This is a genomic window from Shinella sp. JR1-6 (assembly GCF_004284735.1).
Taxonomy (GTDB): Bacteria; Pseudomonadota; Alphaproteobacteria; order Rhizobiales; family Rhizobiaceae; genus Shinella.
This window is the reverse complement of sequence record NZ_SHMI01000027.1, coordinates 1-56020: the sequence shown is the minus strand read 5'-3', so window position 1 is coordinate 56020 and position 56020 is coordinate 1. Positions and strand designations below refer to the sequence as shown.

Annotated in this window: 51 protein-coding genes (1 of these 51 cut by a window edge); 22 read left to right on the top strand and 29 right to left on the bottom strand. The window is 64.8% G+C overall.

Translation table 11 applies throughout. The features are described from left to right. Together efp and EXZ48_RS28685 are read left to right on the top strand one after the other, a co-directional pair. Positions 1–494, top strand: the 3' portion of a protein-coding gene (efp, locus tag EXZ48_RS28690; RefSeq protein ID WP_024270973.1) for an elongation factor P. 76 nt of this gene lie to the left of the window's left edge; 494 of the gene's 570 nt are visible here — the last part of the coding sequence; the start codon falls outside the window, past its left edge; it ends in the stop codon at positions 492–494. Positions 495–727: 233 nt separating this feature from the next. Then, complete coding sequence (locus EXZ48_RS28685) at positions 728–1720, top strand: adenosine kinase (protein ID WP_023514640.1); 993 nt, start codon at positions 728–730, stop codon at positions 1718–1720. On the opposite strand, the gene EXZ48_RS28680 is transcribed toward EXZ48_RS28685, so the two are convergent. Beyond that, on the bottom strand, positions 1713–2252 hold the full coding sequence (locus EXZ48_RS28680) for an SH3 domain-containing protein (RefSeq protein ID WP_023514639.1): 540 nt from the start codon (positions 2250–2252) through the stop codon (positions 1713–1715). The genes EXZ48_RS28685 and EXZ48_RS28680 overlap by 8 nt on opposite strands. Before the next feature lie 180 nt (positions 2253–2432). Between EXZ48_RS28680 and EXZ48_RS28675 the strand changes: the two genes are divergently transcribed. Next, positions 2433–3437, top strand: a complete 1005-nt coding sequence (locus EXZ48_RS28675; protein ID WP_023514638.1) for a D-glycerate dehydrogenase — start codon at positions 2433–2435, stop codon at positions 3435–3437. On the opposite strand, the gene EXZ48_RS28670 is transcribed toward EXZ48_RS28675, so the two are convergent. The 3 genes from EXZ48_RS28670 to recF are packed head-to-tail and all read right to left on the bottom strand — an operon-like array spanning position 3438 to position 5793. Further along, positions 3438–3911: a GNAT family N-acetyltransferase gene (locus tag EXZ48_RS28670; protein WP_130520226.1), complete on the bottom strand. Its 474-nt coding sequence runs from the start codon at positions 3909–3911 to the stop codon at positions 3438–3440. After that, positions 3908–4672, bottom strand: a complete 765-nt coding sequence (locus tag EXZ48_RS28665; RefSeq protein WP_130520224.1) for a molybdopterin-synthase adenylyltransferase MoeB — start codon at positions 4670–4672, stop codon at positions 3908–3910. The genes EXZ48_RS28670 and EXZ48_RS28665 overlap by 4 nt, the downstream gene beginning before the upstream one ends. Next, on the bottom strand, positions 4669–5793 hold the full coding sequence (gene recF / locus EXZ48_RS28660; RefSeq protein ID WP_023514635.1) for a DNA replication/repair protein RecF: 1125 nt from the start codon (positions 5791–5793) through the stop codon (positions 4669–4671). Before recF ends, EXZ48_RS28665 begins: the two co-directional genes overlap by 4 nt. Positions 5794–6065: 272 nt before the next feature. On the opposite strand from recF, the gene EXZ48_RS28655 reads away from it, so the two are divergent. Beyond that, positions 6066–6740, top strand: coding sequence for an HAD-IA family hydrolase (locus tag EXZ48_RS28655; protein ID WP_245462383.1), 675 nt, complete (start codon positions 6066–6068; stop codon positions 6738–6740). 4 nt (positions 6741–6744) lie between these two features. On the opposite strand, the gene EXZ48_RS28650 is transcribed toward EXZ48_RS28655, so the two are convergent. After that, the gene (locus EXZ48_RS28650; RefSeq protein WP_130520221.1) at positions 6745–7356 is read right to left on the bottom strand and encodes a TetR/AcrR family transcriptional regulator; all 612 of its coding nucleotides are present in this window, start codon (positions 7354–7356) and stop codon (positions 6745–6747) included. 99 nt (positions 7357–7455) lie between these two features. Here EXZ48_RS28650 and EXZ48_RS28645 point away from each other — a divergent pair, with 99 nt between their 5' ends. Beyond that, positions 7456–7692, top strand: coding sequence for a hypothetical protein (locus EXZ48_RS28645; RefSeq protein WP_130520219.1), 237 nt, complete (start codon positions 7456–7458; stop codon positions 7690–7692). Positions 7693–7769: 77 nt separating this feature from the next. On the opposite strand, the gene dnaJ is transcribed toward EXZ48_RS28645, so the two are convergent. Both dnaJ and dnaK read right to left on the bottom strand, forming a co-directional pair. Further along, complete coding sequence (gene dnaJ / locus EXZ48_RS28640) at positions 7770–8891, bottom strand: molecular chaperone DnaJ (RefSeq protein ID WP_023514631.1); 1122 nt, start codon at positions 8889–8891, stop codon at positions 7770–7772. Positions 8892–9128: 237 nt separating this feature from the next. Then, complete coding sequence (gene dnaK, locus EXZ48_RS28635) at positions 9129–11039, bottom strand: molecular chaperone DnaK (protein WP_024270972.1); 1911 nt, start codon at positions 11037–11039, stop codon at positions 9129–9131. 1004 nt (positions 11040–12043) lie between these two features. Here dnaK and EXZ48_RS28625 point away from each other — a divergent pair. Continuing rightward, positions 12044–12601, top strand: a complete 558-nt coding sequence (locus tag EXZ48_RS28625; RefSeq protein WP_165909452.1) for a hypothetical protein — start codon at positions 12044–12046, stop codon at positions 12599–12601. Positions 12602–12612: 11 nt separating this feature from the next. On the opposite strand, the gene EXZ48_RS28620 is transcribed toward EXZ48_RS28625, so the two are convergent. The 5 genes from EXZ48_RS28620 to EXZ48_RS28600 all read right to left on the bottom strand — a co-directional run bounded on the left by EXZ48_RS28620 (position 12613) and on the right by EXZ48_RS28600 (position 18669). Further along, positions 12613–14826, bottom strand: a complete 2214-nt coding sequence (locus EXZ48_RS28620; RefSeq protein WP_130520213.1) for a transglycosylase domain-containing protein — start codon at positions 14824–14826, stop codon at positions 12613–12615. A 208-nt stretch (positions 14827–15034) separates the two neighbouring features. Beyond that, complete coding sequence (locus EXZ48_RS28615) at positions 15035–15475, bottom strand: BA14K family protein (protein WP_023517190.1); 441 nt, start codon at positions 15473–15475, stop codon at positions 15035–15037. A 101-nt stretch (positions 15476–15576) separates the two neighbouring features. Then, on the bottom strand, positions 15577–16524 hold the full coding sequence (locus EXZ48_RS28610) for a lysylphosphatidylglycerol synthase domain-containing protein (protein WP_050742793.1): 948 nt from the start codon (positions 16522–16524) through the stop codon (positions 15577–15579). A gap of 195 nt (positions 16525–16719) precedes the next feature. Continuing rightward, a complete protein-coding gene (locus EXZ48_RS28605) occupies positions 16720–18111 on the bottom strand; it encodes a M20/M25/M40 family metallo-hydrolase (RefSeq protein ID WP_130520210.1) in 1392 nt (463 codons plus the stop codon). Positions 18112–18228: 117 nt separating this feature from the next. Next, a complete protein-coding gene (locus EXZ48_RS28600; protein ID WP_130520208.1) occupies positions 18229–18669 on the bottom strand; it encodes a MarR family winged helix-turn-helix transcriptional regulator in 441 nt (146 codons plus the stop codon). Positions 18670–19049: 380 nt separating this feature from the next. Here EXZ48_RS28600 and polA point away from each other — a divergent pair, with 380 nt between their 5' ends. Further along, complete coding sequence (gene polA, locus EXZ48_RS28595; protein WP_130520206.1) at positions 19050–22019, top strand: DNA polymerase I; 2970 nt, start codon at positions 19050–19052, stop codon at positions 22017–22019. A gap of 85 nt (positions 22020–22104) precedes the next feature. On the opposite strand, the gene EXZ48_RS28590 is transcribed toward polA, so the two are convergent. After that, the gene (locus EXZ48_RS28590; protein WP_130520204.1) at positions 22105–23913 is read right to left on the bottom strand and encodes an ABC transporter ATP-binding protein; all 1809 of its coding nucleotides are present in this window, start codon (positions 23911–23913) and stop codon (positions 22105–22107) included. Between the two features lie 306 nt (positions 23914–24219). On the opposite strand from EXZ48_RS28590, the gene EXZ48_RS28585 reads away from it, so the two are divergent. Further along, positions 24220–25218, top strand: a complete 999-nt coding sequence (locus tag EXZ48_RS28585; RefSeq protein WP_130520232.1) for a glycoside hydrolase family 5 protein — start codon at positions 24220–24222, stop codon at positions 25216–25218. Between the two features lie 96 nt (positions 25219–25314). On the opposite strand, the gene EXZ48_RS28580 is transcribed toward EXZ48_RS28585, so the two are convergent. Further along, on the bottom strand, positions 25315–25503 hold the full coding sequence (locus EXZ48_RS28580) for a hypothetical protein (protein WP_023514543.1): 189 nt from the start codon (positions 25501–25503) through the stop codon (positions 25315–25317). A 153-nt stretch (positions 25504–25656) separates the two neighbouring features. On the opposite strand from EXZ48_RS28580, the gene EXZ48_RS28575 reads away from it, so the two are divergent. After that, positions 25657–26238: a YigZ family protein gene (locus EXZ48_RS28575; protein WP_050742797.1), complete on the top strand. Its 582-nt coding sequence runs from the start codon at positions 25657–25659 to the stop codon at positions 26236–26238. Positions 26239–26547: 309 nt separating this feature from the next. Beyond that, complete coding sequence (locus EXZ48_RS28570) at positions 26548–27207, top strand: peroxiredoxin (protein WP_023514541.1); 660 nt, start codon at positions 26548–26550, stop codon at positions 27205–27207. A gap of 66 nt (positions 27208–27273) precedes the next feature. Here the strand turns inward: EXZ48_RS28570 and EXZ48_RS28565 are convergent, their stop codons facing one another. Then, entirely contained in the window at positions 27274–28260 is a 987-nt protein-coding gene (locus tag EXZ48_RS28565; RefSeq protein WP_130520202.1) for a Gfo/Idh/MocA family protein, read from the bottom strand. Between the two features lie 159 nt (positions 28261–28419). On the opposite strand from EXZ48_RS28565, the gene EXZ48_RS28560 reads away from it, so the two are divergent. Further along, positions 28420–29370 (top strand): aldo/keto reductase, encoded by a 951-nt coding sequence (locus EXZ48_RS28560; RefSeq protein ID WP_130520199.1) that lies wholly within the window; start codon positions 28420–28422, stop codon positions 29368–29370. A 3-nt stretch (positions 29371–29373) separates the two neighbouring features. After that, complete coding sequence (locus EXZ48_RS28555) at positions 29374–29817, top strand: GNAT family N-acetyltransferase (protein WP_024270464.1); 444 nt, start codon at positions 29374–29376, stop codon at positions 29815–29817. Between the two features lie 77 nt (positions 29818–29894). Here the strand turns inward: EXZ48_RS28555 and EXZ48_RS28550 are convergent, their stop codons facing one another. Then, a complete protein-coding gene (locus EXZ48_RS28550; RefSeq protein WP_130520197.1) occupies positions 29895–30785 on the bottom strand; it encodes a LysR family transcriptional regulator in 891 nt (296 codons plus the stop codon). Between the two features lie 151 nt (positions 30786–30936). On the opposite strand from EXZ48_RS28550, the gene EXZ48_RS28545 reads away from it, so the two are divergent. Next, positions 30937–31935, top strand: a complete 999-nt coding sequence (locus tag EXZ48_RS28545; RefSeq protein WP_130520195.1) for an aldo/keto reductase — start codon at positions 30937–30939, stop codon at positions 31933–31935. 90 nt (positions 31936–32025) lie between these two features. Here EXZ48_RS28545 and EXZ48_RS28540 read toward each other — a convergent pair whose 3' ends face one another. The 4 genes from EXZ48_RS28540 to gcl all read right to left on the bottom strand — a co-directional run bounded on the left by EXZ48_RS28540 (position 32026) and on the right by gcl (position 37051). After that, on the bottom strand, positions 32026–33294 hold the full coding sequence (locus EXZ48_RS28540; RefSeq protein ID WP_130520193.1) for a glycerate kinase: 1269 nt from the start codon (positions 33292–33294) through the stop codon (positions 32026–32028). A 251-nt stretch (positions 33295–33545) separates the two neighbouring features. After that, positions 33546–34430: a 2-hydroxy-3-oxopropionate reductase gene (locus EXZ48_RS28535; RefSeq protein WP_023516801.1), complete on the bottom strand. Its 885-nt coding sequence runs from the start codon at positions 34428–34430 to the stop codon at positions 33546–33548. Between the two features lie 35 nt (positions 34431–34465). After that, positions 34466–35245 (bottom strand): hydroxypyruvate isomerase, encoded by a 780-nt coding sequence (hyi, locus tag EXZ48_RS28530; protein WP_130520190.1) that lies wholly within the window; start codon positions 35243–35245, stop codon positions 34466–34468. A gap of 21 nt (positions 35246–35266) precedes the next feature. After that, positions 35267–37051 (bottom strand): glyoxylate carboligase, encoded by a 1785-nt coding sequence (gcl, locus tag EXZ48_RS28525; RefSeq protein WP_130520188.1) that lies wholly within the window; start codon positions 37049–37051, stop codon positions 35267–35269. 167 nt (positions 37052–37218) lie between these two features. On the opposite strand from gcl, the gene bhcR reads away from it, so the two are divergent. Together bhcR and EXZ48_RS28515 are read left to right on the top strand one after the other, a co-directional pair. Continuing rightward, positions 37219–38046: an HTH-type transcriptional regulator BhcR gene (bhcR, locus tag EXZ48_RS28520; RefSeq protein WP_130520186.1), complete on the top strand. Its 828-nt coding sequence runs from the start codon at positions 37219–37221 to the stop codon at positions 38044–38046. A 146-nt stretch (positions 38047–38192) separates the two neighbouring features. Then, positions 38193–38489: a hypothetical protein gene (locus tag EXZ48_RS28515; protein ID WP_023515601.1), complete on the top strand. Its 297-nt coding sequence runs from the start codon at positions 38193–38195 to the stop codon at positions 38487–38489. On the opposite strand, the gene guaD is transcribed toward EXZ48_RS28515, so the two are convergent. Both guaD and EXZ48_RS28505 read right to left on the bottom strand, forming a co-directional pair. Further along, positions 38490–39830 (bottom strand): guanine deaminase, encoded by a 1341-nt coding sequence (gene guaD, locus EXZ48_RS28510; RefSeq protein ID WP_130520184.1) that lies wholly within the window; start codon positions 39828–39830, stop codon positions 38490–38492. Further along, on the bottom strand, positions 39827–41068 hold the full coding sequence (locus tag EXZ48_RS28505; RefSeq protein WP_050742801.1) for a urate hydroxylase PuuD: 1242 nt from the start codon (positions 41066–41068) through the stop codon (positions 39827–39829). Before EXZ48_RS28505 ends, guaD begins: the two co-directional genes overlap by 4 nt. 140 nt (positions 41069–41208) lie before the next feature. On the opposite strand from EXZ48_RS28505, the gene EXZ48_RS28500 reads away from it, so the two are divergent. Both EXZ48_RS28500 and EXZ48_RS28495 read left to right on the top strand, forming a co-directional pair. Beyond that, a complete protein-coding gene (locus EXZ48_RS28500; RefSeq protein ID WP_130520182.1) occupies positions 41209–42177 on the top strand; it encodes a LysR family transcriptional regulator in 969 nt (322 codons plus the stop codon). Positions 42178–42214: 37 nt separating this feature from the next. Beyond that, entirely contained in the window at positions 42215–42469 is a 255-nt protein-coding gene (locus EXZ48_RS28495) for a type II toxin-antitoxin system Phd/YefM family antitoxin (RefSeq protein WP_130520179.1), read from the top strand. A gap of 434 nt (positions 42470–42903) precedes the next feature. Here the strand turns inward: EXZ48_RS28495 and xdhC are convergent, their stop codons facing one another. Genes xdhC through uraH form a run of 4 tightly spaced genes read right to left on the bottom strand, consistent with a single transcriptional unit; the run spans position 42904 to position 48021 of the window. Next, a complete protein-coding gene (xdhC, locus tag EXZ48_RS28485; RefSeq protein WP_130520177.1) occupies positions 42904–43749 on the bottom strand; it encodes a xanthine dehydrogenase accessory protein XdhC in 846 nt (281 codons plus the stop codon). 48 nt (positions 43750–43797) lie between these two features. After that, on the bottom strand, positions 43798–46164 hold the full coding sequence (xdhB, locus tag EXZ48_RS28480; protein ID WP_023515076.1) for a xanthine dehydrogenase molybdopterin binding subunit: 2367 nt from the start codon (positions 46162–46164) through the stop codon (positions 43798–43800). Positions 46165–46167: 3 nt separating this feature from the next. Continuing rightward, complete coding sequence (gene xdhA, locus EXZ48_RS28475) at positions 46168–47652, bottom strand: xanthine dehydrogenase small subunit (protein ID WP_023515077.1); 1485 nt, start codon at positions 47650–47652, stop codon at positions 46168–46170. Between the two features lie 3 nt (positions 47653–47655). Continuing rightward, positions 47656–48021, bottom strand: coding sequence for a hydroxyisourate hydrolase (gene uraH, locus EXZ48_RS28470; protein WP_130520175.1), 366 nt, complete (start codon positions 48019–48021; stop codon positions 47656–47658). A gap of 162 nt (positions 48022–48183) precedes the next feature. Between uraH and puuE the strand changes: the two genes are divergently transcribed. From puuE to EXZ48_RS28445, 5 genes are all read left to right on the top strand, one after another. Continuing rightward, entirely contained in the window at positions 48184–49602 is a 1419-nt protein-coding gene (gene puuE / locus EXZ48_RS28465; protein WP_130520173.1) for an allantoinase PuuE, read from the top strand. 11 nt (positions 49603–49613) lie between these two features. Further along, positions 49614–50630 (top strand): allantoicase, encoded by a 1017-nt coding sequence (gene alc, locus EXZ48_RS28460; RefSeq protein WP_130520171.1) that lies wholly within the window; start codon positions 49614–49616, stop codon positions 50628–50630. Beyond that, on the top strand, positions 50627–51112 hold the full coding sequence (locus EXZ48_RS28455; RefSeq protein ID WP_130520169.1) for an ureidoglycolate lyase: 486 nt from the start codon (positions 50627–50629) through the stop codon (positions 51110–51112). The genes alc and EXZ48_RS28455 overlap by 4 nt, the downstream gene beginning before the upstream one ends. 98 nt (positions 51113–51210) lie before the next feature. Continuing rightward, positions 51211–51822 (top strand): winged helix-turn-helix domain-containing protein, encoded by a 612-nt coding sequence (locus tag EXZ48_RS28450; protein ID WP_130520167.1) that lies wholly within the window; start codon positions 51211–51213, stop codon positions 51820–51822. Beyond that, positions 51806–52603, top strand: coding sequence for an SRPBCC domain-containing protein (locus tag EXZ48_RS28445; RefSeq protein WP_130520165.1), 798 nt, complete (start codon positions 51806–51808; stop codon positions 52601–52603). The genes EXZ48_RS28450 and EXZ48_RS28445 overlap by 17 nt, the downstream gene beginning before the upstream one ends. A 178-nt stretch (positions 52604–52781) precedes the next feature. On the opposite strand, the gene EXZ48_RS28440 is transcribed toward EXZ48_RS28445, so the two are convergent. From EXZ48_RS28440 to EXZ48_RS35300, 3 genes are all read right to left on the bottom strand, one after another. Further along, the gene (locus EXZ48_RS28440) at positions 52782–54074 is read right to left on the bottom strand and encodes an NCS2 family permease (RefSeq protein ID WP_023516878.1); all 1293 of its coding nucleotides are present in this window, start codon (positions 54072–54074) and stop codon (positions 52782–52784) included. Positions 54075–54404: 330 nt separating this feature from the next. Continuing rightward, complete coding sequence (locus EXZ48_RS28435) at positions 54405–54863, bottom strand: YbaK/EbsC family protein (protein WP_023514690.1); 459 nt, start codon at positions 54861–54863, stop codon at positions 54405–54407. A 71-nt stretch (positions 54864–54934) separates the two neighbouring features. Further along, a complete protein-coding gene (locus tag EXZ48_RS35300; RefSeq protein WP_207900527.1) occupies positions 54935–55960 on the bottom strand; it encodes a hypothetical protein in 1026 nt (341 codons plus the stop codon). Positions 55961–56020 lie beyond the last annotated feature (60 nt).

Sequence of the window (56020 nt, the reverse complement as noted above, 5' to 3'; positions counted from 1 at the left end):
CGGCGCAGAACTTCCACCCGGGCAAGGGCACGCCGGTCACCCAGGTCGACATGCGCCGCATCTCCGACGGCGTGAAGGTTTCCGAACGCTACCGCACGACCGAACAGGTCGAGCGTGCCTTCGTGGAAGACCGCGAGCACAACTTCCTCTATGAGGATGGCGACGGCTACCATTTCATGAATCCGGAAAGCTACGACCAGCTGACCATGTCCCACGAGGACATCGGCGACCTCAAGGCCTATCTCCAGGAAGGCATGACGGTCATCCTGTCGGTACATGAAGGCGTTGCCATCGCCATCGACCTGCCGCGCCACGTCACGCTCGAGATCACCGAGACGGAACCGGTCGTAAAGGGCCAGACGGCCTCGTCGTCCTACAAGCCGGCGATCCTGTCGAACGGCATTCGCACGCTGGTGCCGCCGCACATCACCGCCGGCACGCGCGTCGTCATCGCGACGGAAGACGGTTCCTACGTGGAACGCGCCAAGGACTGATCCTTTTTAAGGGCGCACAGTGCCTTTCCTTCGATCCACACCGATCGAAAGGCTTATGCGCCGCACCATAAGAAGCTGCCCGCCGGAGACGGCGCGGCGGCTTTTTTTCTTCCAACTTGCGGAAAATCCGTTAAGACCAACCCCCGGCTCTTACCACTTGTTTTGGCGCATGCCGTCGTCGCAAAACCGCTGAGCACTTTTGCGCGGCATGCTTAGGGAGACGGGAACCCCGCATGACCAAATTCGACGTGCTGACGGTCGGCAATGCCATCGTCGACATCATCGCGCGCTGCGATGAGAACTTCATCACGGACAACGGCATCATCAAGGGCGCGATGAACCTCATCGACGCCGAACGGGCGGAACTGCTCTATTCCCGCATGGGTCCCGCACTCGAAGCCTCCGGCGGCAGCGCCGGCAACACCGCCTCTGGCGTTGCCAGCTTCGGTGGCAGGGCCGCCTATTTCGGCAAGGTGGCGAACGACCAGCTCGGCGAGATCTTCATCCACGATATCCGCGCCCAGGGCGTGCATTTCGAGACGAAGCCGCTGGCCGGCCCGCCGCCGACCGCCCGCTCGATGATCTTCGTCACGCCCGACGGCGAGCGCTCGATGAACACCTATCTCGGCGCCTGCGTGGAGCTCGGCCCCGAGGATGTGGAGGAAAGCGTCGTCGCCGAGGCCAAGGTCACCTATTTCGAAGGGTATCTCTGGGATCCGCCGCGCGCCAAGGATGCGATCCGCGATTGCGCCCGCATCGCCCATGCGAGCGGCCGTGAAATGTCGATGACGCTGTCGGACAGTTTCTGCGTGCACCGCTACCGCGGCGAATTCCTCGACCTCATGCGCTCCGGCACGATCGACATCGTCTTCGCCAACAAGGCGGAAGCCCTGGCGCTCTACGAGACCGAGGATTTCGAGGAGGCACTGACACGCATCGCCGCGGATTGCCGGCTGGCGGCAGTGACGATGAGCGAGGAAGGCTCTGTCATCCTGTCGAAGGGCGAGCGCATCAATGTGGACGCGATCAGCATCCCCAGCGTCGTCGATACGACGGGCGCGGGCGACCTCTATGCTGCCGGCTTCCTCTATGGCTATACGGCCGGACGGTCGCTGGCCGATTGCGGCCGGCTCGGCAGCCTCGCCGCCGGCCTCGTCATCCAGCAGGTCGGCCCCCGCCCGCTGCTGTCGCTGGCGGAGGAGGCCAGGAAGGTCGGCCTTATTTGAAGGCCTCGCCGGGATAGGCACCCCAGATTTCGTTCTGCGAGACCCAGCCGGCCGTGCCATCCGCCTCGGCGCGGCACCAGTCGCCATTGCATTCGCCGACCTTGACGACGACGCCGGGCTGGATCTTCGCAATGACCGACGAGTTCGACATGGCGTCGCGGCGCATGTTGACGAAGATGCCCTCGCCCTTGCCGCGCATCCACGGCGCGGTCACGGCCGTGCGCTCGCCTGACAGGAGCGCCTGGTTGACCCAGCCCTCGGTGCCATCCGCATCGCGGATACGGCGCCAGTTGTCATACTCCTGGATGATTTCGACCGGCACACCGGACTTGAGGTAGCGCCAGGCGACGGCATAGTCGACGCTGGGGCCGACGCGCAGGTTGACGCTTTTCGCCTTGAGGCTGACGAAGCGGGGCAGCGGCAGGCCGCTCGGCCCCTTGGCCGCCTGGGCATGGGCGTACTGGACGCCGGCAACGGAAACGAGGATGCCCGCAAGGGCGGCAAGGCTGAGACGCAGGACAAGGTTACGCATGGACGATCCGCACAAACTGGAGAGGGCATGATACTGCCGGACCGGCGCGAAGTGGCAAATCGCGGGAACGCCAAAGACGGCGGATTGTCTTCGCGACCGGGTCTGGTAGAAAATGCCCCTGATGAAGCAATCCTTGCCCAACTTGGTTAAGGACCCGTCAACAGGACGCCGGAACAGCCCATGACCCAGAAGAAAAAACCGAAGGTCTACATCACCCGCCGCCTGCCCGAGGTCGTGGAGACCCGGATGCGCGAGCTGTTCGACGCGGAACTCAACATCGACGACACGCCGCGCAGCCAGCCCGAACTCGTCGCCGCCGTCAAATCGGCCGACGTTCTGGTGCCGACGCTGACGGACCGGATCGACGCCGCGCTCATCGAGCAGGCCGGCCCCCAGCTCAAACTGATCGCCTGTTTCTCCAACGGTGTCGACAATGTCGACGTGGAGGCGGCGGCCCGGCGCGGCATCACCGTTACCAACACGCCGAACGTTCTCACCGAGGACACCGCCGACATGACGATGGCGCTGATCCTCGCCGCCCCGCGCCGGCTGGCGGAAGGTGCGCGCATCCTGACGGACCGCAAGGGCGAATGGGCCGGCTGGTCGCCGACCTGGATGCTCGGCCGACGCATCTGGGGCAAGCGCCTCGGCATTGTCGGCATGGGCCGCATCGGCACCGCCGTCGCCCGCCGCGCCAAGGCCTTCGGCCTCTCCATCCACTACCACAACCGCCACCGCGTGCGCCCGGACACGGAGGACGCGCTGGAGGCGACCTATTGGGACAGCCTCGATCAGATGCTGGCGCGCGTCGACATCGTTTCGGTCAACTGCCCCTCGACGCCGGCGACCTATCACCTGCTGTCGGCCCGAAGGCTCGAGCTGATGCAACCGACGAGCTACATCGTCAACACGGCGCGCGGCGGCATCATCGACGAGACGGCGCTGATCAAGTGCCTGCGCGAAGGCAAGATCGCCGGCGCCGGCCTCGACGTCTTCGAGAACGAGCCGTCGGTCAATCCGAAGCTGCTGAAGCTCGCCGCCGAGGGCAAGGTCGTGCTGCTGCCACACATGAGTTCGGCAACGCTCGAAGGCCGCGTCGACATGGGCGAGAAGGTCGTCATCAACATCCGCACCTTCTTCGACGGCCACCGGCCGCCGGACCGCGTGCTGCCGAGCCGGGTGTGATCAGACCAGCGTCTTGCGCATTTCGATCGAGGTGGGGCGCGCGAAGCCAGGATGAGATTTCTCGGCCGTCCTGACGAAGCCCCACCGGGCAAAAAGGGCATGGTTGGCGGCCAGTTCGACCCGCGTTTCGAGCCGGAGCGTCGCCAGGCCCTTTTTCCGCGCCAGCGCCTCGGCGTGCTCCAGGAGAGACCGCCCCACGCCGCGTCCCTGAAAGGACGGCAGGACAGCGAGCTTGCCGATATAGAGGCTTTTTTCCTCCGGCTTCAGGAACATGCAGCCAAGCAGCATTTCCCCCTCCACGGCGAGAAGCCCGATTTCCTCCCGCGCCTTCTTGGCAAGTGCGTCGGGTGTCAGCCGATGGGCGGAGGATGGCGGGTCTATGAGACCGTCCATGAAGGCGAAAGCCGAGAGGATCAGCGACAACAGCGCGTCCCAGCGGTCGAAATCCGGTCCGATCGGGCGGACTTCCGTCATTGCCCGCCCTTGCGACGCTTGTATTTCAACGTCTCGAAGCGCGCAGCCAACCCGTCATAGAGCAACAACCGCCCGACCAGCGGATCACCGGCGCCCGTGACGAGCTTGATCACCTCCATCGCCATCAACGTGCCGATGACACCCGTCAGCGCACCGACGATACCGGCTTCGGCGCAGGCCGGCACGACGCCCGGCGGAGGGGCCGTGGGGAAGAGATCGCGGTAGCCGGGATTGAGCATACCGTCTGTCCCGGCCTCATAGGGCTTCAGCACAGTGACCGAGCCGTCGAAGCGGCCGACAGCGCCGGTGACGAGCGGAATGCGCGCAATCTCCGCGGCGTCGGCGGAGGCATAACGCGTGTCGAAATTGTCGGAGCCGTCGACGAGGAGGTCGTAGCCGGCGAGGAGACGTGCGGCCGTGTCGGCCGTCAGCCGCTCGGCGATGCCGGTGAAGGTCACGTGCGGGTTGAGACGGGCAACGGCGGCTTCGGCACTCGCGACCTTCGGCGTGCCGAGACCGGCGGTGTCGTGGATCACCTGGCGCTGGAGATTGGAGAGGGAGACGCTGTCATCGTCCAGCACGCCGATATGGCCGATGCCGGCAGCGGCAAGGTACTGGATGACCGGCGCGCCGAGCCCGCCGGCGCCGACGATCAGCACATTCGCCTGCTTCAGCTTCTGCTGCCCCGCACCGCCGATCTCAGCGAGCACGATATGCCGCCGGTAGCGGTCGATCTCTTCGGGACTGAGCGGATCGGTCATGGCACGATGCCTCCATGCGAGACGGTGAGGAACTGCGCGCGATCGCCGAGCGCATCGAACATCGACCGGTCGGTACCGGTCATGAAGGCCTGTCCTCCGAGTGCATCGACCCGGTCGAACAGCGCGGCCCGGCGGCCCTCGTCGAGATGGGCGGCGATCTCGTCAAGCAGCAGCACCGGTGCATGGCCGGTCATGCCGCCGACAAGGCCGGCATGGGCGAGGATGAGGCCGACGAGCAGCGCCTTCTGCTCGCCCGTCGAGCAGCGCTCGGCCTCCATGTCCTTTTCGCGGTGGCGGATCAGGAGATCGCCGCGGTGCGGGCCGTCCAGCGTGCGGCCGGCGGCGGCGTCCCTATAGCGGCCATCCTGCAGCATGCCGAGATAGATGTCCTCGATCTCATAGGCCGGGCGCTGCCATTCTCCATCGAGGAAGCCGGAGAGACGCATGCTCGCCGACGGGAACGGTCCATCGTCGCGCGCCGCCTCCACGAGGCCGGAGATGAGGCCGACGAGTTCGTGGCGGGCATGCGCCATGGCGATGCCGAGCTCGGCCATCTGCTTTTCCAGCGCCGTCAGCCAGGCAGGATCCGGCCGCGGTTCGGAGAGCAGCCGGTTGCGACCGCGCATCGCCTTCTCGAAATCCGCTGCCCGGCGGCCGTGTTCGGGATCGAGCGACAGCACCAGCCGGTCGAGGAAGCGACGGCGATCGGCGGAAGGACCGGTGAAAAGGCCGTCCATGGACGGTGTCAGCCAGACGACACGCAGGTGGTCCAGCAGTTCATCGACGGTGCGGGCAGGCGTGCCGTTCAGTCGGAGTTTTCGCGCCTGGCCCTCGTCGCCCCCCTCCGTGCCGGTGCCGATATCGACCTCGCCCATCATGCCGTCGAGCGTGGCGAAGATCGTGAAGCCGCCGCTGGCGCTGGCGCGCACGACATCGCCATAGGGCGCGCGGCGCAGGCCCCGGCCCGGCGAAAGCAGGGATACGGCCTCCATGAGATTGGTCTTGCCCGCGCCGTTCTGTCCTGTCAGCACGACGTGCCGCCCGTCGAGCGGCAGCGACAGGCCCGCATAGTTGCGGAAATCCGTGAGCTTGAGGCGGGAAAGGGAAACCTTGTGCGGCATGGGGTGAGAGCTAGAGCATTTTGCCGCCAAGGGGAATCACCCTGCGGCGCATAAATCGGGCAACGACAGAAAGATGGGCAGACGCCTGGCGCCACGCAAGCCGCAACGGCGAGAACAGCGAGCGGAACCCGTGCCAGGAACAGCGCTCCACCGGACAGGGCCGTGCGGAAAATCCAGCAGTTCAAGCCGGTTGCCTGCATGGCCGGGAGCAGGTAAGCCAGGACATCCCGCCGCGCTTCGCATCCTCCCCTCCCAGCCCGCAGGTCCTTGCCTTGTCCTCTTCCCTCCCCGTCTTCGACCGTTCGTTTTCCGCCTTCCTCTTCGACATGGACGGCACGATCATCAACTCCATTCCGGCCACCGAACGCGTCTGGACACGCTGGGCGCTGAAGCACGGGCTGGACGTCGCCACCTTCCTGCCGACCATGCATGGCGTGCGCGGCATCGATACGATCACCCGGCTCGGTCTGCCGGGCGTCGATCCCATTGCCGAGGCCAAGGAGGTCGAACGCGAGGAGATGGAGGATATCGAGGGCGTGCTGCCGATCCCGGGCGCGATCGCCTTCCTCTCCGCCCTCCCAGCCGGCCGCTGGGGCATCGTCACCTCGGCGCCGGTGGCACTCGCCCATCGCCGCCTCGCCGCCGCGGGCATCCCCCTGCCGACAGTCATCGTGACGGCCGACGACGTGACCCGCGGCAAGCCGGCGCCGGACGGCTACCGGCTCGGCGCTGATCGTCTCGGCTTCGATCCGGCCGATTGCCTGGTCTTCGAGGACGTGCCGGCAGGCATTCTGGCCGGCGAGGGCGCCGGCGCCCATGTCTTGGTGATGACGGCAACGCACCATCATCCGATCGAGACCGGCCATCCGACGCTGCAGAGCTATGAGGGCGTCACGACGAAGATCGACGCCGATGGCCGCCTGACGCTGCTGCGAGCCGCGGGCTAAGCCATCAGCCGGCCGGCTTCACGGCGATGCCGGCCAGCACCGTCTCGATCACGGCGTCGATTTCCGCCTCGGAGACATCGAGCCGTTCGGTCAGAAGCCGACCCCAGGCGAAGCTCGACAGAAGTTCGGTGACGAGCTCGGGGCTGGCGTCCGGGCGCACCTCGCCGCGCGCCTGCGCCATCTCGATGATCCGGCTGCTCTGGCGGCGGCGATCGCGCATATAGGCCGAAAGGGCAGCCAGCGCATCGGGCTCGCCCTGCGCCTTTGCCACGACGCAGCGGAACACTTCGCCGCCCGTGCCCTCGCGCCATGTCGTCAGCAGGCCAGAAAGATGGGCCCGCAGGTCGTCGCGAACGTTGCCTGTGTCCGGGAAGGTGAAGTTCGCCCGCTTGCGACGATGATAGACATCCAGCAGAAGCGCAGCTTGCGAAGGCCACCAGCGATAGATCGTCGGCTTGCCGGCGCGTGCGCGCCGCGCCACGGCCTCGATGGAGAAGCCGGAGAGCCCGTTTTCCACGAGTACCGCCTCCGCCGCAGCCAGGATCGCCTCCTCGCTTGCCGGATTGCGTGTGGCACCGATTGAACGGCGGGCGGGTCTGGTCTCTGCCTCTGACATCCGATCTTCCATTTTTGCCGTTTCTAGCATGGGCGACACTTGAACGGAACGTTTCGTTTCTATATAAACGAAACGTTCCGTTTTATAAAGGTTGCTTCCATGACCGACGATTCTCCGGCCCTCCGGCTGTCCAAGCCGCACCTGGCACTCGCCCTGCTGTTGCCCGTCTACCCGCTGATCACCATCCTGCTCTACATCGTGCTGCCCCTCACCGAGGGCTGGACGATCTGGCAGCGCACCGCCGTGATCACGCCGATCATGGTGTTCGCCATGGTCTTCGTCGTCTCACCCTTCGTGCAGAAGCGCTTTGCCGCCTTCATCCTGCGCGCCGCATGAAAAAAGCCGGGGCGTTTCCACCCCGGCTTCCATTGTCCATCAAACGCCGACCGAAGCAGCGCGCGAGAACGCGGCGATCAGCCCTCGAAAAACTCCTTCATCCGCGCGAAAAAGCCCGCGGATTCCGGGTTGTTGTCCTTCGAGGAAATCTCCTCGAACTCCTTCAGCAGCTCGCGCTGGCGCTTGGTCAGCTTTTGCGGCGTCTCGATCTGGATCTGGATGTAGAGATCACCGACCTGCGTGGAACGCAGCACCGGCATGCCCTTGCCCTTGAGGCGGAACTGGCGGCCGGCCTGGGTGCCCTCGGGCACCGAGACGCGCGACTTGGTGCCGTCGAGCGTCGCCACGTCAAAGGTGCCGCCGAGCGCTGCCGTCGTCATCGAGATCGGCACGGTGCAGTAAAGGTCCGCCCCGTCGCGCTGATAGAACTCGTGCGGCTTGACCGACAGGAAAATATAAAGATCGCCCGCCGGCCCGCCGCGCACGCCTGCTTCCCCCTCGCCCGAGAGCCGGATGCGCGTGCCGTCCTCGATGCCGGCCGGAATGTTGACGGAGAGCGAGCGCTCTTCCGTGACGCGGCCATGGCCGTGGCACTTGGTGCAGGGATCGCTGATCGTCTGGCCGCGGCCGTGGCAGGTCGGGCAGGTGCGTTCGATCGAGAAGAAGCCCTGCGCGGCGCGCACGCGGCCGGAGCCCTGGCAGGTGGCGCAGGTCTTCGGGCTGGTGCCGGGTTTTGCGCCCGTACCGGTACAGACGTCGCAGGTGATCGACGTCGGCACACGGATCTGCGCCGTCTTGCCGGCATAGGCCTCTTCCAGCGAGATCTCCATGTTGTAGCGAAGATCGCCGCCGCGTTCACGCCCACTGGCAGAGCGCCGCTGGCGCCCGCCGCCCATCATCTCGCCAAAGATGTCCTCGAAGATGTCGGAGAAGCCACCGCCCTGGAAGCCGCCGCCACCGCCCATGCCGCCCTGCTCGAAGGCCGCGTGGCCATAGCGATCATAGGCCGCCCGCTTCTGCGGGTCCTTCAGCGTCTCATAGGCTTCGTTGACGTTCTTGAACGTCTGTTCGGCGGAGGCATCACCCGGATTCTTGTCGGGGTGATACTTCATCGCCATCTTGCGGAAGGCGCTCTTCAGCTCCTTCTCGTCGGCGGTCTTGGAGACACCCAGCGTCTCGTAAAAATCAGCTTTTGCCATTCGGGTTCACGTCCGTTTCGTGGGAACGGTCTTCTTGTTATGGACCTGGAAGCTTGCCTTAGCCTGCGTTTGCAAAGCACGCACGCAAAGAGGCGGAAGCCGGTGCGAAGAAAAGACCATGACATCGTCACCGCTTGCAACGGGAGTGATCATCTTGGCCTTGTTCCCTTCGCGCTGACTTCCGCCTTCTTGCTATCCGTTGCACCGGCCGCCTGGGCGGCCGGCTTTTCAGGAGAATTAGGCCGACTTCTTACGGTCGTCCTCGTCCTTGACTTCCTCGTAGTCGGCATCGACGACATTGTCGCCGGCCTCACCCGAGGATGCATTCTCTTCAGCTTGCTGAGCCTCGTAGATCGCCTGACCGAGCTTCATGGAGACTTCCATGAGCGTGTTGGTCTTCGCCTTGATGTCGTCCGCGTCGGGCTCGGAGGCTTCGACGGCGGTCTTCAGTGCGGCGATCGCGTCCTCGATGGCCTTGCGATCGGCTTCCGTGACCTTGTCGCCATATTCCTTGAGGGACTTTTCCGACGAATGGATCAGGCTTTCGGCCTGGTTCTTCGCCTCGACGCCCTCACGGCGCTTCTTGTCGGCCTCGGCATTGGCTTCGGCGTCCTTGACCATCTTCTCGATGTCGGCGTCGGAGAGGCCACCGGAGGCCTGGATGCGGATCTGGTGCTCCTTGCCGGTGCCCTTGTCCTTGGCCGAAACCTGCACGATGCCGTTTGCGTCGATGTCGAAGGTGACTTCGATCTGCGGCATACCGCGGGGTGCCGGGGGAATGCCGACGAGGTCGAACTGGCCGAGCAGCTTGTTGTCCGCAGCCATTTCACGCTCGCCCTGCGAGACGCGGATGGTCACGGCCGACTGGTTGTCCTCGGCGGTCGAGAAGGTCTGCGACTTCTTCGTCGGGATCGTCGTGTTGCGGTCGATCAGACGGGTAAAGACGCCGCCCAGCGTTTCGATGCCCAGCGAGAGCGGGGTCACGTCGAGGAGCAGGACGTCCTTGACGTCGCCCTGGAGAACGCCGGCCTGGATGGCGGCGCCCATGGCGACCACTTCATCCGGGTTGACACCCTTGTGCGGCTCCTTGCCGAACAGCTGCTTGACGACTTCCTGCACCTTCGGCATGCGGCTCATGCCGCCGACGAGAACGACTTCGTCGATCTCGGCCGCCGTGACGCCGGCATCCTTGAGGGCTGCCTTGCACGGTGCGACGGTGCGCTGGACGAGATCGTCGACCAGGCTTTCGAACTTGGCACGCGACAGCTTCATCGTCAGGTGCTTCGGACCGGAGGCGTCCGCCGTGATGAACGGCAGGTTGATTTCGGTCTGCTGCGAGGACGAGAGCTCGATCTTTGCCTTTTCGGCAGCTTCCTTCAGGCGCTGAAGGGCGAGCTTGTCGTTCTTCAGGTCGATGCCCTGGTCCTTCTTGAACTCGGCTGCGAGATATTCGACGAGACGCATGTCGAAGTCTTCACCACCGAGGAAGGTGTCGCCGTTGGTCGACTTCACTTCGAAGACGCCGTCGCCGATTTCCAGGACCGAGATGTCGAACGTGCCGCCGCCAAGGTCGTAGACGGCGATGGTCTTGCCGTCCTTCTTGTCGAGGCCGTAGGCGAGCGCGGCTGCGGTCGGCTCGTTGATGATGCGCAGCACTTCAAGACCCGCGATCCTGCCGGCGTCCTTGGTCGCCTGGCGCTGCGCGTCGTTGAAGTAGGCGGGAACCGTGATGACGGCCTGGGTGATGGTCTCGCCGAGATAGGATTCGGCGGTTTCCTTCATCTTCTGAAGGATCATTGCGGAGATCTGCGAAGGGGAATAGCCCTTGCCGCGGGCATCGACCCAGGCATCGCCGTTGTCGCCCTTGACGATCTTGTAGGGAACGAGACCCTTGTCCTTCTCGACGAGCTTGTCGTCGTAGCGGCGGCCGATGAGGCGCTTGACGGCGAACAGGGTGTTTTCCGGGTTGGTGACCGCCTGGCGCTTGGCCGGCTGGCCGGTCAGCCGCTCACCGTCTTCGGTGAAGGCAACCATGGAAGGCGTCGTGCGCGCGCCTTCGGCATTCTCAATGACCTTCGCGTCCTTGCCATCCATGACGGCGACGCAGGAATTGGTCGTCCCGAGGTCGATACCGATTACTTTAGCCATGTCATTCTCTCCTTGAAGCGAACTGCCGGAACCCATTCAGGCGTTCTTTTGGCAGCCCCTAATGGTATGGTCTTATCGAAAGCACGGGCCTCAGCCCTGCCTTGCGGCGTATATAAGGAGCCCTCCAGACGACTGCAAGACATTGCCGGGCCGCAAAGCTCGCAAAATCAGCGCGTCCGATGGGCTTGGTGTATCTTCGTCGCAACCCGCAATCAACCACAATCCTCTCAGGTGTTTCAAGCAACGGATCGCGGTTTTTGGCGGCTACTGGAGAGATAGTATCTCCCGGCCCGGAAATGTAGAGCCTCCGGTACAAACGGAGATGCCGAAGAGAGAATGGCCGAAGGAAATATATAATATTTTCCTTCACTTGAACGCAGTGTAAAATTTTTCCCGGGGTCAATTCATCCCCGTCGCCGCCACCTCGCCCACACTTGTTCGACTGAACCGCGAGCGGATTGTGTGGCAAATGATCTCGACGGACCCGACCGAACCAGCCTTTTTACAATCGAGCTACCGACATGCGGCGATATTAGTCGAAATCCGCGCGCTGGCTCTATCCCTCCAATTGAAGGCCGGCTTCCGCGCCGACCAGCCGCGCGTCCCCGCAGGCAATCCCGACGGCGGGCAATGGGTCGACGAGGGTTCCGGCAACCGGCCGATCCTCGTCAGCCGCCGCGGACCTCGCGGCGGGAGACAAGTTCGCATACTCGGTAGGTTGCAAACTATCACGCCCGCGCAGGAGGTGCGGCTGGCGATCAGTACAAGTCGCATGCAAGAGGCGCTACGCGCCGTTCATAGGCGTGAACCGAACTGGAAACCAACCCCGCAAATCTACGAGACGGTTGAGGGGTTAATACGAGCCAACGAAGCGACAACGCAGGAAGCGATGCTCCGCGCGCTCCAGGCGAAGCTACCACAAACTGGGCTTGGCCCCTATGCAAAAGAGTGGGTTGTTGCACCAGAAACAAATAGACGATTTAACTGGACGGAGCAGTCCGAGATTGATCGCATCGGTCGAACCTATGGACGCCATTGGTGTGGTAGAAAGACTTCGGGAACACCTCGCGGCCATTTTATCGGTGACCATCAGGTACCAAAATCAGTTGGCAAGCCAAGCAGGATTTATCCACACTGTTGGTGGTGCAGCAATTCACAGGGCGGACTTTTATCGAAGAGGAGATTTTGACACTATGGCCGTTCAACATCTATCGATCGCCCCGGAATATGTAAGCTTCTACGTCGCAGGCCGTCAAAATGTAGACATTCCAGTTCATATGGACAGGCAGGGAATCTTTGTTTCTAATGACTGTGTCAACATTCCAGCCTATTATTGGAGCGATGGAGACACTCATGTGACCCTCGGACCCTACTCCGAGGTTGCGGAGGCAAGAGAGCCGGATTCTGACTCCATTCTGAACACCCCCAACCAACAGCTCATTCTGTTCGACGCGAACGAGCCTCAATACGCCATTGCGCAGACGCCATCCACGAAAACGCGTATCCGGGTCTGGATAGATCATCCGGTCGAGCCGTCAAACGTCACCATCGCCTTTGGATGAACGGGCGGCCGTCAGCCGCCCAGAAGCACGTCGAGAAGCGTCGTTCGGCGTGTGCCGGTCTGGCCTTGCTGGCCGACGTCGGCAGGCGGCGTAAAGCCGTCGTCGAGCGGAACGGCACCGGTCTGTTCGTTCGCCACCGCCTGCCCGTCGCGGGCGGGTTCGTTGCCGAGCGTGCGGGAGATGATGTCGAAGAGCTGGTCGCCTTCCGGCGCCGGCTCGGTTCCGTCCACGACAGGCTCTCCGCCGCCGGCGGTTCCGAACAGCGGCGAGGGCGACAGGCCCTCATGGGCGGCGGTCATGAACTGGCTCCAGGCCTTTGCCGGAAGCCCGCCACCCGTCACCTTCTTCATCGACTTGCCGTCGTCATTGCCGAACCAGACGCCCGTCGTCAGGTTGCTGGTGTAGCCGACGAAGAGCGCGTCGCGGAAGGATTGCGTCGTGCCGGATTTGCCGGCGGCCGACCAGCCGGGGATACGGGCGTTCTTGCCGGTGCCCTCGGTGATGACGCGCATCATCATGCCGTTCATCATCGAGACGATGTTGGGTTCAAGCACGCGCGGCGGGTTGTCGTAGGTATTCTCGTAGAGCACCCGGCCGTCGGCCGTCGAGATGCGGCGGATGATGTGCGGCGTCGCCTTGTAGCCGCCGTTCATGAAGGGGGCATAGGCAGAGGTCAGCTCGACCAGCGTCACTTCGGACGTGCCGAGCGCGATGGAGGCATTCGACTGCAGCTCCGATTCGATGCCGAGCCTGCGCGCGAGTTTTATGACCTCGTCCGGGCCGACTTCCATGACAAGCTGGGCCGCGATCGTGTTCAGTGACTGGGCAAGCGCAGAGGAAAGCGTCACCTCGCCGCGATACTTCTGGTCGTAATTCTCCGGCGTCCATTTGCCGATCCTGACCGGTGCGTCGTTGCGCACCGAGAGCGGCGAGCGACCGGCTTCGAGCGCTGCGGCATAGACGAAAGGCTTGAAGGCCGAGCCCGGCTGGCGCTTGGCCTTGGAGGCGCGGTCGAACTGGCTTTCAGCATAATCGCGCCCGCCGACGAGCGCGCGGATCGCGCCCGTGCCGTCGATCGAGACGAGCGCGGCCTGCGAGGCGTTCGATTTTTCGCCGTCCTTGTCGAGGAGCGCGGTGATCGCCTCGTCGGCCTTCTTTTCGAGATCGAGGTCGATCGTCGTGTCGATGACGAGGTCTTCCTTGATGTCGCCGATCATGCCCGGCAGCTGGGCCATGACCATGTCGGCGGCATAGTGCTGCGCGCCGGACCAGTAGCTCTTCGCCCGGGCCGGCGTCTGGGACATCGCCGTCGTGATTTCGGTGTCGGTGACGAACCCTTCCTCGCGCATCGCGCCGAGGACGACCTGGGCGCGGGCTTCGGCGGCTTCCGGATCGCGCGCCGGCGAAAGGCGGGACGGCGCTTTCAGGAGGCCGGCCAGAAGCGCGGCCTCGCCGAGGTTCACGTCGCGCGCCGACTTGTTGAAATAGCGCCGCGATGCAGCCTCGACCCCGTAGGAATTCGAGCCGAAGAAGACACGGTTGAGATACATCGCAAGGATCTGGTCCTTGGAATATTTGTGCTCCAGCCAGAAGGCGAGCAGCACTTCCTGCACCTTGCGCTCCAGCGTGCGCTCCGGCGAGAGGAACATGTTTTTCGCAAGCTGCTGGGTCAGCGTCGAGCCGCCCTGCACCATGCGGCCGGTCGTGATGTTGGTGATCATCGCACGGGCGAGGCCGAGCGGATCGATGCCGAAATGCGAATAGAAGCGCCGGTCCTCGATGGCGATGACCGCCTGCGGGATATAGGGCGACATGTTTTCGAGCGACAGCGCCTCGCCGCCGGTGAGGCCGCGGTTGGCGATGGCATCGCCGCTGACGGCGAGGATCTTGATGTTCGGCGGCCGGTCGGGGATCGACCAGCTCGTGGCGCTCGGCATGCGCGCACCGTAATAGAGCACGAGACCGCCGACGCCGATGGCGCCCCAGATGCCGAGCACAACGCACCAGTAGAAGAGCCGCCGGAACAGGCCGAAGAAACCGCCGCCGGACGACTGGCGACGCCGGCCGGAACCGCGCCGCGGTCGCTCGGCCTTCGCCGGCTTGCCGCGTCCCTTGCGCCCGCCCGCCACGCGATCCCCTGCGTCGACGTGGAAATCGTCGTCGTCGCGGCCTCCCGATCCCTGGAAGGACGGTTCGATGCGCTGGGATTTGCGGTTGGCTGCCATAAGCGGTTGGATACACCCTTAAAAATATCGCCGTCCGGTGGACCTTAAATGCGGCGATTTAAGGGGTCGTTAAGAAGCGGTGAACGCGCGGGCGACAGTTTGAGGGGGATTTGAGAGAAAGATCGGGCGGCCGATCGGCCGCCCGGAAAATTGCGCCGGTTTGCCGCGCCGTTTCCGGCGCGGAACCACTCAGACGGCTGCGCCTTGCTCAATAATAGGGCGAATAGCACTGGCGGCGGCCGCCATAGTTGGGCTGGAACGTGTTGTCATAGTCGCGATACGAGCGATAGCGCGCATAGCACCATTCGGTGTGACGCGGGTTGATGCCCTCGTAGCGCGGCTGCGAATAGCCGTCATTGGCGATCGCACCGCCGATGATGGCGCCGGCGCCGAAGGCTGCCAGCGGATACCACCAGCCGTCCGAGTGGCGGCGATAGCCGCGGCGTTCATAGCGATAGCCGCGATGGCCGCCATACCAGCCGCGACGCTCGTGGCGTTCACGACGCCACTGCACGTCCTGCACATCGCTCGCCTGAGAAGCGCCGACCTTCGGCATCGGCATGGCGAAGGCCGGTGCGGATACGAATGTCGTGGCGAACATGGCGACGGCCATGGCAGCGGCAATGCCGCCCTTGATCGTTGTCTTCATGTCGGTCTCCCTTGGATAGTCACTGTTTTACAGTGATCAAGACGGATGACAGCATGAAACAATTCGACTGAATGCAAGATGAACCAAACTTCTCCATCGCCTCAATCCTCGCCGTTGCTCAGCCGGCTGAGAAACCGCTGCCGTTCGAAGATGAGAATGACCACCAACGCCATGATGAAGGGGATGATCAGGTAGAACAGCCGGAAGACGGCAAGCGCCGCCAGCACCGCCGCCGGATCCATATCCGGCAGGCCGGCGATGAAGACGAGCTCCAGGACGCCGATGCCGCCCGGCGCATGCGACAGCAGCGCGACCGAGAAGGAGGCGAGGAAGATGCCGAGCACGACGAAGAAGCCCGGATTGCCCGCCTCCGGCAGCACGAAGTAGATGATCGCCGCCGCGCCGATGAGTTCGATCGGCGCGATGAAGAGCTGGCGGAAGACCAGCGAGGGTTTTGGATATTCCAGCTTCAGCCAGCGCGTATCGATCGGCCGGAAGCCGACGAGACTGCCGACCACGTAGAGCGCGACCAGCGCAAGAATGAAGATCCCCGTCGAAAACGCCGCCTCGATCGGCAGAAGATGGGAGAAGCGCTCGACGATTTCCGGTTCCAGCACCAGCACCAGGCCGAACAGCATGACCGTGCCGAGCGCGAAGGTGAAGGAGCAGAAGGCGACGAGAACGCCCACCTCCGATCCGGTCAACCCCTTCGACGTATAGGCGCGATAGCGCACCAGCGCACCTGAAAACACCGAAGCGCCGATATTGTGCGACAGCGCATAGGTGGTGAAGGAGGTGATGGTGATGAACCACAGCGAGATACGGTGACCAAGGTGTTCGAGCGCCAGATGGTCATAGGCGGCAAGCGCCGCATAGGCGAGCAGGGTCGCGCCGCAGGCGAGCAGCCAGCCGGAGACCGGAATGGCATGGAGGCTCGCCATGAACTCGTCGAGCGACAGGCCCCGCAGGTCCTTGTAGAGGATGTAGATCGACAGGATGATCGCGGCTGTGCTGACGAGCGGCCAGAAGAATTTTTTCAGCCGCTTCATCCTGCCTCCCCCTCTGCTCCCGGCGCGCCATAGCCTGAGCAGCGAGGGTTTCTCGCAATCTTTCCTGATGCCATCCTCACCCTTCCCCATGTCCGGGCCGTCGTCGCCTGTCCGCGCGCGGCCCTTGTTTTTTGAAGAAACCAGCATTTCCGTTCCGTCCGGTTAATGCTGGCCTCCCATCTCATCACATCTGCGTCAGCGCGCTGCGAGCGCCGAAAGAATGCGCACCCACGAGCGGATGCCCTTTTCGAAGGAGCGCAGCTCGTATTTCTCGTTCGGCGAATGGATGCGGTCGTCCGACAGCGCGAAGCCGACGAGCAGGGATTCCATGCCGAGCATCTTCTGGAAATCGCCGACGATCGGGATGGAGCCACCCATGCCGATGACCACGGCGGGCTTTGGCCATTCGTCCGACAGTGCGCTCTTCGCCTTGCCGAGCAGCGCGGAATCGTAGGGGAGCTGGATGGCCGGCGAACCGCCATGGGCGTGGAACGTCACCGAGCAATCGGCCGGCACCCGTGCCCGCACATAGGCGCGGAACGCGTCGCGGATCTTCGCCGGATCCTGCTTGCCGACGAGGCGGAAGGAGACCTTTGCCGAGGCTTCGGCGGCGATCACCGTCTTGAAGCCTTCGCCCGTATAGCCGCCGGTGATGCCGTTGACCTCGGCGGTCGGGCGCGCCCAGGTGAGTTCGAGCACCGAGCGGCCCTTTTCGCCCGAAGGAATCGACAGGCCGATCTCGCCGAGGAAGCTCTCAGCCGTCTTGCCGAGCGTTTCCCATGCCGCCTTGATCTGGGTCGGCGTCTCCTCGACGCCGTCGTAGAAGCCGTCGAGCGTCACGCGGCCGGTGTCGTCGTGCAGGCCGGCGAGGATGTCCGACAGGATGTGGATCGGGTTTGCCGCAGCGCCGCCGAAATAGCCGGAATGCAGATCCCGGTCAGCCGCCTTGATGACGATCTCCTCGCCGACGAGGCCGCGCAGGCCTGCGGAGATCGCCGGCGTGTCGGCGTCCCACATGCTGGTATCGCAGACGAGGGCGAAATCGGCCGTCAGCTCGGCGGCATTGGCCTCGAGGAAGGGCTTCAGCGAGGGCGAACCCGACTCCTCCTCGCCTTCGAAAAGGATGGTGACGCGGCAGGGCAGCGCGCCCGTCGTTTCCTTGTAGGCGCGGCAGGCTTCCACGAAGGTCAGGAGCTGACCCTTGTCGTCAGAGGTGCCGCGACCGGTGATGACGCGCCGACCCTCGCCCGCATCGCGCACCGCAGGCTCGAAGGGATCATGGTCCCACAGGTTCAGCGGATCGACCGGCTGGACGTCGTAGTGACCGTAGAACAGGACATGCGGCGCATCGGGCCTTGCGCCATCGTGATGGGCGACGACCATGGGGTGGCCGGGCGTGTCGCGCACCGTCGCGTCGAAGCCGAGCGAACGCAGCTCCGTGACCAGCCACTCGGCCGCCCGGCGGCACTCCGCCTTGAAGGCCGGATCGGTCGAGATGGACTTGATGCGCACCAGTTCGAACAGGCGTTCGAGGCTGGCCGGAATGCCGGCGCTGGCACGATCGAGGACGGGCAGGATATTGGTCATGGATGAACCCCTAGAACATGATGCGGTCGCGCTCTTGCGATGCAACATGCGGCAAATCAAATGAATTTCGGCGCGACATTAGACCGATCGGCTCGGTCAGGGCAAATCGTATGACGATCAGATGCGCGGATCGCGGCCGAGATTGGCAAGCACCAGGCGCATATATTCCAGAAGCAGCTCCCGCTCGAAACGCCGGAACCCCTGGAACAGCGTGTCCTCGGTGGCCGAGGCCGCCGCCATCGCGGTTTCGCGCAGCGCCTTGCCACGGTTCGTCAGGAAGACGAGCTGGGCTCGCTTGTCCTTCGGGTGACGCCGGCGGGAGATGAGCCCGTCGCGCTGCATGCGGGCAAGCGTGTTGGCCATGGTCGCCTGCTCGATGTCGAGCCGGTCGAGCAGTTCGCGCTGGGTGAGACCGTCGCCGCTCCAAAGCTCCAGGAGGACCGGGAACTGACCGGGCGCAAAACCAGCCCCGCCCGCCCGCACCTGAAGGGCGCGGGACGCCGCCTTCGCCAGGAGATTGGCGAGGTATGCTGCCGACTCCTTCCGGTCAAATTCCATGGCGGGAAGGTATGCCGCTTTCAGGGGGAAGACAACTATGGATCGCAGGCGATCCATCTGCCCCAAAACGAGAAGCCGCCGACGACAGGAGGCTTGTCGCGGCGGCTTCTTCGAATGATGGACAAAGGCCCGGAGAGGGGGATGAGGCCTTTGTCCTTTGTCTGGCGCGGCGGGGGACAGGCCGGGTGCCAGACAACGGCTTTGATCAGGTGCCGATGATCAATATCTGTGGGTTCGAATGTGGCTTTTCAAGGGATTCAGGAGGCCTGGAAAATTACAAATTGGTAACGTTCGTGTGAGGCTTTCCACGCCCCGGGAGCGCCCGTTTTCCCACAATGAAAGATGGACGCGGAAAGCCGCCCGCGCTATCCATTCACCCCATGAAAAAAGGTGATCATCTCTTCCTCGTCGACGGCTCGGGTTTCATCTTCCGTGCCTTCCACGCCATCCCGCCGCTCAACCGCAAATCGGACGGGCTGCCGGTCAATGCCGTCTCGGGTTTCTGCAACATGCTGTGGAAGCTCTTGAAGGATGCGCGCAACACCGACGTGGGCGTGACGCCGACCCATTTCGCGGTCATCTTCGACTATTCCTCGAAGACCTTCCGCAACGAACTCTACGACCAGTACAAGGCGAACCGGTCGGCACCACCGGAAGACCTGATCCCGCAGTTCGGCCTGATCCGCCATGCGACACGCGCCTTCAACCTGCCCTGCATCGAGAAGGAAGGTTTCGAGGCCGACGACCTGATCGCCACCTATGCCCGCCTTGCCGAAGCCGACGGCGCCGGCGTCACGATCGTCTCTTCCGACAAGGACCTGATGCAGCTCGTGACCGAGAACGTCTCGATGTACGACGGCATGAAGGACAAGCAGATCTCCATTCCCGAAGTCATCGAGAAATGGGGCGTGCCGCCGGAGAAGATGATCGACCTCCAGTCGCTGACCGGCGATTCGACCGACAACGTGCCCGGCGTGCCCGGCATCGGCCCGAAGACAGCCGCGCAGCTTCTCGACGAATATGGCGACCTCGATACGCTGCTCGCCCGCGCCGAGGAGATCAAGCAGGCCAAACGCCGCGAGAACATCATCGCCAATCGCGACCTCGTGCTGCTCTCCCGCCAGCTCGTTACGCTGAAGACGGACACACCGCTCGATACGCCCCTCGACGACCTGATCCTGCACCCGCAGGACGGGCCCCGGCTGATCGCCTTCCTGAAGGCGATGGAGTTCACCACGCTGACACGCCGCGTCGCCGAAGCCTGCGATTGCGATGCCGGCGCCATCGAACCGGCGGACGTGCCGGTCGAAGGGGGCACCGAGGCGCGCGGCCCGGACCTCGACAAGGGCGACAGCGCGGCAGCCCCTGCCGGCGCGGAAACGGCTGCCGCAGCGCCGCCACCTGCCGCGGCTGCGGACGGCGATACGCCCGCCGCGCTCGCAGGGGCGCGCGCCGAGCGCTTTGCCGCCGTACCCATCGACCATGCCGGCTACGAGACCGTCCGGGACCTCGAAGCGCTGGACCGCTGGATCGCCGCCGCACAAGAGACCGGTCTCGTCGGTTTCGACACGGAGACGACCTCGCTCGACGCCATGCAGGCCGAACTCTGCGGCTTCTCCCTGGCGATCGCCGACAATGCCAAGGATCCGGCCGGCACCGCCATCCGCGCCTGCTATGTGCCGCTCAACCACAAGACCGGCGTCGGCGACCTGCTCGGCGGCGGGCTTGCCGAGGGGCAGATCCCGATCCGGCCGGCGCTGGAGCGGCTGAAGAGCCTGCTGGAGGATCCGTCCGTCCTGAAGGTCGCGCAGAACCTCAAATACGACTATCTCGTCATGCGCCGGCACGGCATCACCGTGAAGGGCTTCGACGACACGATGCTGATGTCCTATGCGCTCGATGCGGGCACCACCACGCACGGCATGGACACGCTTTCCGAACGCTGGCTCGGCCACAAGCCGATCGCCTACAAGGACGTCGCCGGCTCCGGCAAGGGCGCGCAGACCTTCGACATGGTCGATATTTCCCGCGCCACGACCTATGCCGCCGAGGATGCCGACGTGACGCTGCGCCTCTGGCACGTGCTGAAGCCGCGCCTTGCGAGCGAGCGCATGACCACCGTCTACGAGCGGCTGGAGCGCCCGCTGGTGCCCGTGCTGGCGCGCATGGAAGAGCGCGGCATCACCATCGACCGCCAGGTGCTGTCCCGCCTTTCCGGGGAGCTCGCGCAGGGCGCTGCCGCCCTTGAAGAAGAGATCTACGAGCTTGCCGGCGAACGTTTCAACATCGGCTCGCCGAAACAGCTCGGCGACATCCTGTTCGGCAAGATGGGCCTGTCCGGCGCCTCCAAGACGAAGACCGGCCAGTGGTCGACGTCCGCGCAGGTGCTCGAAGACCTTGCCGCACAGGGGATTCCGCTGCCGCGCAAGATCGTCGACTGGCGCCAGCTGACCAAGCTGAAATCGACCTATACGGACGCCCTGCCCGGCTTCGTCCATCCCGAGACGAAGCGCGTGCACACGTCCTATGCGCTGGCCGCGACGACGACCGGCCGCCTCTCCTCCTCCGATCCGAACCTGCAGAACATTCCGGTGCGCACCGCGGAAGGCCGCAAGATCCGAACGGCCTTCATCTCGACCCCCGGCCACAAGCTGGTCTCGGCCGACTACAGCCAGATCGAGCTGCGCGTGCTCGCCCATGTCGCCGACATCCCGCAGCTGAAGCAGGCTTTTGCCGACGGCGTCGACATCCACGCGATGACGGCCTCCGAGATGTTCGGCGTGCCGGTCGAAGGCATGCCGTCCGAAGTCCGCCGCCGTGCGAAGGCGATCAATTTCGGCATCATCTACGGCATCTCGGCCTTCGGCCTTGCCAACCAGCTCTCCATCGAGCGCTCGGAGGCCGGCGACTACATCAAGAAGTATTTCGAGCGCTTCCCGGGCATCAAGGACTACATGGACCAGACCAAGGCCTTCGCCCGCGAGAACGGCTATGTCGAAACCATCTTCGGCCGCCGCGCGCATTACCCGGAGATCAAGTCGTCCAATCCCTCCGTGCGTGCCTTCAACGAACGCGCCTCGATCAACGCGCCGATCCAGGGTTCTGCCGCCGACATCATCCGCCGCGCCATGATCAAGATGGAGCCGGCACTTTCCGCCGCCGGCCTCTCCGCCCGCATGTTGCTGCAGGTGCATGACGAACTGATCTTCGAGGTCGAGGACAGCGAAGTGGAAAAGGCGATCCCGATCATCGTCGACGTGATGGAGAACGCTTCCATGCCGGCGCTTGCGATGAAGGTGCCGCTGAAGGTGGACGCCCGTGCGGCGACCAACTGGGACGAGGCGCACTGAGGGACGCAAGGCGGCCCCTCATCCTGTTGCCGCGACCGTCTCCTCGCAAGCGGGGAGAAGGTGCCGGCAGGCGGATAAGGGGTGCTTATGCCGTCTCGTTCATCTCCGCATGCCCCGTCTGGATGTTCCATAGCGTGCGATAGAGCCCCGGCCGTTCCACAAGCTCGTCGTGCGCGCCCGACTGGATCACCCGCCCGGCCTCCATGACGTGGATCGCATCCGCATGTACCACCGTGCTCAGCCGGTGCGCGACGAGGATCACCGTGCGCTTGCCCTTCATCCTGGCGAGCGAGCGCTGGATCGCCGCTTCCGTCTCGTTGTCGACGGCGCTCGTCGCCTCGTCGAGGATGAGGATCGCCGGATCGATCAGCAGCGCTCGGGCGAGCGCGATGCGCTGACGCTGGCCGCCCGAAAGTTTCTGGCCGTATTCGCCGATCTGGCTTTCGTAACCCTCCGGCAGGTCGCGGATGAAGCCGTCGGCCTCCGCCATGCGCGCCGCGGCTTCCACCTCTTCGCGGCTCGCCTCCGGCCGACCGTAGGCGATATTGTCGGCGATCGACCCGGAAAACAGCGTCACTTCCTGCGGCACCCAGGCCATGCTGGTGCGAAGACATTCGCCGGACCAGTCGGCGAGCGGCACGCCATCAAGGGAAATGCGCCCCCTTTGCGGGCGGATGAAAAGGCCGAGGAGCTTGATAAGGGTCGACTTGCCGCTGCCCGTCGGGCCGACGAGGGCGACTGTCTCGCCCGCCTTGATGGCAAGGTTGATGTCCGTGACGCCGCCGGGGCTCGTCGCATAGCGGAAGCCGACACCGTCGATCTCGAAGCGGCCGGAGACCTTTGCCTCGTGCGTCCCGTGCGGTTCGCCGCGCGGCTCGTCGAGCAGGCGCAGGATGCGCCGCGTCGAGGCCATGGCGCGCTCGTAGAGGTCGGCGATCTCGGCAAGGCCGGTCATCGGCCAGAGCAGACGCTGGGTGAGGAAGACGAGCAGGCCATAGGCGCCGACCTGCATCTCGCCGTTCAGCGTCAGCCAGCCGCCGATCAGGAAGGTGGCGAGGAAGCCGGACAGGATCGCCATGCGGATGATCGGAATGAAGGCGGAGGAGACGCGAATCGCCGCCCGGTTCGCCTCGACATAGCCACGGCTTTCCGCCGTCAGCGTCGCCGTCTCGCGCGCCTCGGCACCGAAGGCGCGGATGGTCTGCAGGCCCTGCAGGTTGGTGGTGAGCCGCGCGCCGAGCCCGCCAGCCCGCGCCCGAACCGCATCGTAGCGCGCCTGCGCGCGGCGCTGGAACCAGAAGGCCCCGGCGATGATCGCCGGCACCGGCGTAAACGCGATGACCGCGATCAGCGGGCTGACGATGAAGAACACCGCGCCGACGAGCAGGACGGCGGCGAAGGTCTGGATCAGCTCGTTCGCCCCGCGGTCGAGGAAGCGTTCCAGCTGGTTGATGTCGTCGTTCAAGACGGCGACGAGATCGCCGGAACGGTTCTCCTCGTAGAAGCTCGTCGGCAGATGCTGGGCATGGTCATAACAGAGGATGCGGAGGCGATGCTGCACGTCCTGCGCCAGCCCCCGCCAGAGGATCTGATAGAAATATTCGAACAGCGATTCGCCGAACCAGATGAGGAAGGTGGCGATGCCAAGCAGGGCGAGCTGGTGTACGGGATCGGTGATGCCGACCTTGGCGACGAAGGAATCCTTCCCGCGCACCACCACGTCGAGCGCGATGCCGATCAGGATTTCCGGCATGACGTCGAAGATCTTGTTGATCACCGACGAGGCGACAGCCCGCACCACACGACCCTTCTCGTCGCTGACGAGCGACAGGAGAACACGCAGTGGATGGCGATTGCCGGAGGACAGGGGAGCGGACGTCGCGGGAGCGGGCATGGAAAGAACCTGTTGCGAGGCCTGCCGGTCCACCGGCGGCATCCCCGCCTCTAGAGCATTTTACGGCCAAGTGGAATCACCGCTCCGCCCGCGTGCGGCTGACGGCAGCACGACGGTGGCATTCTCTTAATCCATTTCGCGAAAAGGCGAGCCGCCTTAACACCGCCTTAAGATCGTGCGCGTCTTGATCGGCTCTCATAGGCGGGGTGCAAGACCCCAGGAACGAACCGGCACCCGGCCGGAACGGAGGCAGGCGTGCAATCCCTATCCGGCGCGGCAGCGCGCTTTCGACTGCTGGCGGCTGCAATGGCCGTGATGCTTCCCGTTCAGGCGAGCGCAGCCTGCCTCAGCGGCGTGAATCTCGCCGGTGCCGAATTCGGCGAGGGGCGCGGCACGTTCGGCAAGGACTACACCTATCCCTCTGCCGAAACGATCGCCTATTTTGCCGGCAAGGGCTTCAACGCCGTGCGCCTTCCCTTCAAGTGGGAACGGCTGCAGCCGCGATTGAACCGCGGCTTCGACAAGGCGGAGCGCAAGCGGCTCGCCGACACCGTCAAGGCATTGCGCGGCGCCGGCATGACCGTCATCCTCGATCCACACAACTATGCCTATTACGGCGACAAGCAGATCGGCTCGCCGGACCTGCCGGACAGCGCCTTCGCCGATTTCTGGCGTCGGCTCGCCGAGGACTACAAGAACGACGGCGGCGTGCAGTTCGGCCTGATGAACGAACCGCACGACGTGCCCGCCACGCAATGGCTCGCCTCCGCCAATGCCGCGATCGCCGCGATCCGCGAGACGGGCGCAAAAAACCTCGTCCTCGTGCCCGGCACGATCTGGACGGGCGCGCACAGCTGGGAAGAGGAGCGCGAGGGCGGCGCCAACGGCACCGTCATGCTCGACATCAAGGACCCCGCCGACAACCACGTCTACGAGGTCCACCAGTATCTCGACGCCGATTTTTCCGGCAAGGCGGATACCTGCACGCGGGCGGACGACGCTGTCGCCGCGCTGGAGCGCTTCACCGACTGGTTGAAGCGCAACAACAAACGCGGTTTCCTCGGAGAATTCGGCGGCTCGGCGGACAAGACGTGCCTGGACGGACTGGCCCGCATGACGGCGCTGGTCGGCAAGGAGCGTGCAGTCTGGACCGGCTGGGCCTATTGGGCGGCCGGCGACTGGTGGCCGGCGACAGAACCGCTCAACATCCAGCCGACCGCTGACGGCGACCGGGCACAGCTAGCCGCCCTCATCGCCGGCGGCGGGCTGCCGGCCAGGCCCGGGGCCTGCCCGGCGCTTCCCTGACATGCCGGTTCCGGCCCTGCGGTGAAGCGGCTGCGCCCTTTGTTTCTGCTCGACTACAAAAAATCATCGATGACTTTCTGCAGCCTCCCCCCCGATTCAAAAGAAGACGTGCAACGGCCACTGGACAGGGCGACGGGAGAAGGAAAGCCGGCTTCCTTCAAGCGGCAACCTGTCTTCCGTCACGCGGCCAGCCGTATCCTCCGAACGGGATTGCTCTTCTTTCGGCTGGAAGCCGACGGGATAGAGGTTGAAGTAGCCAAGCGTCACGCCGCCCAGATAGATCATGCGGAAGGCTCCCGTTCTGTTTAACGTCCCGGCCGACATCATGGCAAAATCGTGGCGCCTGTCAATAGTCTATAGAATTAGTGCTCTATTCCACGCTTGATATGAAGGGCGCCGAGGGGGTAGGAGGCGGCCAGACGCCACCGGGAAGATGCCTTGTACACGCTGGACCAGACTGCGCTGTTCGAAGAGGAGATCCGCAAGAGCCGGTTCCGCGCGATCGCCTGTCCCGTCGAGAACGAGGCGGAGGCGAAGACGCGGCTGGCTGAAGTGTCGGATCCTGCGGCGAACCACAATTGCTGGGCCTTCCGCATCGGCCAGACCTATCGCTTCAGCGACGACGGCGAACCGAGCGGTACGGCCGGAAAGCCGATCCTGCAGGCGATCGACGGCCAGGCGCTCGACCGCACGCTCGTCGTCGTCACGCGCTGGTTCGGCGGCATCCTTCTCGGCAGCGGCGGGCTCATCCGCGCCTATGGCGGCACCGCGGCCGCCTGCCTGCGCGCGGCAGCCAAGACCGAATATGTCGAACGCATCGCGCTCTCCGTCTCGCTCGGCTTTTCCGACCTTGCCCTCGTCAAGGCGCGGCTGTCCGCCCTGGCGGGCCTGGTGATGGACGAGGAGGCCTTTCACGAGAGGGGCGCGCGCCTTTCCTTCCGGGTACCGGTGGAAAAGGCGGACGAGATCGGCCGGATGGTCGCCGACCTGACAAGCGGGCGCGCCGAGATCGACGAATAAACGGCTTGCGCGCAAAAGCCGCCGCCTCCATGCATGGACGGGGTTCGCGCACCGGATTCCGCCCTCCGGCCAAAAGAAATCGTCTTCCACATCCCGTCGGCTTCGCAGAACGGTTTGGCGCAGCATGCCCGAGCTGCCGAAAGCCTTCATCCCGCCGGCGAAAAGGGCGCAAAGATGCGCTCCTGCGCGGGTCGCCAGCGACGGTGTGCCGCTATAGGCAAGGTGGTTTTTTCGTTCTATCTACCAGCCCGGACATATTTTTCGCGGGGGCTCCCCTGCGATCCCCGCACGAAAGAGAGGACGATCCCCATGAGCCTTCGCATCAACGACATCGCTCCGGACTTCACCGCCGAGACCACCATCGGCCCGGTCAGCTTCCATGACTGGATCGGTGACGGCTGGGCCGTGCTCTTCTCGCACCCGAAGAACTTCACCCCGGTCTGCACCACCGAGCTCGGCGCCATGGCCGGCGTCGAGGGCGAGTTCCGCAAGCGCGGCGTCAAGATCATCGGCATCTCCGTCGATCCGGTCGACAGCCACGTCAAGTGGAAGGCCGACATCCGCACCGCCACGGGCTTCGACGTCGAATACCCGCTGATCGGCGACAAGGACCTGAAGGTGGCCAAGCTCTATGACATGCTGCCGGCCGCCGCCGGCGACACATCGGAAGGCCGCACGCCCGCCGACAACGCCACGGTGCGCTCCGTCTTCGTCATCGGCCCGGACAAGAAGATCAAGCTGATCCTCACCTACCCGATGACGACGGGCCGCAACTTCGCCGAGATCCTGCGCGCGATTGACTCCATCCAGCTCACCAGCAAGCACCAGGTGGCGACGCCTGCCAATTGGCAGCAGGGCGACGACGTCATCATCACCGCCGCCGTTTCCAACGAGGACGCCATCACCCGCTTCGGCGCCTTCGACACCGTCCTGCCCTACCTGCGCAAGACGAAGCAGCCGGCCGCCTGATCGGCCCCCGGCCAACATGTGAAATCCCCTCCGCCCTGCCCTTGCGTGGCGGAGGGTGAGCCGGCTTTAGACCGGCTCCCAGCCATCCTTCTCGCTGGCGCGGTAGATGGCGTCGATGAGCCTCTGGTTGAGGCGCGAATTTTCCAGCGACACGACCTCCTCGTCCGCCCCGAGCGCCGCCCGGGTGAAGGCCTCGGCTTCGCGCCTGTACTGGCGGGCATCCTGGAAGCGGAAGAACTGGCTTTCGCTGTGGCTCTGGTTGGTAAGCTCGATCTCCTCCGCCCCGTAGCGATCGGCATTGAAGGGCGATTTCACCTCGATGAAGCCCTTGTCGCCGTGGAAGACCATGACCTGACGCTGGGCGAGCTGGGTGGAAACGTAGAAGGAGAGCTCGAAATCGCCGAAATCGGCGCGCACGCTCGAATAGACGTCCGTGCCGAATTCCGGGTCGCGATCGGTGCTCGCCTGCACGCGGACCGGCTCCTTGCCGGTGGAAAAGCGCGTGGTGATGGTCGGGTAGACGCCGATATCGGGCAGGCCGCCGCCGCCGAGCGCCGGCACGTTGCGCATGTTGCCGGGGTCGCGGTTGAAGTAGGTGAAGGCGCCCTGCACGTGGCGCAGCCGGCCGATTGCCCCTTCGGCCAGCAGCGCGCGAACCTTGCGCCAGACGGGGCTGTAGGTGACCATGAAGGCTTCCGAGATCAGCACCTTGTTGCGGTCACGCGCGGCGATCAGTGCATCGATCTCCTCGGCCTTGAGGGCGATCGGCTTCTCGCACAGCACATGTTTTCCCGCATCCGCCGCCTTGATCGACCATTCCACATGCTGGGACGTCGGCAGCGGGATATAGACGGCGTCGATCATGTCCGAGGCGAGCATCTCCTCGTAGGAGCCGAAGGCATGCGGCACCGAGAAGCGGTCGGCCATGGCGCGGGCCTTGGCGAGGTCGCGGCTGGCAATGGCGGTGATGACGCAGTTTTCCGCATCCTGGATGGCCGGCACGACGAGTTCGCGGCCGATCTTGGCCGTCGACAGGATTCCGAAACGCAGCATGATGATCTCTCCTTGATTGCGACAGGAGACTAGTCGCGAGGTACGTTCCTCGCAAGCCGAGCCGCCCGGCAAAAAGTCGGATCCGCTGCGTGCAAAGGCGCCGGCTGCGCCCTATGTTGCAGGAAGCCTTTTTTCAGCACGAACCCTTTGGAGGACCCCATGCAGCTTCGCGCCCTCGGCAAGACCGGCCTTTCGATCGCTCCTCTCGTCTTCGGCGGCAATGTCTTTGGCTGGACGGCCGACGAGAAGACCTCCTTCAACCTGCTCGACGCCTTCACCGGCGCCGGCTTCAACGCCATCGACACGGCCGATGTCTATTCCCGCTGGGCGCCGGGCAACCAGGGCGGCGAATCCGAGGCGATCATCGGCAAGTGGTTGAAGCGCTCCGGCATCGCCCGCGACAGGGTGGTCGTGATCACCAAGGTCGGTTCCGACATGGGCCAGGGGCGCCGGGACCTGCGCAGGCGCTGGATCGTCGAGGCCGTCGAAAACTCGCTGAAGCGGCTCCAGACCGATCATATCGACCTCTACCTCTCGCACTGGCCGGATCCGGAAACGCCCTACGAGGAAACCCTGGAGGCCCATGCGAGCCTGGTGACGGCCGGCAAGGTGCGTGCCTTCGGCGCCTCGAACCTCGATGCCGGCCAGTTGCAGGCCTCGTTCGAGGCCGCCGACAAGGCCGGCCTGCCGCGCTATGGCGCGCTGCAGCCGGAATACAATCTCTATGACCGCGCCGGTTTCGAGGGCGCGCTGGCCGACCTCTGCCGGAAAGAGGATCTTGGCGTCATCACCTATTACAGCCTCGCCTCCGGCTTCCTCACCGGCAAGTACCGCACGAAGGCCGACACGGAAGGCAGAACCCGCGGCGAGGGCGTCGTGCACTATCTCGACGACAAGGGCCGGCGCATTCTCGCCGCGCTCGACACGGTAGCCGCCGACACCGGCGCGACGCAGGCCGAAATCGCGCTCGCCTGGCTGATGGCCAAGCCCGCCGTCACTGCGCCGATCGCCAGCGCCACCGGCCTCGGCCAGCTCGCAAGCCTGACGAAGGCGGCGACCCTGACGCTGAGCGCGGAGCAGATGGCGGCGCTCGACGCGGCGGGGGCGTGACCCATGGCCATCATCATCCGCGATGCGCTGGAAAGTGACGAAGCCGCCTGGAGAAAGCTCTGGGCCGGCTACCTCGCCTTCTACGAGACCGACGTGCCGGAGGAGGTCACCGCCTTCACCTGGGCCCGCATCCTCGACCCCGGCTCCCGCGTCTCGATGCGCCTTGCCGACGAGGACGGGACGGTGCTGGGCTTCGCCATCCACCACTATCACGATTCCACCTGGGACATCGCACCGGAAGGCTATCTCGAGGACATGTTCGTTGATGAAGACACGCGCGGCAAAGGCATCGGCCGGGCACTGATCAACGATCTCGTCACCATTTCCCGGCGCAACGGCTGGCGCGGGATCTACTGGCACACCCGCCATGACAATGCGCGCGCCCGCAAGCTCTATGACAGCTATGTCGAGACCGACGGGCACATCCGCTACCGGCTGGAGACCTAGAGCTTTCCCGCATTGTCCGACGCCGAAGCAATCCCGCTTCGGCCGGAAACGCTCGAGCATAACCTGCCGAGCCGGGGTCAGCCGCGGAACCGGAAGAAATCGACGAAAGCGCGCAGCGCCGGGCGCATCTGCCGGCGCGAGGGGTAATAGATCGAAAAGCCGTCGAAGGCCGGGCACCAGTCTTCCAGCACCGCGACGAGACGCCCGGCCTCGATATCGTCGGTGACGCGCTGGTCGAAGACATAGGCAAGGCCCGCGCCGTCGATCGCGGCCGCGCGCATCAGCCGCTGATCGGAGACGATCAAAGGGCCGGTAACGTCGACCGTCACCAGCCGCCCGTCCTTTTCCAGTTCCCAGCGATAGACCCGTCCGCTGGAAAAGCGCCGCCGGATGCAGCGGTGCTGCATGAGATCGCGCGGCTGGACAGGTTCCGGATGGTTTTCGAAATAGGCAGGCGCGCCGACGATGAGGCCGCGCCAGGGACCGCTCGCCCTCACCGCGATCATGTCGGCCTCCAGATGTTCCCCAAGCCGCAGCCCCGCATCGAACCCCTTCTCGACGATGTCCTCGAAGCGATCGTCGGTCCTCAGGTCCAGCTCGATCTCCGGATAGGCGGCGAGGAAGGCGCCGAGCCGCGGCATGACGATGTCTTCGGCGGCGATCAACGGCATGGTGACGCGCAACGGCCCGGCAGGGCGGCCCTGCCGGTCGGCAAGCGCCTCCATGGCCGAACCGATATCGGAAAGCGCCGGCGCCAGCGTGTCGAGCAGCAGGCGCCCCTCCTCGGTCGGCGCCACGGAGCGGGTGGTGCGCGCAATGAGGCGCACGCCGAGGCTTGCCTCCAGCGCGGAGACCGCATGGCTGACGGCGGAGGGCGCAATGCCGAGTTCACCCGCCGCCTTGCGAAAGCTGCGCGTCTCCGCGACGATGGCGAGCACCGCGAGTTGAGAAAGCTGGGTTCGGTTCATTGTTCCAACAAATAGAACAAGCTGTTGGCTTTTGCAGCAATTTTCCGATGAAGCACCGCGCTCTAGATTGGCCTTGTCCGGATGACGGCAGATCGTTCGCCGTCCGGCCGTGCGGCCCCGCCTCCGGGGTCCAGAGAAAAAGGATTTTGCCATGAAACACAGACAGCTCGGCACGCTCGACGTTTCCGCCCTCGGCCTTGGCTGCATGGGCATGAGCCATGCCTACGGCCCCTCCGGCGACGAGACGGCGGCCATCGACACGCTGCACCGCGCCGTCGATCTCGGCATCACCCTGTTCGACACGGCCGAGGTCTACGGCCCCTACAGAAACGAGATTCTTCTCGGCAAGGCGCTGAAGCCTGTGCGCGACAAGGTGGCAATCGCCACCAAGTTCGGCTTCCGCATCGACCCCGCAAAACCCTCCGCCGAGATGATCACCGGCACGGACAGCCGGCCGGAAAACGTCAGGGCCGTCGCCGAGGCCTCGCTGAAGCGGCTCGGCATCGAGGTCATCGACCTCTACTACCAGCACCGCGTCGACCCGGCGGTACCGATCGAAGAAACGGTGGGCGCCATGGCGGAGCTGGTGCATGCGGGCAAGGTGAAGGCGCTCGGCCTTTCGGAGGCCGGCAGCGAGACGATCCGCAGGGCTCATGCCGTGCACCCGATAGCCGCCGTCCAGAGCGAATATTCGCTCTGGACCCGCGACGTCGAGGAAAACGGGGTGCTGGAGACCTGCCGCACACTCGGCATCGGCTTCGTGCCCTTCAGCCCGCTCGGCCGCGGTGTGCTCACCGGCGCGCTGAAGAAGCTGGATGGCCTTGCCGACGACGATTTTCGCCGCTCGCTGCCGCGCTTTGCCGCGGAGAATTTCGACGCCAATCTCGCGCTGGTCGCCCTCCTTGAGGAAATGGCGGCGGAAAAGGGCGTCGCCCCGGCGCAGCTGGCACTGGCCTGGGTGCTCGCGCAGGGCGATTTCATCGTGCCGATCCCCGGCGCCAGCAAGGTGCCGCACCTGGAGCAGAACGCTGCCGCCGCCGAGATCGTCCTGACACCGGAGGAAGCCGCCCGCCTCGGCGACCTCCTGTCACCGGCCAAGGTGGCCGGCGGACGCTACTCGCAGCGCATGGCCTCGATGGCCAACCGGTAGCGCGTTCGCAGCCGGGTGACGGCTTTCCCAACGGCAAAGGGCCGCGGATCACTCCGCGGCCCTTCCTGTCTTTAGCCGGCTTCTTCCACCCTACTGAATGAGGATGGCCCGGAAATCGTTGACATTGGTGCCGGTCGGCCCGGGCACGAAGAGGTCGCCGAGCGCGTCGAAGACGGTCCAGCTGTCGTTGCGGCCGAGAAACTCGGCAGCGTCCTTGCCCTTGTCGGCAAGCCGCGCGACGGTGGTGCCATCGGCGAAAGCGCCGGCATTGTCCTCCGACCCGTCGATCCCGTCCGTATCGGCGGCAAGTGCAAAAAGACCCGGCAGACCATCGATGCCGCAGGCGAAGGACAGAAGGAATTCGCCGTTGCGCCCGCCCTTGCCCTTGCCCTTGATCGTCACGGTCGTCTCGCCGCCCGACAGCACGACGACGGGCTTGCGGAACGGCCGGTCGCGGCGAACCACCTCGGCGGCGATCGCCGCATGCACGCGGCCGACCTCGGCCGCCTCGCCCTCGATGGCATCGGAGAGGATGACGGCCTCGACACCCGCCTCGCGCGCCGCTTCGGCGGCGGCTTCCAGCGAGACGGCAGCGGACGCGACGAGCTTCACCTCGTTGCGGGCGAAGGCGGCATCGGATGGCAGCGGCGGCTCGTCCTTGCCATCACGGATGTGGCGCATCACGGCTTCAGGCAGGTCGAGGCGGTAGCGCTCGATGAGGCGCAGCGCATCTGCGCGGGTGGTCTCGTCCGCGATGGTCGGGCCGGAGGCGACGAGGGCAGGATTGTCGCCGGGAATATCCGACACGACAAGCGAGACGACGCGGGCCGGATGGGCGAGCGCGGCGAGCCGGCCGCCCTTGATGCGCGAGACCTGCTTGCGCACGGCATTCATGGCACTGATCGGGGCACCGGAGGCGAGCAACGCCTTGTTGACGGCGATCTCGTCGGCAAGCGTCAGGTCGCCGGCCGGCGCCGGCAGCAGGGCCGAGCCGCCGCCGCAGACGAGCGCGACGACGAGGTCGTCCTCCGTCAGGCCACGCACGGCGGCCATCAGCCGGCCGGAGGCGAGAAGCCCGCTGTCATCCGGCACCGGATGGGCAGCCTCGAGGATTTCGATGCGCTCGCAGGCAACCGCATAGCCGTAGCGCGTGACGACCACGCCGGTGAGTGGTGCGTCCCACAGCCGCTCGAAGGCACGCGCCATCTGCGCCGCGCCCTTGCCGGCGCCGATCACCACCGTGCGGCCCTTCGGCTTTTCCGGCAGATTGGCGGCCAGCACCTTGTCCGGATCGGCGGCGGCGACCGCGACGGAAAAGAGGCTTTCGAGAAAGACGCGCGGATCGGCGATGGGCGGCATGGGTTCCTCCGGGTCATGCTGCCGCCCGACCACCTCGAACACGAGGGATTCCGGCAGCAGATTCAAAATTCTACAGCGGCCGTCGCCGCGCGCGGGGCGGCAGCGCTTCAGGCCGAGCAATTAAGCACAGCCCCTCACCCGCCCGCCAGCACCTCCTGATGAAAAAGAGCCGCGGCGAGGGATGAGGGGCTGCGCCTCCTCCTCCAGAAGGGGTGGCCGGGCGGGGCTCCCCTCCCCGCCCGGCCAGGCCGTCATGCGACGGCGTGGTTCGCCATGCGCTCCAGCGCCTTGACGAGACCTGAGTGATCGAGCCCAGCCTCGCCATGGGCGGCGCACTGGTTGAAGAGTTCCTGCGTGGACGCGGTGTTCGGCAGGGCGACGCCGAGTGCCTTGGCTCCTTGCAGCGCCAGGTTCAGGTCCTTCTGGTGCAGCGAGATGCGGAAACCCGGATCGAAGGTGCGCTTGACCATGCGCTCGCCGTGCACTTCGAGAATGCGCGAGGAGGCAAAGCCGCCCATCAGTGCCGAGCGCACGCGCGCCGGATCGGCCCCGGCCTTCGACGCGAAGACGAGGGCTTCGGACACCGCCTCGATGGTCAGTGCGACGATGATCTGGTTGGCGACCTTCGTCACCTGGCCGTCGCCGCAATCGCCGACCAGGGTGATGTTCTTGCCCATCAGCTGGAAGAGCGGCAGCGCCCGGTCGAAGCTCTCCTGCGAACCGCCGGCCATGATGGAGAGCGAGGCGTTCTTGGCGCCAACCTCACCACCCGAGACCGGGCCATCGACAAATTCGGCACCGGTTGCGCGGATCTTCTTGGCAAATTCCTTGGTGGCGATCGGCGAGATCGAGCTCATGTCGATGACGAGCTTGCCGGTCGCAAGGCCGTAGGAGACGCCGTTCTCGCCGAAGAGCACGTCTTCGACCTCGGGCGTATCGGGCAGCATGAGGATGATTGTGTCGACGGTCTCGGCCAGTACCTTCGGGCTGTCGACGATCTCAAGACCGTTGTCGAGCAGTTCCTGACGCGGCGGGATTGCGAATTTCGAGGTGATGACCGTGTGGCCAGCGTCCTGAAGGTGACGCGCCATGGGGGTGCCCATGATGCCGAGGCCGATGAAACCGATAGTTGCCATGATTTAAACTCCCAGACTTTGAATGCGTTTTGTCTTCAGCGACCGACTTCGGCCAGCCAGCCGAGGCCTTCCTGCGTCGTGGTGCGCGGCTTGTATTCGCAGCCGATCCAGCCGTCATAGCCAAGCGCGTCGAGCGTCTTGAACACGAAGGGATAGGCGATCTCGCCGGTACCCGGTTCGTTGCGGCCCGGATTGTCGGCAAGCTGCACATGGGCGATCTGCGCCTGGTGCTTCTTGAACGTGCCGATCAGCTCACCCTCGGTGCGCTGCTGGTGGTAGAGGTCGTACTGGATGAACAGGTTGTCGCTGCCCACCTCGGCGATGATGGAAGCCGCCTGGTCCGGGGTGTTGAGGTAGAAGCCCGGAATGTCGAAGCGGTTGATCGGCTCGATCAGAAGCCGGATTCCATGTTTGCCAAGCTCGCTCGCGGCCAGCTTCAGGTTGGCGACGAAGGTGGCGCGCAGCTCCTTGTCCGAAACACCCACCGGGGCGATGCCCGAGAGGCAGTTGACCTGCTTGCAGCCGAGCGCCGTCGCATAGTCGATCGCCGAGGCCACGCCGCGGCGGAACTCGTCGACCCGGTCCGGCAGGACCGCGATACCGCGCTCGCCGCCGGCCCAGTTGCCGGCCGGCAGGTTGTGCAGCACCTGCGTCAGGCCATGAAGATCGAGCGCCGCACGCAACGCCTCCTTGTCGAAATCGTAGGGGAAGAGATACTCCACCCCTTCGAAGCCGGCCTTCGCGGCCAGCGCGAAGCGCTCGAGGAACGGCGCCTCGTTGAAGAGCATGGTCAGGTTGGCCGCGAATTTTGGCATGGTGTTTTCCTTCTCTTCGTCTCAGTCCAGAAGAGCCAGCGTGGCGGTCGGGGCATCTTCGCCGCGTTCGGCCAGGTCTTCGAATTCGACGACGGCATTGATATCGGCGCCCATGGCGATGTTGGTGACGCGCTCGAGGATGAACTCGATGACGACGGGAACCTGGTGCTCCTTCATCAGCGCCTGCGCCGTGTTGAAGGCTTCCTGGAACTCGTTCGGGCTGCGGACGCGGATCGCCTTGCAGCCGAGGCCTTCGGCAACGGCAACATGGTCGACACCATAGCCGGCTTCCGAATCGCCCGTCGCATTGATGTTATCGAAGGCGAGCGAGACCTCGAAGTCCATGTTGAAACCGCGCTGGGCCTGGCGGATGAGGCCGAGATAGGAATTGTTCACGACCACATGCAGGTAGGGCAGCTTGTGCTGGGCGCCGACCGCAAGCTCCTCGATGAGGAACTGGAAGTCGTAGTCGCCGGACAAGGCGACGATCGGACGATCGGGATCGGCGGCCCGCACACCGAGGGCAGCGGGCAGCGTCCAGCCGAGCGGGCCGGCCTGGCCGCAGTTGATCCAGTTGCGCGGCTTGTAGACATGCAGGAACTGCGCGCCGGCGATCTGGGAAAGACCGATGGTCGAAACGTAGCAGGTGTCGCGGGCAAAGGCCTTGTTCATCTCTTCGTAGACGCGCTGCGGCTTCAGCGGCGTCTGGTCGAAATGGGTCTTGCGCAGCATGGTGCGCTTGCGCTCCTGGCATTCCTCGGCCCAGACCGACCAGTCACGCAGCTTGCCGGCGACCTTCCATTCGGTCGCGACGTCGAGGAACACCTTCAGCGCGGCGCCGGCATCCGAGACGATGCCGAAATCCGGCGTGAAGACGCGGCCGATCTGGGTCGGCTCGATATCGACGTGAACGAAGGTGCGGCCTTCCGTATAGGTCGGGATATTGCCGGTGTGGCGGTTGGCCCAGCGGTTGCCGACACCGAGAACGAAGTCGGAGGCGAGCAGCGTCGCGTTGCCGTAGCGGTGCGAGGTCTGCAGGCCGCACATGCCCGCCATCAGCCGGTGGTCGTCCGGGATCGTGCCCCAGCCCATCAGCGTCGGGATGACGGGAACGCCGGTGATCTCGGCGAACTCGACCAGAAGGTCCGAGGCATCCGCATTGATGATGCCGCCGCCGGCGACGATCAGCGGGCGCTCGGCCGCGTTCAGCATGGCGAGGGCCTTTTCGGCCTGGGCGCGGGTAGCGGCCGGCTTGTAGGGCTCGAGCGGCTCGTAGGCGTCGATGTCGAACTCGATCTCGGCGAGCTGGACGTCGATCGGCAGGTCGACCAGGACCGGGCCGGGACGGCCCGAACGCATTGTGTGGAACGCCTTCTGGAAGACATAGGGAACAAGGCCCGGCTCCATGACCGTGACGGCCCACTTGGTGACGGGCGCAGCGATCTTGGCGATATCGACCGCCTGGAAGTCTTCCTTGTCGAGGCGGGCGCGGGGTGCCTGGCCGGTGATGCAGAGGATCGGGATCGAATCGGCGGAGGCCGAGTAGAGGCCGGTGATCATGTCGGTGCCGGCGGGGCCGGACGTACCGATGCAAAGGCCGATATTGCCGGCGCGGGCCCGTGTATAGCCCTCTGCCATGTGGCTTGCGCCCTCGACGTGGCGGGCGAGCACATGGCGGACCGTGCCGCGCGCCCTCAGCGCCGAATAAAAGGGATTGATCGCAGCGCCCGGTACACCGAAGGCACAATCGATGCCTTCCTTTTCCAGAACCAGGACCGCTGCATCGACAGCACGCATTTTAGCCATGGGATTTCCTCCGTCTCTCGAGAAGGAAGGTAGCGCATCTGTTTCTCCGCGCAATCATAAAATGGAAATCAATCCCATCATGCGGAAATAAACATTTTCAACGAAACTGGAACAATCGCCCCGGGCCGGCTATGTCATGAATGCGCAGAGACGGAAGAGAGGGACGCATGGCGGAGCAGCAGGAGAAGATACGGGGGCGGCCCGGCCGCAAGGCCGGCGAGAATGCGGCACCGTCCTCGGTGCAGGTGCTGGACCGCAGCCTGAAACTTCTCGATCTCGTGGCGCGGGCGGACGGCGCGGCGCTGACCGATCTTGCCGACCAGTCGGCCATGGCGCCCTCCACGGTGCACCGCCTGCTGACCTCGCTTTCCCAGCACGGCATGGTCGCCCATGACGCGGAGACCGGCGCCTGGACGATCGGCGTGAAGGCCTTCGAAATCGGCACCGCCTATCTGCGCTTCCGCAAGCTCGGCACGATCAGCCGGCCGTTTCTCAAGCAGCTGATGGAAGGGTGCGGCGAGACCGCCAACATCGCCATCGAGGACGACGGCGACGTGGTCTTCATCTCGCAGGTCGAAAGCCACGCGCCGATGCGCGCCTTCTTCCGCCCCGGCCGACGCGGGCCGATCCATGCCTCCGGCATCGGCAAGGCGATCCTTTCGACCTGGCCGGATGCCCGCATCGAAGCGTTGCTCACCGGCCGCACGCTGCAGCATTTCACCGACAAGACCCGCGACACGATCCCGACGCTGCTGGAAGACATCGGAAAAATCCGTATCCGCGGCTGGTCGATCGACGACGAGGAGCACACGCTCGGCATGCGCTGCGTGGCCGCGCCGATCTTCGACGAATATGGCGAGGCGGTTGCCGGCATTTCCGTATCCGGACCGGCGGTGCGCCTGCCCGACAGCAAGGTCGATGCCTTCGGCCCGGTGGTGCGTGCGGCGGCGGAAGGGCTGACCAAGGCGATGGGCGGGCGCCTGAAAGGCCCCTGACGCCATCTCCCCCAACAGGCCGGTACGGTAAGCCGTTCCGTCTTGCCCAAGGCGGAAAACGTTCTTCTCCTTGATTTCCCGCAAGCCGGCGGCACCGTTGTGGCGTAGTCTGGCGGCAACTCTCTCGGACAAGGAAGGACGATCCCATGACCCCCATCCGGATTGCGGCCACGGCCGCCTCGCTTCTATTGGTCGCCAGCCCCGCCCTGGCTAAAATCCCGCTCGTCAACGCCACCTGCCCCGGCAATATCGAGGTGCATGCCGACGAGGGCGGGCCGATCTACATCAATGGAAAGGAAGGCAAGCTGCACGTCTTCAACGACAACTACTATGAGGCCAAGGGCGGCGGCGTGACGATCTCGCTCAGCATCAACCCCGACGGCACGGCCGCCGTCTCCTATACCGGACACGGCGGCGCGAACGGCATCTGCACCGTCAAATGATCAGGCCGTCTCGAGCAGGCGCTGCCTTGCGGCATCCGCCTTGCCCTTCCCCTTCATCGCCTTGCCGGCGACATAGACCTCGGCGACGCAACGGTCGTCGCCCATGGTCTGAAGGATGAAGAGCTCTTCCGCGAGCGAGGTGGCGGTGCGCATGCGATACTCCATCGCCGACTTGCCGGACGAATCGAGCACGACGATATCCGCATCCGCCCCTGCATGCAGCGAGCCGATATGCGTCTCGAGCCCGAGCGCGCGGGCATTGCCCAGCGTCAGGCGGTAGAAGGAATTGAACGGCGTCAGTTTCTGGCCGTTGAGGTGCAGCACCTTGTAGGCCTCGTCCATCGTTTCCAGCATGGAGAAGCTGGTGCCGGCACCCACATCCGTCGCCACCGACCAGCGCGCGCCGAGCCGGTCGAACTTGTCGCGATCGAAGAGACCCGAGCCGAGGAAAAGGTTTGACGTCGGGCAGAAGACGCCGACGGCACCCGTCTCGGCGAGCACGGAAACCTCGCGGTCGCTGAGATAGATGCAATGGCCGAGCAGCATGCGGTCGTTGAGCAAGCCGTAGCGGGCATAGATATCGGTGTAGTCCTTCGCCTGCGGGTAGAGCGAGGTGGCAAACGCGATCTCGTCGCGGTTCTCCGAAAGATGCGTCTGCACGTAGCAGGAGGGATGTTCGGCAACGAGCGCCTGGCTCATCTCCATCTGCTCCGGCGTCGAGGTGATGGCGAAGCGTGGGCTGATCGCATAATGCGCGCGGCCGCGGCCATGCCATTTCTCGATGAGCCGCTTCGTCTCGTCATAGCCCTGCTGCGGCGTGTCGCGCAGGGCGTCGGGCGCGTTGCGGTCCATCATCACTTTGCCGCCGACCATGCGCATGCCGCGCGCCTCGGCCGCCGAGAAATAGGCCTCGACGCTCTCGGGATGCACCGAGCAATAGGCGACGGCGGTCGTCGTGCCGTTCGAGATCAGCTCGTCCATGAAGCGATCCGCCACGGCGGCCGCGTGGGCGGCCGCGGCGAACTTCTGCTCCTCGACGAAGATGTAGGTGTTCAGCCATTCCAGAAGCTGCGCGCCATAGGACGCGATGGCCTGGGTCTGCGGAAAATGCAGATGCGTGTCGATGAGGCCCGGCAACACGAGGTGCGGGCGATGGTCGGCAACCGCGACGCCCGGGCCGGCATGCCTGCTGACCTCGGCATGCTCGCCGATCTCCACGACCTTGCCGCCGCGGACGAACACCGCGCCATCCTCGATGTAGCGCCAGGCGGCCGTATCGTCGATGCCCTGCGGCTCGGCGAGAAAGGTCAGCACGCGGCCGCGGATCAGGAGTTCGTTCATTGGGTCTTCTCCCCGCTGACGGCATTTTCGTACCAGGCGACGAGCAGGCGGCGCTCCTCGTCGGAGATCTGCGTCACATTGGCCGGCGGCATGGCATGCGAGCGGCCGGCCTGCAGGTAAATCTCCCGCGCGTGGTTGGCAATCTCGCCGTCCGTTTCCAGGACGACGCCCTTCGGCGCCGTGATGATGCCTTCCCAGCCCGGCTCCTTCGCGTGGCACATGGCACAGCGCCCGAGGATGGTGTCGCGCACCTGCGGAAAGCCGTCCGCCGAAACGAAGGTCTGCTGGATGGCCGAGACCTTGGTTTCCGCCGGTTCGCCTGTCAGGATCTTCGGCACGGTGGACAGCCACATGATGGCGACGAAGAGCAGGGCGGTGACGAGCCAGGTCCAGGTCGGATTGCCGGCATTGGCGGACGTGGTGTTGAAGTAGTGGCGGATCGTGACGCCCATCAGGAAGACCAGCGAGGCGATGATCCAGTTGAATTCCGTGCCGAAGGCCAGCGGATAGTGGTTCGACAGCATCAGGAACAGCACCGGCAGCGTCAGGTAGTTGTTGTGCGTGGAGCGCTGCTTGGCGATCTTGCCGTATTTCGGATCAGGCGTGCGACCGGCGATGAGGTCTGCGACGACGACGCGCTGGTTCGGCATGATGATGAAGAACACGTTGGCCGACATGATCGTCGCCGTGAAGGCACCGAGATGCAGGAAGGCGGCGCGCCCCGTGAAGAGCTGCGTATAGCCCCAGGCCACAGCGACGAGGATGAAGTAGAGCGCCACCATCAGCCGCGTGTTGTCATTGCCGAAGGGCGACTTGCAGATCAGGTCGTAGATGATCCAGCCGAAGGCGAGCGAGGCCAGGGAAATACCGATCGCCACCGGCTTGGAGACGTCGAGCACGTTCGGGTCGATCAGATAGAGGTCTGCGCCTGCATAATAGACGAGACAGAGCATGCCGAAACCGGAAAGCCAGGTCGCATAGCTTTCCCATTTGAACCAGACGAGGTGCTCGGGCATCTGCGCCGGCGCGACCAGGTATTTCTGGATGTGATAGAAGCCACCGCCATGCACCTGCCATTCCTCGCCGTGGGCGCCCGGCGGCAGCGCGGGATGCTTCTTCAGGCCCAGATCGAGCGCGACGAAATAGAACGACGAGCCGATCCAGGCGATCGCCGTGATGACGTGCAGCCAGCGGACGGCAAACATGAACCAATCCCAGGCTATGGCATATTCGTACATAGGGACCTCCTCCCATTTTCCATGGGCTTGTTTGCCATCAAGTGATTTTCGCGGAAATCCCGGTGAATCCCGAACACTTTCAAAAAAATCTAAAAGATGACCGCCTCTTTGCTCTGCACGCCAATGTGGTAGAAAGGGCCATGTCCTATCTCGATAATGTGCGCGTCTTCGTTCGCGTGGTCGAACTCGGTACCCTTTCGGCGGCGGGGCGCGACCAGCGCGTCACTCCCGCGGTCGCCAGCAATCGCATCAAGGAGCTGGAACGCCATCTCGGCGTGCGGCTGTTCAACCGCACGACGCGCAAGCTCTCGCCGACCGAACATGGCCGCGTGTTCTACGAGGGCGCCGTGAAGATCATCGAGGCGGTGAACGAGGCGGAGGCGGCGATCGCCGACCTCTCGCGCAATCCCAAGGGCTCGCTCCGCATCACCGCGCCGCTCGGCATCGGCCGGCGCCTCATCGCGTCGGGCATTCCGGAGTTCCACGACAAGTATCCCGACATCGAGGTGCGGGTACGTCTGTCGGATCACAATGTCGATATCCTCGCCGAGGGCGTCGACGTCGCCTTCAAGCTCGGCGTGCTCGAGGATTCGAACCTGCGCATGCGCGGCATCCTCAATTGCGAGCGTGTGCTCTGCGCTTCGCCCGCCTATCTTTCCCGCCGCGGCACACCCGCCACTGCGGACGCGCTGATCGCCGAAAAGCACGACTGTCTGCTGCTGCGCTATCCCGGCTCGAAGGAGTATTACTGGACGCTGGTGACGGCCGAAGGCGTACGCAAGTTCGAGGTCGCCGGCCCCTATGACAGCGACGACGGCGACGTGCTCACCCAATGGGCGCTGGAAGGCCGGGGCATCATCAACAAGCCGCTCTTCGAGGTGAAGGCCCACCTTGCCGAGGGCCGTCTGGTGGAAATCCTGAAGGACAGCCCACCCGCCTCCGTGCAGCTCGCGGCAATCTACCCGCACAAGCGCTTTCAGGATCCCAAGGTGCGGCTGATGATCGATTTCATGGCCGAGCGATGTCAGCGGCTGATCGGCCGGCTGCTCGGAGAGGAACCGGTCGCTGACGGCAAAGCCGAGTTTGTTGAAGTGAATGGCGAAAAATAGTATATTTCCTGCTGGAATATACTAGGTGGAGAAGTCTATGTCCTTCGCCTCCATGACCAGCGCCGACTTCAACCAGAATCCAAGCAAGGCAAAGAAGGCGGCAAACGAGGGCCCCCTCGTCATCACCGAACATGGCGAGGCGAGCTATGTGCTTGTCCGCTACGACGATTTCAAGGACCACTGGCGAAAGTCGAAAAGCCTGTACGACGCCCTCAATGACAAGGGTTCGAAGTTCGCTGACGATTTTACGCCCGATCGCGTCAGCTTCGAGGGACGGGACGTCGAATTCTGATGGCATTCCTGCTCGATACGAACGTTGTTTCCGCATCCCGCAGGGCTGAGCGTTAAGCCATTGAATTTCAGCAGTTCCTCCATACGTTCGATGTCGAGACCGCTTATCTTTCGACGATAACGATCATGGAGATCGAATTCGGCATACAACGCGAACGTCTTCGTAATCCCGATTTTGCCGATGACCTTTCTCTATGGCTGACGGCCCACGTGCTGCCGGAATTTTCCGCAAGGCTTCTGTAATTCGATACGCAGACGGCCTCGATCGCAGGCCGGTTGCCGACACCCGGAAAGAAGCCGACCGCCGACGGCATGATTGCGGCGACCGCGCTCGCCAACAATTTGGTCGTCGTCACACGCAATCTTTCAGATTTTCAGCCGCTCGGGGTCCCCTGCCTCAACCCTTGGGAAACGGCTCCCAGGGAATAGACGGCCTCACCCCTTGGCAAGGACCGCCTTGTTGCACGCGCCCGTCCAGGTCAGCGCCGCCGTCATGATCTCGGCGGCCGCGAGCGCTGCGATCACCGTCGGGCGCTTGTCCTTCACAACCGTACCGCCGATCGGGCAGACCAGGCGATCGAAAAGGTCCGGCTGGCCGATCTCGCGCGACAGCCAGTTGCGGAAGGTCGTGCGCTTGGTCTTCGAACCGATCATGCCGACATAGGCGGCATCGCTGCGCTTCAGCGCCTCGGCCGTGATCAGGAAATCCAGCGCGTGATCGTGGGTCAGGACAACAAAACTGCTGCCGGCCGGCGCATCGCGCACCACGGTCTCGGGCATGGCGGTGAGGCAGGTCTCGATGCGTGGCACCGTCGAGGCGACGAGCTCGTCCTCGCGTGTATCCACCAGCACGACGCGCAGCGGGGCGAGCGACAGCGCCATGGCGAGCGCATCACCGACATGGCCCGCGCCGAAGACATAGACATGCGGCCGCAGGGCCATCTCGCGGTCGCTGCGGGCGACGAGATCACGAGCCAGCGCCGGGTTCATGGCGGTGAAGGACAGCCCGACGCGCCCGCCGCAGCACTGGCCGATCTCCGGGCCGAGCGGCACGCTCATCGGCTCGGCGGCAGCGCCCAGGCGCAGTGCTCGCCGGGCCTGATCGATCGCCATGTATTCGAGCTGACCGCCGCCGATCGTCGCGAAGATCTCCCGTTCCGAGACCAGCATGAAGGCATCCGTGTCGCGCGGCGTGGAGCCCGCCGCACCCGTCACCTCGACCAGGATCGCCCCCGGCGCCCGGCGCAGGAAATCCCTGATATCTTCGCGCGCGGCAGGCATGGCCTCACCCCTTGCTTTCTTTGCCGCAACTGCGGACGGAAAACCGCATCACACTTTTCCTGGAACTGCTTGGGCCGCCTTGAGACGCTCGATCGCCATCAGCACGCATTCGGGTGTCGCCGGGGCGTCGAGCCGTGGGCAGATCTGATGGTCCGCCACGCTCGCCACCGCGTCCGACAGCGCATGCAGCACGGCAAGGCCGAGCGGCAGCGGCGGCTCGCCAACCGCCTTGGAGCGGTGGATCGTCGGCTCGTAGGCTTCCGACCAGTCGGTCAGCGCGACGTTGAAGATCTTCGGGCGATCCGAGGCGAGCGGGATCTTGTAGGTGGAGGGCGCGTGGGTGCGAAGCCGCCCCTTGCCGTCCCACCACAATTCCTCCGTGGTCAACCAACCCATGCCCTGGATGAAGCCGCCTTCGACCTGGCCGATGTCGATGATCTTGTTCAGCGACCGGCCGGTATCGTGCAGGATGTCGGTGCGCTCGACGACATATTCGCCGGTCAGCGTGTCGACCGAAACCTCAGAGCAGGCCGCGCCATAGGCGTAGTAATAGAACGCGTGGCCGCGGCCCTTCGAGCGGTCCCAGTGGATCTTCGGCGTCTTGTAGAAGCCGGCCGCCGAGAGCTGGACGCGCGCCATATAGGCCTTCTTCACGAGATCGTTGAAGGACATCTCGGAATTGCCGATCCGCACGCGGTTCGGCAGGAAGACGACCTGATCGCGTGGCACCTGATGGCTTTCCGCGGCGAAATCGATCAGCCGGTCCTTGATCTGGCGCGCGGCGTTCTGCGCCGCCATGCCGTTGAGGTCGGCGCCGGACGAAGCCGCGGTCGGTGAGGTGTTCGGCACCTTGGCCGTCGTCGTCGCGGTGATTTTCACCCGGTCGAGATCGATCTGGAACTCTTCCGCCACCACCTGCGCCACCTTCAGGTGCAGGCCCTGGCCCATTTCCGTGCCGCCGTGATTCATGTGCACGGAACCGTCCGTATAGACATGCACCAGCGCGCCGGCCTGGTTGGATTCCGTCTTGGTGAAGGAGATGCCGAACTTGACCGGCGTCAGTGCCAGGCCGCGCTTGACGATGCGGCTCTTCGCATTGAACGCCTGGATCGCCTTGCGGCGGCCGGCATAGTCGGCGCTCTCTTCGAGTTCGGCGACGATGCGCTGGATGATGCAGTCCTCCACCTTCTGGTGGTAGGGCGTCAGGTTCCGGTCGCCATCGACGCCCATCGCATCGTAGAAATTCAGCTTGCGGATATCCAGCGGGTCCTTGCCGACGGCGAAGGCCACCTCATCGATGACGCGCTCCGCGCCCACCATGCCCTGGGGGCCGCCGAAACCGCGGAAGGCGGTATTCGACACGGTGTTGGTGTGCAGCAGTGCCGTCTTGGCGTGCACATGCGGGAAGAAATAGGCGTTGTCGCAGTGGAACAGCGCGCGGTCGCCCACCGGACCGGAGAGGTCCGCCGAAAAGCCGGCGCGAAGCGCGAAGGTGTAGTCGATGCCGAGAATGCGGCCCTCGTCGTCGAAGCCGACATCATAGTCGATGGCGAAATCGTGCCGCTTGCCGGTCGCCACCATGTCCTCGTCGCGGTCAAGGCGAAGCTTGACGGCGCGGCCCAGCTTCTTGGCGGCGATGGCGGCAAGCGCAGCGCACTGGTTGGCCTGGGTCTCCTTGCCGCCGAAGCCGCCGCCCATGCGGCGCACCTCCACCGTCACGGCGTGGCTCGGCACGCCGAGCGCATGGGCGACGAGATGCTGCGTCTCGCTCGGCCCCTGGGTGGAGCAATAGACGGTGACCTCGTCATCCTCGCCGGGTACGGCGAGCGAGACCTGGCCTTCGAGATAGAAATGGTCCTGCCCGCCCAGCCGCATGCGGCCCTTCACCCGGCGCGGCGCGCTGTCGAGGGCCGCGGCCGCATCGCCGCGCTTCAGCGTCAGCGGCGGAAAGACCTGGCGATGCGTCGTCTGGTCGAGGTCCCAGATGTCGATATTGGCGGGCAGCTCCTCGTATTCGACCTTGGCCAGGCGCGCAGCGCGGCGGGCTTCCTCGCGCGTTTCCGCGATCACGCAGAAGATCGGCTGGCCGTGGAACTCCACCTTGCCGGCGGCGAGCACCGGATCGTCATGCATGCCCGAGGGCGAGATGTCGTTATCGCCGGGCACGTCCTCATAGGTCAGCACGTCGACGACGCCGGGCGCGGCGCGCACCGCCGAAAGGTCGAGGGACTTCACGGTACCGTGGGCGACCGTGGAGAGGCCGAGGCCGGCATGCAGCGTGCCGGCGGGCTCGGTGATGTCGTCGATATAGACGGCCGTGCCGGCAACGTGCTTGTGCGCGGAATCGTGGCGCGGGCTCGAATGCACGCCGCCGGTGATCTTTTCCGCCTTGAGGTCTGGAGTGTGCTTGTTCATGGCTTACGCAGCCTCGTATCTGGACACCTGCGCGGGCTCTGCGCTGGTCGTCGTTTCCACATAGAACCGCAAGAGCAGGTTCTTCGCCACCAGCGCGCGGTATTCCGCTGTCGCGCGCATGTCGGTCAGCGGCGCATAGTCCTCGGCATATTTCGCCATGGCCGCTTCCACCGTCGCCTCCGTCCAGCTCTGACCGAGCAGTGCCTTTTCGACGGCAAAGGCACGCTTCGGCGTCGCCGCCATGCCGCCATAGGCGATGGTGATGGCAGCGACCGTGCCGTCGGCGGCAAGCGCCAGGCGGAAGGCGCCGAGCGTTGCGGTAATGTCCTCGTCGCGGCGCTTGGTCACCTTGTAGACGGCGAACTTTTCCGCCGCAGGGGGAACGGGCACCGCAAGGGATTCCACGAATTCGCCCGGCTGACGGTCCTGCTTGCCATAGGCGATGAAGAAATCCTCAAGCGGGATGGTGCGCCGTTCCGCGCCCTTGCGCAAGGTCACCGACGCACCGAGCGCGATCAGCGCCGGCGGCGTGTCGCCGATCGGCGAACCGTTGGCGACATTGCCGCCGATCGTGCCCATGTTGCGCACCTGCTGGCCGCCGATCCGAGTGATGAGCGGGCCGAGCGCCGGAATGTGCTGCGAAAGCGTCGCGATGGCCTCGGTATAGGTGACGCCGGCGCCGAGCGTGATCACGTCGTCCTTCACCGCAATCGCCTTCATCTCCTGAAGGCCGGCAATGAAGACGACCGGCGTGATGTCGCGCATGTGCTTGGTGACCCAAAGGCCGACATCGGTGGAACCCGCCACGATCGTGGCGGCGGGTTCCGCCTCCAGCATAGCGGCGAAATCGTCGAGATTCGCCGGCACGACGAACCGCTTCCTGCCTTCGCCGACTTCGACGCGCGCGCCATCGGCAAGTGCCCGGAGGCGCTTGATCATCGTCTGACGTTCGGCGAGAAGCGGGTCCTTCTCCGTGCCGCCATAGGTGGAAATAGCGCGGGCGGCGCGCAGGATCGGCTCATAGCCGGTGCAGCGACAGAGATTGCCCTGCAGCGCAGTCTCGATCTCCTGATCGCTCGGGTTCGGCGCCTGCATCCAAAGTGCATAGAGCGACATGACGAAACCCGGCGTGCAGAAGCCGCATTGCGAACCGTGATAGTCCACCATGGCCTGTTGCACGGGGTGCAGGCGGCCGTCGCGGGCGGCGAGATGCTCGACGGTGACGACATGACAGCCATCCAGCGAGCCGAGGAAGCGGATGCAGGCATTGACGCCTTCGTAAACAAGGCCGTCCTCAGGTGTCAGCCTGCCCACCAGCACCGTGCAGGCGCCGCAGTCGCCTTCGGCGCAGCCTTCCTTGGTGCCCTTCAACAGGCGGGACAACCGCAGCCAGTCGAGCAATGTCTGGTCCGGCCCGACGTCGCTGACAACAACGTCCTGGCCATTGAGGATGAAACGCAGTTCCGCGCGGATCGAGACGGCCGCCATGGATTAGCTCCCGCGATAGGTTGAATAGCTGAAGGGCGAGACGAGCAGCGGCACATGGCAATGCGCGCCCTCGTCGGCAAGGCCGAAGCGAATGGGGATGATGTCGAGGAACAACGGGCCATCCCCCGTGCGGCCGAGATAATCGCCGGCATGGAAACGCAGCTCGTAGGTGCCGGCCTTCATCGTCTCGCCGGCGAGCAGCGGCGCATCGCAGCGGCCGTCATCGTTCGTCTCGGTGGTCTTGAGAAGACGCAGTGTGTCGCCCTCCACCTGGTAGAGATCGATGCGCAGGCCTTCTGCCGGCTTGCCGCGCGCCGTGTCCAGCACATGGGTGGTGAGGCGGCCGGCGCCTTGCGAATGAGTTTGCATGTTTTTCCTCCCGAACACAGCACTCCGATAATCACTATCCTCCAGCCTCTTGCCACTGAAAAGCAGCAGGATCGTTCGAGACTTTCAAAATTTCCGTAGGGAATGACACGGGCGATTTGCGGTTAGAAATTCTGCATCGAAAGCGTTTGGAGGAGCGTTCCCATGCGATATTGCCGTGACATGCACGGATATGGACAGACACCGCCGACTGCCGGGTGGCCGGACGAGGCACGCGTCGCCGTACAGTTCGTGCTGAACTACGAAGAAGGCGGCGAGAATTGTGTGTTGCACGGCGATGCGGCATCCGAAGCCTTTCTCTCCGAGATCGTCGGCGCCGCCCAATGGCCGGGCCAGCGCCACTGGAACATGGAATCGATCTACGAATACGGCGCGCGCGCCGGCTTCTGGCGCCTGCACCGGCTGCTGACGGAAAAGAACGTGCCCGTCACCGTCTACGGCGTCGCCACCGCGCTCCGCCGCTCGCCCGCCCAGGTGGCCGCCATGCAGGAGGCCGGCTGGGAAATCGCCTCGCACGGCCTCAAATGGGTCGAGCACAAGGACATGACGGTGGAGGACGAACGCGCGGCCATTGCCGAGGCAATCCGCCTGCACACGCTCGTCACCGGCGAACGGCCGCGCGGCTGGTATACCGGCCGCTGTTCGGTCAACACCGTCGATCTCGTCACCGAAGCCGGCGGCTTCGACTATGTTTCCGATACCTATTCCGACGACCTGCCCTACTGGCACGAGCATGGCGGCCGGCAGCAGCTGATCATCCCCTACACGCTCGACGCCAACGACATGCGCTTCGCAACGCCCCAGGGCTTCAACAGCGGCGACCAGTTCTTCAGCTACCTTAAGGATTCGTTCGACGCGCTCTATGCGGAAGGCGCCAAGGGCAGCCCGAAGATGATGAGCATCGGCCTGCACTGCCGCCTGATCGGCCGGCCGGGCCGCGTCATGGCGCTCGCCCGCTTCATCGACTATGTACAGAGCCACGAAAAAGTCTGGATCGCCCGCCGCGTCGACATCGCCGAGCACTGGGCAAAAACCCATCCGCCAAAGCCGGTCGCAGAGCGCCCGTCGCAGATGGCGGAAGAGGCGTTCGTCAAACGCTTCGGCGATATCTTCGAGCACTCTACCTGGATCGCCCGGCGCGCCTTCGCCGACGAACTTTCGCCGGCGAATGATACCGCGATCGGCCTTTCTGCCGCGCTCACCTTCCAGTTCCGTGCGGCGAGCGAGGAAGAGCGTCTGGGCGTTCTTGTCGCCCACCCGGATCTCGCCGGCAAGCTGGCCGTGGCCAAGCGCCTGACGGCAAGCTCGACGGAAGAGCAGGCGTCGGCCGGTCTCGACGCGCTGACCGACGAGGAGCGCGCACGCTTCACCGAGCTCAACAACCGCTATGTCGAAAAATTCGGCTTCCCGTTCATCATCGCCGTGCGCGACAACACCAAGGCGAGCATTCTCGCCGCCTTCGAAAAACGCATCGCGAACGACCGCGTCGCCGAATTCGCCACCGCCTGCAAACAGGTCGAGCGAATCGGCTATCTGCGGCTCAATGCGCTGCTGCCGGCCTGAGCGACCGCGTCATGTCGAGCGGCGCCACGCCTTCGTTCACACGCGGAACGATCAACCTTGCCTCGGCCGGCCTCGGGGCAAGGGGTATCTTCGCCACGGACGCGTTTTTCGGTCCGCTGTCGCGCATGCTGGCCGACGAGCCCGCCGTCTACAAGCCCGGCGTCTATGACGAGCACGGCAAGTGGATGGACGGCTGGGAGACGCGGCGGCGGCGCGGGCCGGGGCATGACCATGCGATCGTTGCACTGGCAACGCCCGGCCGCATCAAAGGCTTTGAGGTGGACACGGCACATTTTACCGGCAACTACCCGACGGCCTGCGCCATAGAGGGCTGTCTTGCGCCTGGCGGGCCGGGCGAGGCTACGGTGTGGACGCCCCTTTTGGCCGCAAGCCCACTCGGGCCGAATGCCCCGCATTTCTTCGATTGCGCCACGGACGGGCTGTTCAGCCATGTGCGGCTGCGCATCTATCCCGATGGCGGGGTGGCAAGGCTGCGCGTCCACGGACTTCCGGCGCTCGACCGCAGCGCCGCCGAAAACGAACCGCTCGATCTTGCCGCCGCTCTTGCGGGCGGAACCGTCGTCGCGCTCTCGAACGGGCACTACGGCCACCAGCGCTTGCTCGCGCCCGGTCGCGGCATCAATATGGGCGACGGCTGGGAGACCAGCCGCCGCCGTACACCGGGCCACGAATGGATCGTGGTCAGGCTCGCCGCACGGGCGACGATCGAAAGCATCGTCGTCGATACCGCCCATTTCAAGGGCAACTACCCGGATGCCTGCTCCCTGCAGGCCGCCGACCTGACGGGCACGACGGGGGACCTCCCCACCCTTGTCACCGCCGCGTCGATGTTCTGGCAGGAGATCCTGCCCGAGCAGAAACTTGCCGCCGACCGTATCCATACGTTCGACGGCAATCTCGTGAAACGGGCGGACGCCGTGACGCATGTCCGCCTGAACATCCATCCGGACGGCGGTGTCAGCCGCCTGCGCATTTTTGGCCATCTGGCCGAGGGAGGAAAGACATGAAGACCATCGAGATCAAGCCGCTCACCCGCGAGGCCTTCGCGCCCTTCGGCCAGGTGATCGAGCAGGACGGTGCCCACAATTTCCCGATCAATGCGGGAAAATGCACCCGCTACCATGACCTCGCCAAAATCGAGACGACGGGTGACAAAGCCCGGCCGATGATCAGTCTCCTGCGCGGCGAGCCCTATCCCCTGCCGCTGGAGCTGACGATGGTGGAGCGCCACCCGCTCGGCAGCCAGGCCTTCATTCCCTTGAGTGATGCCTCGTTCCTCGTCGTCGTCGCCGGGGAGACCGAGAACGGACCCACTGAGCCAATTGCCTTCCGCACCGCGCCCGGCCAGGGCGTCAATATCGGCCGCAATGTCTGGCACGGCATCCTGACACCGCTCGACACCGTCTCCGATTTCGCTGTTGTGGATCGCGGCGGCGAGGGCGTGAATCTTGAGGAGCATTTCTATTCGGAACCCTTCCTGATCCGCTGATCCACCCACCGGGATCAGCGGATCCGCCGGCCCGCCTCCACGGGCCGGCACTTTTTTGTGTCCATTGACAAATTTTCTTGTCAATGGAATCCTGCCACATGCTCGATCTCGATATTCTTGACACACCGGCCGCCGCTGCCCTTGCCCTCGATCCCGTGAAGGCACGCCTGCTCGCCGAGCTTTCCACGCCAGCCTCCGCGGCCACGCTCGCCGGTCGGGTGGGACTGACACGCCAGAAGGTGAACTATCACCTCAGGGCGCTGGAGGACGAGAGGCTGGTGGAACAGGCCGAGGCCCGCCAGTGGGGCGGCATCACCGAGCGGCTGATGGTGGCAACGGCGCGCTCCTATGTCGTCTCGCCGGCCGCGCTGGGGCCGGTCGGAGCCGATCCCGATGTTTCCGGCGACCGGTTCTCGGCAAGTTATCTCGTGGCACTCGCCGCCCGCAGCCTGCGCGAGGTCGGCATGCTCTGGCGGGGCGCGCGCGCTGCAGACAAGCGGCTTGCCACGCTCTCCATCGACACGACGATCCGCTTCGCCTCCCCCGCCGCGCGCGCCGCCTTCACGGCCGATCTCACCGCGGCGGTCGCAACGCTCACCGCCCGCTACCACGACGAACAGGCCCCGGCCGGACGGGCGCACCGGCTGGTCGTCGCCGCCTATCCCGCACCACCAGACAAGGAAAGGAAGTCCGATGCCGACGAAATTTGACGCCAGCGGCAAACGCTGGGTGGAAATGGAGTTTCTCGTTCCCGGCACGCCCGAGGAGGTCTGGCATGCCATGGCGACCGGCCCCGGCAACGCCGCCTGGTTCACCCGGGCCGAGATCGAGGAGAAGATCGGCGGCCAGCTCACCTTCCACTTCATGCCTGGGGTCACCTCCGGAGGCACGGTCACCGGCTGGGAGCCGCCACACCGCTTCGGCTATGTGGAGGTCGGCTGGGCGGATAATGCCCCGCCGATCGCCACGGAGATTTCCATCACCGCCCGCTCGGGCGACGAGTGCCTCGTGCGCATGGTGCATTCCCTCTTCAGCTCAACGGACGACTGGGACGACCAGATGGAGGGGTTCGAGTCCGGCTGGCCCGGATTCATCGAGGTGCTGCGGCTCTATCTCGCACACCATGCCGGCCAACCCGCTGCCTCTTTCCAGCTGTCCGCCGAAGCAGCGGGCGATGGCCTCGTCACATGGCGCAAGCTGCTCGACGGCCTCGGCCACGAGACGGCCGATGTCGGCGAAAACTGGACCGTCGAAGCCGGCGAAACGTTTTTCGGCGAGGTCGTCGGCGTGCGGCAGGACGATCGGCAGCGCTACGTGCTGGTCCGCATCGATGGCGAAATGCCGGGCGTCGGCCTCTTCGGCCTCTACCGTACGGGCGAAGCGATCCGCCTCAGCGTCTGCCGCTTCTTCTACGGAGAGAAGGCTGCGCAGGTGGCCATGGCAAGCGAACGGGAATGGCAGGCTTGGCTGGACGGTGTCGCCCGGCCCTGACATGCAAAAAGGGCCGCGCTCATCACGCGGCCCTTTTGATGTGTCGCACGAACCCCCTCTTCCATCAGCTTGGCCCTGACCCGAGCCCCCACCAGCCGTGGCGGCAGATGGATCCTCGGCGAAGCGCCGAGGATGACGATGGAGTTTGTGGTGCGGTCCGCCCGAACGATCGGGCCCCTTATTCCGCGAAAAAGGCGAAGCGGATGATGAAGAGGGCCGCGACGATCGCCGTTGCCGGATGGATCTGCTTCCACTTGCCGGTGAAGAACTTCAAGACGACATAGCTGACGAAGCCGAAGGCAAGGCCATTGGCGATCGAGTAGGTGAAGGGCATGGCAAGCGCGGTGAGCGCAGCCGGAGCCGCTTCCGTCAGGTCATCCCACTCGATTTCCGTCAGTTCGCGCATCATCAGGCCTGCGACATAGAGCAGGGCCGGTGCCGTCGCATAGCTCGGCACGGAGCCGGCGAGCGGCGAGATGAAGAGGGCAGCGAGGAACAGGATAGCGACGGTGAAGGCGGTGAGGCCCGTGCGACCGCCGGCCTGCACGCCCGAAGCGCTTTCGACATAGGCCGTGGTGCTGCTCGTGCCGATCAGCGAGCCGGCAACGATTGCCGTGCTGTCGGCGAGAAGCGCGCGGCCGAGGCGGCTCTGCTTGCCTTCCTGGATGAGGTTGGCACGCTTGGCCACGCCGATCAGCGTGCCGGTCGCATCGAACACTTCAACGAGCACGAAGACGAGGATGACATGCAGCAGGCCGCCGTGCAGCGCACCCATGATGTCGAGCTGCAGGAAGGTCGGCATGATCGACGGCGGGGCGGAAACGAGGCCGCGGAACTCGCTGACGCCAAAAATCCAGGAGAGGACCGTGACGGCGAGAATGCCGATCAGGATCGCCCCCTTGACGCGCAGCGCATCAAGCACGGCAATGATGAAGAAACCGAGGATGGCGAGCAGCGGGCCGGTCTGCTTGAGGTCGCCGAGACCGACGAGCGTCGCCGGATTGTCGACGACGATGCCGGAACTCTTCAGGGCGATGATGCCGAGGAAGAGGCCGATACCGGCGGCGATCGCGCTGCGCAGCGAATGCGGAATGCCGGCAATCAGCCAGCTGCGCACACCGGTCACCGTCAGGATGACGAAGATGATGCCGGAAATGAACACCGCACCCAGCGCCTGCTGCCAGGTGAAGCCGAGCGCCGCCACGACCGTGAAGGCGAAGAAGGCGTTGAGGCCCATGCCGGGCGCCATGCCGATCGGCCAGTTGGCGACGAGCGCCATGACCATGGAGCCGAGCGCGGCGGCAAGACAGGTGGCGACGAAGACGGCGTCGCGGTCCATGCCCGTCGTCGACAGGATGTCCGGGTTGACGAAGATGATATAGGACATGGTGAGGAAGGTCGTCAGACCCGCGATCACCTCGGTGCGCACGCTCGTTCCGTGCTCACTCAGCTTGAAAAACCGTTCAAACATGTTTTCTCCCCCTGGCGCGCCAGCGGCTGCGCCGTGCAAAACCTCCGGGCCAGATGCTCCTCCAGCAACCCGGGACCTAGCCGACGCTTCGCACTGCGAACCGCCTGCCCGCGGGTCTCCCCGCGTCCGCGCGCCGCTGTCCGCCGAAAGCCGGCCGCGGTTGATCACAGTTTCGTCATATTGCGTGTTCAGGCGGGATTTTTCCAGCCGGGCATTTCCCCGGATTTTCGCGAAACTCTTTCACGATTCGCTCGGCGGAGGGTTTTGGAGAAATCGCTCTGGCGACTTGTTTCGACTGGGCTATCCGGCGCCGGCCGGAAAGCCGGGACGTCACTCGCAGACGTCGACCCACTCGCCTTTGACGAGGTCCGCCATGCGGTCCGGCGCAATGCGCACGGCAGCATTCGTCGCGCCTGCGGCCGGAACCACCTCGTCGAAAGGTTTCAGCGAGACGTCGCAATAGACGGGCACGGGCGCAGGCAGTCCGAACGGACAGACGCCACCGACCGGATGGGAGGTGACGGCCAGTACCTGCTCGGCATCGAGCATGCGCGGCTTTGCGGCAAAACGGTCCTTGAATTTCCGGTTGCTGAGCCGCGCCGTGCCGGCCGCAACGAGGAGCACGATCTCCTCGCCGACCCTGAGGCAGATCGTCTTGGCGATCTGTTCCGGCGCCACGCCATGCGCCGCGGCGGCAAGCGGCACGGTCGCAGAGCTCTCTTCGGTGACCAGCACCGCGACATCAGGCGCATTTTCGGAGAAGAAGGTACGGACGGATTCGAGCGACATGTCTTTTCATAACCAGTCCGGCAGCCCTCGCGCAAGGGCCGCCTGGAATGCAACGCATGCTATGCTTTTCCTCATGCATAAATGCCACCGGTCGGATTGGTGCCCGCGAGGGTACCCGGCAGGAACGTCGTCGCCTTGCCGAACGTGTTGATGACCCCGTTGGTTTCGGCAATGTAGCGCCCGCCGGTGGCCGTGCCCGCTATGGTCGGATTGGAGAGCGCCACAGTGCCGCAGTTCGAGGCGGCGATGAACTGCGTGAAGGCGGGCGTCCCGGTCAACGTGAAAGTGCGGTTCGCGCCGGCAAGGTGGCCGACGCCGATATTCATGTGCCGCCGCGCACCCCCGGTGATCGTATAGTTGTCTTCCAGCACGATATGGCAGGGGCCGTCGCAGAAAATATGGTCGGCATTCGCGCCGACCGCGCCGAACTCCACCTTGCCGAGCCGCAGATGCACACCAAGGCCTACCGAAAGCGCATGGATGAGATCCGTTGCAATGGCGATCCGCACGCCGGCAACGCGCACCTGCGCCCCATTGCGAAAGCCGAGCCCCGAGGACAGCACGACCGAGGCCGGCGTCGTTTCGTTGCCCTTGATGACGAGCGTGCCCCCGCCGATCAGCGGCCGCGCGATGCTCACCCCGGCATAGGTGCCGTTGGCGATCTCGATCGTCACGTCGAAGGAGGCACAGTCGAGATTGTGCGCCACGTCGATTGCCTTCTGGATCGTCGCGAAAGGTGCACCCGCCGTCAGCCCGTTGTTGCCGTCGCTCCCTGTCGTTGCGACATAGTAGGTCCGGTGCCCCGTCAGTTGCGGCCGGACGCCCACGACCCCGGCCGGAAACGTCACCCGCCCCGTCGCCGGATCGACGACCAGGGCGTCGTGGAAGGTTGAACCATCAGGGCTCACCTTGACGCTGAAGGCATCGCTCCCGGCAAGTCCCATTTCAGCCCGCCCCGACCAAGCACTCTGGAAGAGCAACGAGGCGGTATGGCCGGTCGCGGCCTTGTTGACCTTGATCTGGTGCCCCGCCCCCTCATGGGTGAAGAGGGATGCGGGCGATGCGACAGCGAACCTGTTTGTTATACCAACGAGCATTGATCATGACCTGTGTGCCCAGTCTCGTAGGCCGATGGACATAATCTTCCAAGGTTGATC

Bases quoted from the DNA above. Each gene is read 5' to 3' on its own strand.
- EXZ48_RS28685 (WP_023514640.1), top strand. From the start codon at position 728: ATGACCAAATTCGACGTGCTGACGGTCGGCAATGCCATCGTCGACATC.
- EXZ48_RS28680 (WP_023514639.1), bottom strand. From the start codon at position 2,252: ATGCGTAACCTTGTCCTGCGTCTCAGCCTTGCCGCCCTTGCGGGCATC.
- EXZ48_RS28675 (WP_023514638.1), top strand. From the start codon at position 2,433: ATGACCCAGAAGAAAAAACCGAAGGTCTACATCACCCGCCGCCTGCCC.
- EXZ48_RS28670 (WP_130520226.1), bottom strand. From the start codon at position 3,911: ATGACGGAAGTCCGCCCGATCGGACCGGATTTCGACCGCTGGGACGCG.
- EXZ48_RS28665 (WP_130520224.1), bottom strand. From the start codon at position 4,672: ATGACCGATCCGCTCAGTCCCGAAGAGATCGACCGCTACCGGCGGCAT.
- recF (WP_023514635.1), bottom strand. From the start codon at position 5,793: ATGCCGCACAAGGTTTCCCTTTCCCGCCTCAAGCTCACGGATTTCCGC.
- EXZ48_RS28650 (WP_130520221.1), bottom strand. From the start codon at position 7,356: ATGTCAGAGGCAGAGACCAGACCCGCCCGCCGTTCAATCGGTGCCACA.
- EXZ48_RS28645 (WP_130520219.1), top strand. From the start codon at position 7,456: ATGACCGACGATTCTCCGGCCCTCCGGCTGTCCAAGCCGCACCTGGCA.
- dnaJ (WP_023514631.1), bottom strand. From the start codon at position 8,891: ATGGCAAAAGCTGATTTTTACGAGACGCTGGGTGTCTCCAAGACCGCC.
- dnaK (WP_024270972.1), bottom strand. From the start codon at position 11,039: ATGGCTAAAGTAATCGGTATCGACCTCGGGACGACCAATTCCTGCGTC.
- EXZ48_RS28620 (WP_130520213.1), bottom strand. From the start codon at position 14,826: ATGGCAGCCAACCGCAAATCCCAGCGCATCGAACCGTCCTTCCAGGGA.
- EXZ48_RS28615 (WP_023517190.1), bottom strand. From the start codon at position 15,475: ATGAAGACAACGATCAAGGGCGGCATTGCCGCTGCCATGGCCGTCGCC.
- EXZ48_RS28610 (WP_050742793.1), bottom strand. From the start codon at position 16,524: ATGAAGCGGCTGAAAAAATTCTTCTGGCCGCTCGTCAGCACAGCCGCG.
- EXZ48_RS28605 (WP_130520210.1), bottom strand. From the start codon at position 18,111: ATGACCAATATCCTGCCCGTCCTCGATCGTGCCAGCGCCGGCATTCCG.
- EXZ48_RS28600 (WP_130520208.1), bottom strand. From the start codon at position 18,669: ATGGAATTTGACCGGAAGGAGTCGGCAGCATACCTCGCCAATCTCCTG.
- polA (WP_130520206.1), top strand. From the start codon at position 19,050: ATGAAAAAAGGTGATCATCTCTTCCTCGTCGACGGCTCGGGTTTCATC.
- EXZ48_RS28590 (WP_130520204.1), bottom strand. From the start codon at position 23,913: ATGCCCGCTCCCGCGACGTCCGCTCCCCTGTCCTCCGGCAATCGCCAT.
- EXZ48_RS28585 (WP_130520232.1), top strand. From the start codon at position 24,220: ATGGCCGTGATGCTTCCCGTTCAGGCGAGCGCAGCCTGCCTCAGCGGC.
- EXZ48_RS28580 (WP_023514543.1), bottom strand. From the start codon at position 25,503: ATGATCTATCTGGGCGGCGTGACGCTTGGCTACTTCAACCTCTATCCC.
- EXZ48_RS28570 (WP_023514541.1), top strand. From the start codon at position 26,548: ATGAGCCTTCGCATCAACGACATCGCTCCGGACTTCACCGCCGAGACC.
- EXZ48_RS28565 (WP_130520202.1), bottom strand. From the start codon at position 28,260: ATGCTGCGTTTCGGAATCCTGTCGACGGCCAAGATCGGCCGCGAACTC.
- EXZ48_RS28560 (WP_130520199.1), top strand. From the start codon at position 28,420: ATGCAGCTTCGCGCCCTCGGCAAGACCGGCCTTTCGATCGCTCCTCTC.
- EXZ48_RS28555 (WP_024270464.1), top strand. From the start codon at position 29,374: ATGGCCATCATCATCCGCGATGCGCTGGAAAGTGACGAAGCCGCCTGG.
- EXZ48_RS28550 (WP_130520197.1), bottom strand. From the start codon at position 30,785: ATGAACCGAACCCAGCTTTCTCAACTCGCGGTGCTCGCCATCGTCGCG.
- EXZ48_RS28545 (WP_130520195.1), top strand. From the start codon at position 30,937: ATGAAACACAGACAGCTCGGCACGCTCGACGTTTCCGCCCTCGGCCTT.
- EXZ48_RS28540 (WP_130520193.1), bottom strand. From the start codon at position 33,294: ATGCCGCCCATCGCCGATCCGCGCGTCTTTCTCGAAAGCCTCTTTTCC.
- EXZ48_RS28535 (WP_023516801.1), bottom strand. From the start codon at position 34,430: ATGGCAACTATCGGTTTCATCGGCCTCGGCATCATGGGCACCCCCATG.
- hyi (WP_130520190.1), bottom strand. From the start codon at position 35,245: ATGCCAAAATTCGCGGCCAACCTGACCATGCTCTTCAACGAGGCGCCG.
- gcl (WP_130520188.1), bottom strand. From the start codon at position 37,051: ATGGCTAAAATGCGTGCTGTCGATGCAGCGGTCCTGGTTCTGGAAAAG.
- bhcR (WP_130520186.1), top strand. From the start codon at position 37,219: ATGGCGGAGCAGCAGGAGAAGATACGGGGGCGGCCCGGCCGCAAGGCC.
- EXZ48_RS28515 (WP_023515601.1), top strand. From the start codon at position 38,193: ATGACCCCCATCCGGATTGCGGCCACGGCCGCCTCGCTTCTATTGGTC.
- guaD (WP_130520184.1), bottom strand. From the start codon at position 39,830: ATGAACGAACTCCTGATCCGCGGCCGCGTGCTGACCTTTCTCGCCGAG.
- EXZ48_RS28505 (WP_050742801.1), bottom strand. From the start codon at position 41,068: ATGTACGAATATGCCATAGCCTGGGATTGGTTCATGTTTGCCGTCCGC.
- EXZ48_RS28500 (WP_130520182.1), top strand. From the start codon at position 41,209: ATGTCCTATCTCGATAATGTGCGCGTCTTCGTTCGCGTGGTCGAACTC.
- EXZ48_RS28495 (WP_130520179.1), top strand. From the start codon at position 42,215: ATGTCCTTCGCCTCCATGACCAGCGCCGACTTCAACCAGAATCCAAGC.
- xdhC (WP_130520177.1), bottom strand. From the start codon at position 43,749: ATGCCTGCCGCGCGCGAAGATATCAGGGATTTCCTGCGCCGGGCGCCG.
- xdhB (WP_023515076.1), bottom strand. From the start codon at position 46,164: ATGAACAAGCACACTCCAGACCTCAAGGCGGAAAAGATCACCGGCGGC.
- xdhA (WP_023515077.1), bottom strand. From the start codon at position 47,652: ATGGCGGCCGTCTCGATCCGCGCGGAACTGCGTTTCATCCTCAATGGC.
- uraH (WP_130520175.1), bottom strand. From the start codon at position 48,021: ATGCAAACTCATTCGCAAGGCGCCGGCCGCCTCACCACCCATGTGCTG.
- puuE (WP_130520173.1), top strand. From the start codon at position 48,184: ATGCGATATTGCCGTGACATGCACGGATATGGACAGACACCGCCGACT.
- alc (WP_130520171.1), top strand. From the start codon at position 49,614: ATGTCGAGCGGCGCCACGCCTTCGTTCACACGCGGAACGATCAACCTT.
- EXZ48_RS28455 (WP_130520169.1), top strand. From the start codon at position 50,627: ATGAAGACCATCGAGATCAAGCCGCTCACCCGCGAGGCCTTCGCGCCC.
- EXZ48_RS28450 (WP_130520167.1), top strand. From the start codon at position 51,211: ATGCTCGATCTCGATATTCTTGACACACCGGCCGCCGCTGCCCTTGCC.
- EXZ48_RS28445 (WP_130520165.1), top strand. From the start codon at position 51,806: ATGCCGACGAAATTTGACGCCAGCGGCAAACGCTGGGTGGAAATGGAG.
- EXZ48_RS28440 (WP_023516878.1), bottom strand. From the start codon at position 54,074: ATGTTTGAACGGTTTTTCAAGCTGAGTGAGCACGGAACGAGCGTGCGC.
- EXZ48_RS28435 (WP_023514690.1), bottom strand. From the start codon at position 54,863: ATGTCGCTCGAATCCGTCCGTACCTTCTTCTCCGAAAATGCGCCTGAT.
- EXZ48_RS35300 (WP_207900527.1), bottom strand. From the start codon at position 55,960: ATGCTCGTTGGTATAACAAACAGGTTCGCTGTCGCATCGCCCGCATCC.